This is a genomic window from Sphingomonas sp. A2-49 (assembly GCF_025548555.1).
In the GTDB taxonomy this organism is placed as follows: Bacteria; Pseudomonadota; Alphaproteobacteria; order Sphingomonadales; family Sphingomonadaceae; genus Sphingomonas.
Genome location: NZ_JAJLPA010000007.1, coordinates 57,052 through 113,477, shown reverse-complemented (window position 1 = coordinate 113,477; position 56,426 = coordinate 57,052). Strand labels below are relative to the sequence as shown.

Sequence of the window (56,426 nt, the reverse complement as noted above, 5' to 3'; positions counted from 1 at the left end):
CCGCTGGTCGCGCTCGCGCTGCGCGAAACGCCCCGCCACCATTTGCAGAGCGTCGCATGACAGACCCGACCGGATACCCCGACGCCGCGCCGTCCCGGCCGCTGTGGCTGGTGACGCTCGCCGATCTCGCGCTGCTGCTCGTCGGCTTCTTCGTGCTGTTGCAGGCGAGCGCACAGCCCGCCGCGGTGACCGCGGCGTTGCGCAGCAGCTTCGGCGGCACTGCCGAGGCGGCGGCGACGCAGGCGCAGGCGCCCGCCCCGCTGCCGATGATGGCCGCCGGCCTGTTCGATTTCGCGGCCGGCTCCGCCGTGCTGCCCGAGGCGCCGGCGACGACGGTCGCGTGGGCGCGCGATGCCGTCCGCGACCCGCGCGTCGCGCTGACCGTCACCGGCTCGACCGACGGCAGCGCCGCCGACGTCGATCCTGCGACCGGGAGCGCCGCCATTCTCGCCGCGGATCGCGCGCGCGCGCTCGCCGCGGCGCTCGCCGGCGTCAGTCGCCGCATCACCGTCACCACCGCATCGCGGCCCGGCCGCCGCGCCGCGATCGTCACGCTCGCCTTCGTCGGCGAACAGCCATCGGACCAGCATCCATGATCCTCCTCTCCCTGCTCCTCGCCGCCGCGCCTGCGGGCGGCGCCATCGCGTTCCAGGATACCGGCGGCCTCGACCGCGCGGTCGCCGCCTTCACCAGCCGCCCGATCGGGGCGGAGGGCGGGGCGCGGACCGCGATCGATCCCCGGTTGCGGCTGGCGCAATGCGCCACCGTCGCGCTCGCGTGGCGGACGGATGCACACGATGCGGTGGTCGTGTCCTGTTCGGGTCCCGACTGGCGCATCTTCGTGCCCGTCATCCGCCCCGCCGCCGCGCCGCCGCCGATTGCCGCCGCCCGCCCCGCGGCGGTCGTCTCCGCAAAGGCCGAACCGGTGATACGGCGGGGCGATCCGGTGGTGATCGAGGCGGGCTCACCCGGCTTTTCGATTAGCCGCGAGGGCGTCGCGCTGGGTGACGCGCCGCCGGGCGGCCGCTTCCTCGTCAAGGTGGAGGACACCCGCAACCCGGTCCAGGCGATTGCGGTCGAGGCAGGGCGTGCGACGCTGCCCGGCTGGGTCGACTGAAGCCCCTGCCACCGCTCGAATCTTTTTCTCTAAAGTCAATCGCAAGGCGGCCGTTTACCCCCATGTCAGGCAACACAGATAGGTGCGGACATGGTGGACTCGATCGGCTCAACGCCGCTGAACGGAAGCGGAAGCGTTTCGCGCATCGCCGCACCCGCGGCCGCGCCGTCGGTGCAGCCTGCGCTGCAACAGGCGGCGCAACGGGCGCCCGCACCGGCTGCGACGACGCAACTCAGCAACCTCGCCAGGGCGCTTGCCGCCGAACCGCCGGTCGACAGCGACCGCGTCGGCGAGATCAAGAAGGCCATCCAGAACGGATCCTTTCCCATCCTGCCGGCGACGATCGCCGACCGGCTCCTTGCACTCCGGCTGAACTGGGACGGTCATGAAGCGGCGTGAGGCCCTGATCCGCGTCATCGACGCGCTGCACGCGGAGATCGAGGCGCTGAAGAGCAACGACGTCGTCGCGCTGGAACGCGCGACGCAGGACAAGCTGGCCGGGATCGAACAGGTCGCCGCGCTCGGCACCGGCCCCGCAGGCGACGAGATCCGCGAACTGGCCGACGAGGCGAACCGGTTGAACGAGACCTGCCGGATCTACGTCAACCTGATGGCGGCAAATGTCCGCCGCCGCCTGCAAATCCTGACCGGCGATGCCGGCCACGGGTATCGCCCGACGTTGGTGTCCGCCTACGCCTGACCGGGCCGGGGGCCCGGGAACCGGCCGCCGCCCGTTTCACCGTCATCCCCGCGCAGGCGGGGATCCATATACGCTGACGCCCGCGGCCGAAGCGTCGCCCGCGCGTCTCGATTCCTGCCTTCGCGGGGATGTCAGCTTGGCGCGATAGGCGAGCAAGCATCTGGCACGGCTCTTGCTGAACACCCACTGACAACAGGGGTGTGCTTTTTCCGCGATGACCGTCAATCCGATCTCTGCCGGACGCGTCCAATCCGCGATCGCGCTTGCGAGCAGCAAGACCGGCGTGGATTTCGACTATCTGCTCGGCCAGGCCAAGCTGGAAAGCGGGCTCAACGCCAATGCGCGCGCGGGCACCTCGTCGGCGTCCGGCCTGTACCAGTTCGTCGAGCAGAGCTGGCTGGCGGTCGTCAAGAAGCACGGCGCCGAGCATGGCATGGCATGGGCCGCGAACAGCATCGGCCAGACCGCGGGCGGGCGCTACACCGTCGGCGACGGCGCGACCCGCTCGGCGATCCTCGCGCTGCGCAACGATCCCACCGCCGCCTCGCTGATGGCGGCCGAGCACGCCTCCGACAACAAGGGCGTGCTCGAGGGCGCGCTCGGCCGCACGACCAACGGCACCGACCTGTACATGGCGCATTTCCTGGGTCTGGGCGGCGCCAAGAAGTTCCTGTCTGCGATGCAAGACAACCCCGGCGCGACCGCGGCGTCGCTGTTCCCGCAGGCTGCGGGCGCCAACCGCTCGATCTTCTACGGCGCCAACGGCCAGCCGCGCTCGCTGTCCGCGATCTACCAGCGCTTCGCCGACAAGCTCGGCGCGGCATCGGACAGCGTCAACGAGACGCGCAGCGCCAACCTCGCCTTTGCGGCACAGGCGCTCGACGTGGACGGATCGACCGTCGTCACCGGCAGCAACGAAAGCGCGTCGGACGCGCTCGCTTGGGCGAACCAGGCGATGGGCCGGCTCAACACCGGCGGCGCGTCGGCGAACAGCCTGCTGCGGCCGTCCCCGAACAACGCCCGCCTCGCCTACATGATGCTCGCCAGCATGGGGGGCCGCTGACGTGAACAAGCTCCTCAGTCAGGGCCGCGGCGCCGCGCTGCCGCTCGCCATCCTGCTGCTGGTCGTCGTGATGGTGGTGCCGATCCCGGCCTTCCTGCTCGACATCTTTTTCGTCGCCAACATCGCGATCAGCCTCGCCGTGCTGATGGTGTCGCTGAACGCGCAGAAGCCGCTCGATTTCTCGTCCTTCCCGACGGTGCTGCTGTTCGCGACGCTGTTCCGTCTCGGCCTCAACGTCGCCTCGACGCGTATCGTGCTGGTCCACGGCCACGAGGGCGAAAGCGCGGCGGGCCACGTCATCGAGGCGTTCGGCACCTTCCTGATCGGCGGCGATTACGTCGTCGGCATCTTCGTCTTCGCGATCCTGATGATCATCAACCTGATCGTCGTCACCAAGGGCGCCGGCCGCGTGTCGGAAGTCTCCGCGCGCTTCACCCTCGACGCGCTGCCCGGCAAGCAGATGGCGATCGACGCCGACCTCAACGCCGGCCTCATCACGCCCGAGGATGCCAAGAAGCGCCGCGTCGAGGTCGCGACCGAAGCCGATTTCTACGGCTCGATGGACGGTTCGTCGAAATTCGTGAAGGGCGACGCGGTCGCCGCGATGCTGATCCTCGCCGCCAACGTCATCGGCGGTCTGATCCTCGGGCCGGTCAGCCACGGCATGACGATCGCCGCCGCGGCGAAGAGCTATATCCTGCTCGCGATCGGCGACGCGCTCGTCGCGCAGCTGCCCAGCCTGATGCTGTCGATCGCCGCCGCCGCGATCGTCACCCGCGTGTCGTCGGACAAGGACCTCGCCGGCCAGATCGGCGGCCAGTTCGGCTCCCCGCGCACCTGGACCCCGGTCGCGATCATCCTCGGCCTGCTCGGCCTGCTGCCGGGCATGCCGCATCTGGTGATCCTGACCACCGCCGCCATCGCCGGCTTCGCCGCCTGGAAGCTGCGCCAGATCGAACGCCGCCCGGTCGCCGCCGCGCTGCCCGCCGTCGCCGAGGAACCCGCCGACCCGTCGAAGATCGGCTGGGACGAGGTCACCGACGGCATGCAGGTCAATTTCGACATCGGCTACGGGCTGGTGCCGCTGGTTGATCCGCGCCGCGGCGCGCCGCTGATGGGCCGCATCACCGGGGTGCGCCGCCAGCTGAGCCGCGACCTCGGCTTCGTCGTGCCGCAATGCCGCGTGCGCGACGACATCAACCTCGCGCCCTACACCTATCGCATCCTCGTCAACGGCGTGGTGCTGGGCGAGGACCAGGTGTCGCCCGACGAGATGCTCGCGCTCGACACGGGGCAGGCCTATGGCCAGCTCGCCGGCAAGAAGGCGAAGGACCCGACCTTCGGGCTCGACGCGACCTGGATCCCCGCCGGCGACGCCGATGCGGCGACCGGCGCGGGCTTCCTCGTCGTCGATGCCGGCACCGTCATGGCGACGCACCTCAACCACCTGCTCGGCGCGAACGCGACCGAGCTGCTCGGCCCCGACGAGGTCCAGTCGCTGCTCGACGGGCTGAAGGAGCGCGCCGCGCACCTCGTCGCGTCGCTGACGCCCAACCCGTTGCCGCTCACCACCCTCACCCAGGTCCTGAAGGGCCTGCTCGCGGAGAACGTCCCGTTGAAGGAGTTCCGTCGTATCGCCCAGGCGATCTCGGTCGCCGCCACGCGCAGCGCCGACGCCGAGGAGATCATCGAGCTGATCCGGCCCGAACTGGGCCCGCTCATCATCCAGAAGCTGTGCGGCGTGCGCGAACCGCTGCGCGTGATGACGCTGGAGGGGCAGCTGGAAGGGCTGCTCGGCCAGGCCGCGCGCGCCGACACCTCGCGCCGCCACGTGATCGAGCCCGATCTCGGCCGGCGGATCGTCGATGCACTGCAGCAGGCCGCGCAACCGCTGATCGCCGAGGCCAAGCCCTTCGCGCTCGTCGTCCAGCCCGCGATCCGCATCGCGATCCGCAAGCTGGTCCGTACCGTCCTGCCCGACACCCCCGTCCTGTCGTTCTTCGAAGTGCCCGAGGAAAAGGCGGTCGAGGTCGTCGCGGTGATCGGCGGGTCGCAGCAACAGGCGCTGGCGGCATGAGCGCGGAACCGATGCAGGGCGCGTTCGCCGGCGCGCAGCCGGCCCCGGCGGCGCTGGTCCCGCAGGGTCCGCTCACCTATTCGCGCGCCTCTCGACCCGGCGGCGACCAGGAGGCGGTGATCCGGCAATATCTGCCGCTGGTCCGCCGCATCGCCTGGCACGTCCACGGATCGATGAGCACGATCGTCGACGTCGAGGACCTCGTCCAGATCGGCCTCGTCGCGCTGGTCGAGGCGGTCGGCCAGGCCGCCGAGCAAGGCGCGCAGTTCCGCGCCTACCTCCAGACCCGGCTGCGCGGCGCGATGATCGACGAATTGCGCCGACAGGCGACGACGACGCGTGGCGCGATGCGGCGGCGGCGGCAATATCATGCCGCGGTGGCGACGCTGACGGCAAGGACCGGCCGCGCGCCCGACGAGGCGGCGCTGGCGGGCGAGCTGGGCGTGACGATCGAACGGTTGCGCGCGGAATACGAGACGGCCGAGGCGGTGCGCTTCGAATCGATGGACGACGTCTATTCGGACGACCTGCCCTGGTTCGCCGACGACACCCCCGACGCCTTCGAACAGCTCGCCGACAGCGACCTGCGCGACACGCTGATCGCCGCGATCGGCGCACTACCCGAACGCGAGGCGCAGGTGATCCAGCTTTACTACGTCGAGGAACTGAACCTGGAGGAAATCGGCCAGGTGCTGGGCGTCGGCTCGGCCCGCGTCTGCCAGATCAAGGCCGCCGCGCACGGCCGGCTGAAGAAGGCGCTGGCGCGGAAGGTGTAGGGACCAATCAGGAGAAGCGCCGCCGGTCGAACGACTCATTCCGCCCCGGCACGGGGAGGGGAACCGCCCGGCGCAGCCGGGGGGTGGAGGGGCAGCGACGCGCGGTGGTCCTGCTTGGCTGCCCCTCCACCATTCGCTTGCGCGAACGGTCCCCCTCCCCTGCAAATGCAGGGGAGGAATTGCGGGGATCGCCCGCAACGTACATCTCTTACGCCGTCACCGCCTTCGATCGCGCGGCGAAGCTCTTGCGCAGCTTCTGGAGCTTCGGCGGGATCACCGCCATGCAATAGGGGTTCGCCCGGCCCGAGGTTTCCCAATAGTCCTGATGATAGCCCTCGGCGGGATACCAGTCCGTCATCGGCTCGATCGTGGTGACGATCGCCTTGGCCGACTCCGCCTGCGCCCGCTCGATCGCGGCCCGCATCTCGCCCGCCTGCGCATCGTCGGCGGGGAACATCGCCGAGCGATATTGCGTGCCGACGTCGTTGCCCTGGCGGTTCAGCTGCGTCGGGTCGTGCGTCGCGAAGAAGATGTCGAGCAGGTCGCCGAGCTGCAATTGCGCAGGATCGAAGCCGATGCGGATCGCCTCGGCGTGGCCGGTGTCGCCACCACACACCTGCTGGTAGGTCGGGTTCGGCACCGATCCGCCGATATAGCCGCTCTCGACGCTCTCGACGCCGATCACGTCCTTGAACACCGCCTCGGTGCACCAGAAGCATCCCCCGGCCAGTGTCACGTATTCGGTCATCTCATGTCTCCTTTGCTCCCCATGTAGGAAGGCGCTAGGGCGCACAAAAGGCGGGAGCGTAGCGGTGACGATGGACGGCAAGGTGATGGTGACCGGCGGGGCCGGCTATATCGGCAGCCACGCGGTGCTGGCGCTGCTCGATGCGGGCCACGATGTCGTCGTGCTCGACAATCTGGTGACCGGGTTCGACTGGGCGGTCGATCCGCGTGCGACGCTGGTGCGCGCCGACGTCGCCGACGATCATGCCGTCCGCGCCGCGATCCGCGACCACGACGTGCGCGCGATCATGCATTTCGCCGGATCGGTCGTCGTCCCCGAATCGGTCGCCGACCCGCTCAAATATTATCGCAACAACACCGCCGCGACGCGGGCGCTGCTGGAAAGCGCGGTGGTCGAGGGCGTCGCCCATTTCATCTTTTCCTCGACCGCGGCGACCTATGGATCGCCGGTGCGGGTGCCGGTGCAGGAGGGCGATCCGACGGTGCCAATCAACCCCTATGGCATGTCGAAGCTGATGACCGAGGCGATGCTGCGCGACGTCGCCGCGGCGCACCCGATCAACTATTGCGCGCTGCGCTATTTCAACGTCGCCGGCGCCGATCCGCAGGGGCGTTCGGGCCAGTCGACGGTCGGTGCGACCCACCTCATCAAGATCGCGGTCGAGGCGGCGACCGGCAAGCGCGAGGCGGTGTCGGTGTTCGGCACCGATTTCGACACGCCCGACGGCACCGGCGTGCGCGACTATATCCATGTCAGCGACCTCGCCGCGGCGCATGTCGCCGCGCTCGACCTGCTGATCGCCGAACCGACGCGCAGCCACACGCTCAACGCCGGCTACAACCGCGGCTTTTCGGTCAACGAGGTGCTCGATGCGGTCGACCGCGTCACCAATCTGACGATCCAGCGTCGCTACGAGGGGCGCCGTGCGGGCGATCCCGCCGCGCTGGTCGCGGACAACAGCGCGATCCTGGCGGCGCTGCCGTGGCGGCCCCGGCACGACGACCTCGACACGATCGTCCGCGACGCGCTGGCGTGGGAACGCAAGCTGGCGCTGCGCGACTAGCGTTCGCCGCCGATCGCGACGCGGGCCCGCGCGGTGGCGGTCCACCAGCCGAGCGCCCAGAGCGTGCCGAAGCTCCAGCCGGCCAGCACGTCGCTCGGCCAGTGGACGCCCAGGTAGACGCGGCTGCATCCGATCGCGCCGACCAGCAGCACCGCGACGACCAGCAGGTAGCGGCGCGCCACGCGGTCCGGCGTCACCTGCCCCGCCAGCGCGGCGAGCGTCAGATAGGCGACCGCGCTCGACGTCGCATGGCCGCTCGGGAAACTGTAGCCGCCGGCATCGACCAGATGTGGGACGAGGTCGGGGCGCGCGCGCAGCACCTGTCCCTTAACCAGGTCGACCGCCCAGCCGCCGGTCAGGCACGCCATCGCCGTCGCCGCCGCGGTCAGCCACAGCCGCTGCACCAGCAGGAACCCCGCGACGATCGCCACCACCAGCGTCAGCACGACGCCGCCGCCGAGCGCGGTGATGTCGGCGGCCGCCTTGGGCAGCCACGACGGCCCGCCCCATTGCCGCAGGCCGACGATGATCGCGCGATCGAACGCGAACGGATAGCGGCTGGTGGCGAAGGCACCGGCGAGCAGCACCGCCAGCCCCGCCGCGATCAGCGCCATGCCGACGAGCAGCGGCGGCAGGCGCCGGGCGCCGGCATGGAGGGTGTCTACCTGGTTCATCCGGCGGGCAACGCCCGGACGTGCGGCGGGGTGCCATCGCCCGCGTCGCGCCGCACGACTATTTTCGTCGCCGCGCATCCGATCGCGCCGGAGCACGTTTCCCCCGCCAGGGAGCCAGACATGATCCGTACGATTGCCGACCTCGACGCCATCCGCAACGACTGCCGCCGCATGGTGACCAAGCGCGCCGCCGTGTCCGCCGGGGTCGCGGTCGTGCCCATTCCCGGCGCCGATCTGGTCGCCGACGTCGGCCTGCTGTCCAAGCTGCTGCCCGCGATCAGCGAACGCTTCGGCCTGCGCGAGGATCAGGTGCGCAAGATGGATGCGACGCGCGCGCAACAGGTGCTGGCGATCGCGGGCACGCTCGGCAACAACGTCATCGGTCGCGCGGTCAGCAAGCGGGTGGTGATCGCGCTGCTGCGCCGGATGGGGGTGCGCGTCGCGACCGCGTCGGTCGCGCGCTACGTGCCGCTGATCGGATCGGCGGTCGCCGCGACGATCAGCTTCGGCGCGATGAAGCTCGCGGGCAACGCGCATATCGAGGATTGCTATGCGACCGCCAGGGCGCTGGCGGGCCTCGACGGCGCGGACCTGCCCGGCGCGGGTGGTTAGGGCATCCTCCGCGACTTTCGCACAACCTGTTGTTCCAACCGGCTTTCGCCGGCCGATGACACCTGCTTAAGGTCGCAGCATGCGTGACCTTCCGATCCCGTCGTCGTCCCCCGTATCCACCATCGCCCAGCCCGACGACCGCGAGGGGGGAGACGTGCGCCGGTCGGACATAGGCTGGGCGGATTTCCGGCGCCTCGCCCCGCCGACGCGGGCGTTCAACCACCTCATCGCCGGCCAGCATTTCGACGAGCGGTTCGGGCGCTGGCCGCTGCCGCCCGAACACCCCGACGCGCTCATCAACGACGTCATCTTCGCCGCGATGATCGAACCGCACTGGACACCGCTCCAGCTGGCGTTCGTCGACAAGGACACCGCCAAGGCGGAGGCGACGCGCCTTGCCCCGACGCTGCGCATGCCGGACACGCTGGCGGTGATCCCGATGGATGCGGTCGCATCCCCGGACGACCTGTTCGCGCGGCTGCGCCCCTTTGCGGGGATGCAGGCGGTGGCCAAGCCGTCGCAGGCGAGCGGCGCGGTGACCTTTCTGCGCGACCTGTCGTCGGCGGACGACGTGCGCCTGCTCCACCAGCTCGCCGCCACCGACTATTCGGGCGTGATGCGCGAGATGCAGTACCGCCTGCTGCCCGGCAAGGTGCTGGTCGAGGCGATGGTCCCGACCGCGACGCCGGCACCGCCCGACGACTACAAATTCCACTGCATCCGCGGCGAGCCGCTGGTCTGCCAGGTCGATCACGGCCGGTTCGGCAGGCCGTGGAGCCGCCTGCTGCGCCTGCCCGACTTCGCGCCGATGGATCCCGACGACGGGCTCGTGCCGCCCGGGAGCCTTCGCCTGCCGGCGCCCGACCGGATCGCCGCGATGATCGCCGCCGCCCGTGCGCTCGCCGCCCCGTTCGAATTCGTCCGCGTCGACCTCTACGACGGCGCCGACGGCATCTATTTCGGCGAGATGACGTTCACCCCCGCCGCGTCGCTGGGCATCGCGCCGTCGATCGAGGGCGACCACGCGCTCAACCCGACGCATCACGTCTACAGCGGAATCCTGATGCGTGCGCTGCGCCGCGCATGGGCCGCGGACGGGCATCGGGACGGTGCCGCGGTCGACGATCCGCAGCGCGTCGCCGCGGCCTGACACGGCCGGTCAGGCCGCGATCGCGCCTTCGCCGGCGCCGGTGATCGTCGCCAGCGCCGCCGCCAGTTCGTCCTTGCGGAACGGCTTGGCCAGCCGCGGCAGCGCGGTGTCGACCCCGCCGACGTCGGCGTAGCCGGACACGAGCAGCACGGGAAGGCCGGGCCGCAGCGCGCCGATGTGGCGGGCCAGTTCGGCACCCGTCATGCCGGGCATCAGGTGGTCGGTAACGACGATGTCCGGCATGCGGTCCCCCGCCAGCAGGCGCACCGCTTCTTCCGCCGACCCCGCCTCGATCACGGCATAGCCGAGGTCGGCCAGCATGTCGGCGGTGCTCATCCGCACCAGTTCCTCGTCGTCGACCAGCAGCGCGATGCCGCGATGCGCGGCGGTGCCGGTGGCCTGCGCCGGCCGGGGCGCGGCCTCCGCCGGCTCGGCGCTGATCGGCAGCCACAGTTCGACGTCGGTCCCGACGCCCTCGCGACTCTCGATCGCCAGCGCGCCGCCGAGCTGCGAGGCCAGGCCGTGCACCATCGACAGGCCGAGCCCGGTGCCCTTGCCGATGCCCTTGGTCGAAAAGAACGGCTCGATCGCGCGGGCGCGCACCGCATCGTCCATGCCCGTGCCGGTGTCGGCGACCGACAGGCGGACATAGGTGCCCGGCACCAGCCGCGTGTGGTGATGCGCGGGCGTCGTCTCCGCCCGCGCCGAAATGCGCAACGTCCCGCCGTCGGGCATCGCATCGCGCGCGTTCACCGCCAGGTTCAGCAGCGCCATCTCGAGCTGGTTGGGGTCCGCCATCGCGGCGGGCAGGTCGTCGCCGACGTCGACCACGACGCGGATCTGCGGGCCGGTCGTGCTGCCGATCAGCTCGCCCATGCCCTGCACCAGCCGCGCGATGTCGACCGCCACCGACTGGAGCGGCTGGCGCCGCGCAAAGGCGAGCAGCCGCTGAACGAGCGTCCTCGCACGGTCGGCGGACTGGATCGCCCCGGCGATCAGCCGCTGTTCGCGCTCGCCGCCCACCCCCTTGCGCTGGAGCAGGTCGAGGCTGCCGACGATGGGGGTCAACAGATTGTTGAAATCGTGGGCGACGCCGCCGGTCAGCTGGCCCATCGCCTCCATCTTCTGGCTTTGTCGCAGCGCCTCCTGCGCGCGTTCGCGTTCGCCGACCGCCTCCGCCACGCGCGCCTCCAGCGTGGTATTGAACTCGCGCAAGGCCTCTTCGGCACGGCGGCGGGCGGTGATCTCGACCGCGGTGCCGGCGACGCGCAGGCAGCGTCCGGCCGCATCGAACACGCCGCGCCCCTTGGCCGCGACCCACCGTTCGACGCCGTCCTCGCGGCCCAGCGTCCGATATTCGACGTCGTACAGCGCGCGCACGTCGCCATCGGCGGCGGCGAGATAGGCGGCGATCGTGACGTCGCGATCGGCGGGGTGCAGGCCGTCGAAGAAATCCTGCATCGTCACCGCCACGTCCGCCGAAATGCCGAACATCGCCTTGGTCCGCGGCGGCCAGATCAGCGTGTCGGTCACGACGTCGACGTCCCAGAAGCCGACATCGGCATTGTCGACCGCCAGCCGCAGCCGTTCCTCGCTCTCGCGCAGCCGCGCCTCGGCGCCGACCCGCTCGACATGCGCCCAGCACCGCTCGACCACCTCGCGCACCAGCGCGACATCGGATGCGGACCAGCGCCGCGCGCGATCCTGGTGCACCGCCATCATCGCGGCGAGCCGACCGTCCTTGATGAGAGGGCAGCAGACGATCGCCTCCACCCCGATCGAGCGGAAGGCGTCGCGCCCGCCCTCGGCCGGCACTTCGCGCGCGACCTCGTCGACCACCAGCGTGCGGCCGGCGCGCATGTCGCTCGCCGCGCGCGGGCCGAACAGGTCGAGGCTATAGGAGCCGGTCGAACTCGCGACGCCGGGCGCGCAATAGTCGCTGCGGATCCAGAAACGGTCGCCGTCCGCGGCGACGTCGGCATAGGCGCAGCGCGACGTCCGCAGCTTGCGGCCGAGCAGCCCGGCGGCGACCGCCATCGCGTCGATCGCGTCCGCCGCGCCGAACAGCTGTTCGTCCATCTGCGCGAAGAAGCGCAGCCGGTCCTCGCTCTCGCGCAGTGCCGCCTCCGCCTCGTGCTCGCCGGTGCGGTCGCGGAAGATGGTGAGGTAGCCGCCCTCGCTGGCGGCGAGCGGCATGGTCACGCCCGATCCCCAGAAGCGGGTACCGTCCTTGCGGACGTGCCAGCGTTCGTTGACGGCGCGGCCTTCGCTCCGCGCGCGCGCCATCTCGCGCTCGGGCGCACCGGCGGCGCGATCCTCGGGCACGAAATACAGCCCGACCGGCTGGCCGCATGCCTCCGTGGCGGCATAGCCGACCACGCGTTCCGCGCCGCGGTTCCAGCCCGTGATGATCCCCGCCGCGTCGAGGCTGACGATCGCGAAGTCGTCGGCGCTTTCGACGATCTGGCGATAGCGTGCTTCGCTGGCGCGCATGCTCGCTTCGGTCCGCGCGCGGGTGACGACGATTCCTGCGGTGCGGACCACGAAATCGACGATGTCGAGATCGGCGGGCGCCGGCGCGCGCGGTTCGCGGTGATACATCGCGAAGGTGCCGAGCAGCGTGCCCTGCGTCGAGCGGATCGGCAGCGACCAGCAGGCCCGCAGGCCGTGCCGCAGCGCGAGGTCGCGAAACCCCGGCCATTGCGCATCCGCCGCGATATCGGGCACGAACACCGGCGTGTCGCGCGCGATCGCGCGCGCGCACGGTCCGCAATCGGAATCGACCGCGATCCCGTCGACCCCCGCATTGAACGTCGCGGGCAGGCTGGGGCCGGCGCCGTGCCGCAAGCGGGTGCCGTCCGCGTCGAGCAGCAGGATCGACCCGATCGCCCCCGCCGGCGACAGCGCCTCGACTTCGTGGACGATGGCGTCCAGCGTCGCGCTGAGCGGCGCGTCCTCGACCGCGAGTTCCAGGATCCGCCCCTGCGCGGCGCCGAACGCGGCGGCGCGGTCGCGCGCCTGCGCCAGCCGCGCATTCTCGATCGCGATCGTCGCCAGCCGCGCGAGGCTTTCGATCCGCGCGACCGTTTCGGCGTCGTGGGTGGCGACATGCGACCAATAGGCGCCCAGCGCCGCGACCGGTTCGGGCCGCCCGATCGGCGCCATCACGAGGCTGCGCACGAAGGTCGCGGCATAGGCCTGTTGCGGGACGCGCGGGTCGAGTCGCACGTCGGGGATCGTGACCGTCCGGCCGTGCCGCATGACCCAGCCCGACACGCATCCGTCGTCGGCGAAGCTCTGCCCCTGCCAGAGCGGCGCGACGGCGTCCTCGGCGACGTAGGAACATCGGTCGCCGTCCTTGCAGACGACCGCGATCCCCTCCGCGCCGACCGCGGCGCGCGCGGTTTCGCGCAGGACCGCCACCACCTCGTCGATCGAGCGGGTCTTGGCGAGCCGTTCGCTGGCCTCGACGATCAGCGCCTGCTGGTGCAGCCGCCGGTCGCGCGGCGGGACGGGTCCGTCCGCCACCGGTTCCAGCGCCTCGCGGGTCGCATCCGTCCCCCCGGACGGACTCGTCATCGGCCGTTCCATGCGGCGATCCTATCGCAAGCGCGGCCGCGCGTCATGGCGAATAAACGTGGCTTTGCAATACGTCAGACGGGCGTGGCGGACCCGATCAGGTGGCCGATGCCGCCGGTCACGCCCATCGCCACCGCGCCCCAGAAGGTGACGCGCGCGATCGCCGGCGCCATCCGGGCGCCGCCGACCCGCGCACCGATCCCGCCCAGCAGCGCGAGCAACAGCAGCGCGCCGATCGACACCGCGATGCTGACGACGTCGCGCGGCGCGACGAGCGCGATGACCACCGGCACGATCGCCCCCGCCGTAAACGCCGTCGCCGACGACAGGGCGGCCTGCACCGGCCGTGCCGCGAGGTCTTCCGACAGACCCAGCTCGTCGCGCATGTGCGCCCCGAGCGCATCGTGCGCCATCATCTGTTCGGCGACCTGCCGCGACAGCGCGGGCGTGACGCCGCGCCCTTCGTAGATCGCGGCGAGCTCGGCGGTTTCCTGTTCGGGCGCGCTCGCCAGCTCGGCGCGTTCGCGCACCAGGTCCGCCTGCTCGGTATCCGACTGCGAACTGACCGAGACATATTCGCCCGCCGCCATCGACAAAGCGCCGCCGACGAGCGCCGCGGTCCCCGCGAGAAGCACCGCGGCATGCGTCGCGCTGGGGGCCGAGGCGACGCCGACCAGCAGGCTGGAAACCGAGATGATGCCGTCGTTGGCACCGAGCACGGCCGCGCGCAGCCAGCCCGTCCGGTGGACCAGATGGCGCTCGACCGGCGCGGCGCGTTCGGATGGGGTCATGGCGGTCACTCCTGTCGCTCGATCCGTTCGTCCAGCCGCGCGACGACCACGCCTAGCTTGCGGACGGTCATCACGTTGAGCGCGACGCGCCCGCCCGGTTGCAGCGACAATCGCTGCTCGACCTTCAGCCCGCCCTTCATCGCGAAGGCGATCCGCAGGCCGCTGCCCCGCGCGGTTGCGACCACCGGTCCGACCGCGTCGGTCAGCGTCCCCGCATAGCGTCCCGGCCCGTTCGGGCGCAGCCGCCAGCGCCGGTGCTTCGGCGGTGCGGTGCCCTGCACGACATCCTGGTCGAGGACGATCCCGCCATCGCCCGCCGGCGTGCCGACCCCGCGCACGTCGGTCGCCTGCGCCCGTCTGAACACGATGTGCAGCGCGCCCGTGCCGTGCGTCCGCCCGGCGAAGAACGCGACCGGATCGAACGCCGGCGCGCCCGGGACGAGCGGCGGCGGCGTACGGCCGCCGGGCACGCAGCCCGCCCCGCCCCCGAGCGCGGCAAGCGCCAGCAGCGCCGCGCATGCGGGTCGGCGGTTCATGCCACGGGTCGGATCAGCTGCCACGCGGCGACCCTGCCAGCGATGGCACCGCACGGCCAGCGTTGATATCGGCGCCGCCGTTCGGATCGGTGGCGGTGGGCTGGATCATCGCGCGCATCTGCCACTGGTATTTGTCGATGCCGTGCTGCACCTCCTGCAACAGGTTGGACGTCGTGGGATCCTTGTCCTCCGACAGTTTGATGCCCTGCCCCACCGCATCGCTCGTCACCTTGTAGTTGCGGGCGAACCAGCCGATCACCTGCGCATCGTCGACGAAGCCGCCGGGATATTCCGGAATGCGGCTGGTGCGTACGATCGTGCTGGCGCGCCCATCCGACGACACGCCGATCGCGAGCAGCCGTTCGGCGACCTCGTCGGCATATTTCGCGATCCCCTCGTAATGCTCCTGGAGCAGTTCGTGCAGCGGGTAGAACAGCGTGCCCGACACGTTCCAATGCGCCTGCTTGGTCTGGAGCTGCAGCTGTTGCAATTCGGTCAGCGTCTGCTGCAACGCCTGGACCGAGGCACGCTGGTCCGCGCCCTGCGGACCGCCATGGATGCGATCGCTGACGCTGTTGGCGGGAAACGGTCCCTCCTGCGCCAGAGCGGGCATGGCGACCAGCGTCGCGACCGCGACCAGGGTGGCACGGCAGGGCATGTTGCGCATGGTTCGTCCTTTCGATGATCCGGACCGCCGCACGCCGGCGGCGGTTCGGGATGACGGAGGAGCGAACGTGCGATGCCGCGACGGGTTGTCTAAATTCGCGTTCAGGATCGGCGCGGCGGGGCGACGAGCGACACCGCGCTGCCGCGGTCGGCGAAGCGCAGCGTGAAACCGTGCAGATCGGCGATCGCCCGGACGAGGCTCAGCCCCAGCCCCGCGCCGTCGCAATCGTGGCGGCCGCGATAGAAGCGCTGCGTGACGAGCGCGCGTTCGGCGACGGGGACGCCGGCCCCCTCGTCGGCGACGGTCACGACCACCCCGTCCGCCACCTGCCGCAGCGACAGCGTCACGCGGCCGCCCGGGGGGCCGAACTTGATCGCATTGTCGAGCAGGTTCGCGATCGCCTCGATCAACAGGCTCGCGTCGCCCTCGACGGGATCGACCGCGGCAATCGCGCAATCCAGATCGACGCCGCGGTCCTCGGCGGTGGGGCGATACAATTCGCAGGCATCGGCAGCGACGCGGGCGAGGTCGACCGGGGCGAAGCGGCTGCGGCGCGCGTGATCCTCCAGTTCGCGGACGCGCAGCAACGCCGCGACGATGCCGAGCAGCTGGTCGATCTCGACCAGCGCCGCCTCGGCCACCGCCTCGAACGCCGCGGCATCGCGCGCCTCGCCCATGCCGCGCTCGATCCGCGCGCGCAGCCGGGTGAGCGGCGTGCGCAGCTGGTGCGCGATGTCGTCGCCGACCCCGCGTACGTCGGCGACGAGCGACTGGAGCCGGTCGAGCATCGCGTTGATATGCGCGGCGAGCAGGCCGAAGCTGTCGGGCCGCTGCGGCACCGGCAGCCGCTCGTCGAGCGCGCCGGCGACGATCCGCGCCGTGACCTGTCGCACCGTGTCGACCTGGCGCGCAGCACGGCGCCCGGCGACCAGCCCGACCCCGATGGCGAGCGCAAGGCCGGGCAGCAACCCCAGCAACAGCGCGCGCTCGGCGATGCGCAGCGCGTCCTCGGCATCGTCCAGGTCGAACCCGGTCAGCAGCCGTTCGCCACCCGGCAGGGTGCACAGGCGCAGGCGCGCGACGTCGCTGCTCTTGCCCGGCAATTGGGTCGGCGCCACCGTCGCGATGGCGCTCGCCTCGCCCCCCGGCGGCAGCGCCGGCAGCCGTGCGACGTTGCCGTCGATCAGTGCGCCGCGCGCGTCGAAGAGAGCGAGGAAGCGGTCGCGATGGATGTCGCGCGCCAGCATCTCGCGCAGTTCCTCGCGGCGTTCGGCGGGCGGGGTCGCGGCGAAGAAGCGGCAATCGGCAGCGACCGCAGCCTCGACCTCGCGCGCGTGGCTGGCGTTGACCAGCGCCCAGAAGATCGCCGCGGCGACCAGCGACTGGACGACGAGCAGCCCCGCGATCGCGCCGCCCCAGCGCAACGTCGCGCGGCGGCGCGGATCAGCCCGGAACATCGAAGACATAGCCCTGCCCCCGCACGTTGCGGATCAGCGGCACCTCGCCCTCCGCATCGACCTTGCGGCGCAGGCGGCCGATATGGACGTCGACGACGTTGCTGTTGGGTTCGAACGTATAGCCCCACACGTCCTGGAGCAGCATCGAGCGCGTCACGATCCGCCCCGGCCGGCGGATCAGATAGTCGAGCAGCCTCAGTTCGCGCGGCAGCAGTTCGAGCGGACGCCCGGCGCGCGTCGCGGTGCCGGCGAGCAGGTCACAATCGAGCGGCCCGACGATCAGCCGGGTGTCGCGCGTCTCGTTGGGACGGCGCAGCAGCGCCTCGACGCGCGCCACCAGCTCGACGAGCGCGAACGGCTTCGGCAGGTAATCGTCGCCGCCGGCGCGCAGGCCGCGCACCCGGTCGTCCAGGCTGCCGAGCGCGCTCAGCACGAGGGCCGGGGTGCGACACCCCTCCGCCCGCAGCGTCGCGATCAGGTCCAGCCCCTCGCCGTCGGGCAATTGCCGGTCGACGATCAGCAGGTCGACCGGCCGTTGCGCGGGCGCGCGCATCGCTGCCAGTCCGTCGCCGATCGCGGCACGATGCGTGACGCTGTGCCCGGCCGCGGCGAGTTCCAGCGCGATCTCGTTCGCGGTCCCCGCGTCGTCCTCGATGAGCAGGATGTGCGTCACGCGCCCCAGTTCGTCACGCCGGCCGCCGCCGTCAACTGAATAGCAGTTCAGACTCTGAACCGGGATTTAGTCGCGCGGGCGGCTCCGCCGGGCTAACGCGGCCATGGGTCCGATACGGGTGCAGACGATGACGATGACGCGATGGCCGGCCATGGGGTCGCTGGCGGGTGCAATGATGGTCGCGCTGGTCGCCGTCGTGGCGACGCCGGTGGCGGTGCGGGCGCAGGAGGCGACCGCGGTGTCGCTCGACCGGCTGGCGCAGGAGGTCGTTGCCAACAACCCCGAACGCCAGTTCTACGAGCGGCAGATCGAGACCGCGGGCACCGAACGTGCCGCGGCCGGACGCTGGGCGGATCCCGAGGCGGTGGTGGAATTCGGCGAACGCCGCGCGACCGATCCCGGCAGCGGCGCGCCGCTCGGCGACGGCCAGACCTATGCGGTGTCGGTGGTACAACCGATCGAGTTCGGCGGGCGCATCGCGCTGCGCCGCGCGATCGCGGAACGGCAGATCGCGCTGGCCCGGATCGGCTTGCAGCAATTCGACGCGACGCTGGCAGCACGCGCGCGTACGCTCGGTTACGGCCTGTTTGCCGCCGACGAAAAGGCCGCCGCGGCGCGCAGCGTCGCCGGCCGGATGCGCACGCTGGCGCGCGTCATCGTCTCGCGCGACCCGGCCGGCCCGGCCCCGCAGCTGGAGGCGGCGACGTTGCAGGCCGATGCCATCAGCGCCGAGCGCACCGCGGCCGGCGCCGATGCCGAGGCCAATTCGATCCTCTACGAACTGAACCAGCTGCGCGGTACGCCGTTCGCGGCGCGCATCCGCATCATCCGCCCGGACATGTCGCTCCCCGACCTGCCGTCGGGCACCACGCTCGCCGCGAATGCCGCCGCCAACAATTTCGAATTGAAGTCGCTGCGCGCGCAGTTCGAGCAGCAGGGCCTGCGCGTCGACCTGGCGCGCAAGGGCCGCATCCCGGTGGTCAGCGTCGGCCCCTATTACGACCGGGCCCGTTCGGACATCCGCGAGACGAACTACGGCGTCCGCCTGTCGACGACGCTGCCGCTGTGGAACCGCCAGGCGGGCGAGGTCGCCGCCGAGCAGGGCCGCGAGGCGCAGGCGAATGCGACGCTGGTCGCCGCCGAGCGGCGGATCGCGCGCGCGGTGTTCGACCAGGCGGCGCAATATGAGGCGAAGCGCCGCGCGCTCGCGCAATGGGATGCGGAGACGCCGCGCCGTTTCGCCGATGCCGCCGCCGACGCCGATCGCAACTACCGGCTCGGCGCGATCCCGCTCGCGACCTATACCCAGATGCAGCAGGCCTATGTCGATGCCACGGTCGCGGTGCTCGACACCCGGCGCGAGGCGCTGGAGGCGCTATTGCAACTGCGCGCGCTCAACGGCGGGACAGCGCCCGGCCGATGATCGCGCGGCTGCTCGACCTCGTCACCCGCCACCGGCTCGCCGTCGCGCTGGTCACCGCGCTGGTCGCGGCGGCCGGCCTGTGGTCGTTCGCCACGCTCAAGATCGACGCCATCCCCGACATCACCGGGGTGCAGGTGCAGATCAATACGATGGTCCCCGCGCTCGCGCCCGAGGAGATCGAGCGGCTCGCGACGCTGCCGATCGAGCGCGCGATGGCGGGACAGCCGGGGCTCGACGAGACGCGCTCGCTGACCAAGACCGGCCTCAGCCAGGTGACGCTGCTCTACAAGGACGGCACCGACCAGTTGCGCGCGCGCCAGCTGGTGACCGAACGGCTGGCCGCGGTGCGCGACCAGCTGCCGACCGGCGCGTCGCCGCAGCTCGCGCCGATCACGACCGGGCTCGGCGAGATCTTCTACTATACGCTCGAATGGCGCACGCCGCCCGTCGGACTCGACGCGCAGCGGCAGCTGATGGAGCTGTACGAGGCGCAGGAATATACCGTCCGCCCGATGCTGCGCGCGGTCACCGGCGTCGCCGACGTCAATTCGAACGGCGGCATCGAGCAGCAGTTCGTGGTGCAGCCCGACCCGCGGCGACTGGCGCTGCACGGCGTCACCGCCGCCGAACTGGCGAAGGCGGTCGGCAGCAACGTCGAGAACGCCGGCGGCGGCATCATCGCGCAGGGGCCGGAACGACTGACCGTCCGCACCGACGCGCGCGTGATGGACGCGACGCAGATCGGCGCGATTCCGGTGAAGTTCGCCGCCGGCGTGCTGCCGCTCCAGGTCCGCGACCTTGCCGACGTGGTGATCGGGTCGGCGCCGCGGCAGGGCGCGGCGACGCAGAACGGGCGCGAGACGGTGCTCGGCACGGTGATGATGCTGGTCGGCCAGAACAGCCGCGAAGTGGCGTTGCGCGCCGAGGAGGCGCTGCCCGACATCCAGGCCGCGCTGCCCAAGGGCATGACGATCCACCCGCAATACAGCCGGTCGGACCTGGTCGATCGCACGATCGCCACGGTCGAACACAATCTGGGTGTCGGCGCCTTGCTCGTCGCGCTGGTGCTGCTGCTGGTGATGGGGAACTGGCGCGCCGCGCTGATCGTCGCGATCGTCATCCCGCTCGCCTTCCTCGTCACCGTGTCGGGGATGAACGCGATCGGCCTGTCGGGCAATCTGATGAGCCTCGGCGCGCTCGATTTCGGCCTGATCGTCGACGGATCGATCGTGGTGGTCGAGAACGGGCTGCGGCTGCTCGCCGTCCGCCGCCGCGAGGCCGGTGCGCCGCTCGACGCGGAGGCGCGCCGGGCGACGATCGCGGATGCGGCGCGGATGGTCGCCCGCCCGACGCTGTTCGGCATCGCCATCATCGCGCTGGTCTACGTCCCCGTGCTCAGCCTCGGCGGGGTCGAGGGCAAGCTGTTCCAGCCGATGGCACAGGCGGTGATGCTCGCGATCGTCGCCGGCCTGATCTGGACCTTCACCATCGTCCCCGCGCTGTCCGCCTGGCTGCTGCGCGCACCCGAGGGGGACGAGGGCGACGGCCGCACCACGGGCCTGATCGGCTATGCCGAACGCGGCTACGTGCCGGTGCTGGAACGCGCGATCGCGCATCCGGCATGGCTGGCGCTGGCCGCGGCGATCCTGCTGGCGGCGACCTATCTGGTCTTCCGCACGCTCGGCTCGCAGTTCACGCCGCAGCTCGACGAGGGCGCGATCACCGCCATGGTCTACCGCCCGGTCGGCATGTCGCTCGACCGCAGCCTCGCGATCGAGGCCGCGACCGAACGCGCGATCCGCCGCCAGTTCCCGCAGATCAGCCACACCTTCTCGCGCATCGGCACCAGCGAGGTCGCGACCGATCCGATGCCGCCCAACGAAAACGACCTCTACATCTTCTACACGCCGGAAAAGGACTGGCCGCAGGGCGACGGCCGGCCGAAGAGCAAGCAGGACCTGGTCGCCGGGATCGAGCGCGTCGGCCGCCAGGTCTATCGCGGCCAGACGTTCGAATTCGCCCAGCCGATCGAGATGCGCTTCAACGAGATGCTCGAAGGCGTCCGCGCCGACGTATCGGTCAAGATCTTCGGCGAGGATTACGACGTCCTCGAACGCGCCGCGAAACAGGCGAAGGCGATCCTGGAAAAGCAGCCCGGCACCGAAGGCGTCGAGTTCGAAACGGCGGGGCGTCCCGAAAGCCTGGTCGTCGAACTGGACCATGCCGCGATGCTGCGGCTCGGCCTCGGCATCGCGGAGGTCAACAGCGCGATCACCGACGGCGTCGCAGGCGCCGAGGTCGGCTTCATCCCGGAGGGCGAGGCACGGCACGAAATCGTCGTGCGCATGCCCGAAGCGTTGCGCGCCGACCCCGCCGCGATCCTCGCGCTGCCGCTGCGCGTCGGCGAATACGGCATGGTGCCGCTGTCGCGGGTCGCCCGGCTGCACCGGATCCGTGCGGTCGAACCGATCCTGCACGACGGCGGCAAGCGTCGCGCCGCGCTGATGGTGAACCTCGCAACGAGCGACCTTGCCGGTTACGTGCAGAAGGCGCGCGCCGCGGTGACCGGGGGCGTGAAACTGCCGCCCGGCTATCGCATCGAGTTCGGCGGCCAGTTCCACCAGCTGGAAGCCGCGCAGAAACGACTGTCGATCGTCGTGCCGGCGGCGCTGATCCTGATCTTCCTGCTCGTCTATGCGGCGCTCGGCAGCGTCAGGGAGGCCGCGATCGTCTATACCGGCATTCCGTTCGCGGTGACCGGCGGGGTGCTCGCGCTGTGGTTGCGCGGCATGCCGTTCTCGATCACCGCGGCGATCGGATTCATCGCGCTGTCGGGCATCGCGATGCTCAACGGGCTCGTCCTGATCGACCATATCAATGCGCTGCGCGACGGTCGCGATGGCGCCGGGCCGCTGTCGACCGAGGACGCCGTGCGACAGGGCGCGCGCGACCGTCTGCGCCCGGTGCTGTCGACCGCGCTGGTCGCGTCGATCGGCTTCGTGCCGATGGCGATCGCCAGCGGCGCGGGGGCGGAGGTCCAGCGACCGCTCGCCACCGTGGTGATCGGCGGCATCGTCACGTCGACCATCCTCACCCTGCTGCTGCTCCCCAGCCTCTATCATTGGTTCGGCGCGAAGCGGACCGACACCCCCGTTGCGAAGGACCAGGCATGACGCCGACGTACCTCCCGATCCTGGCACTGGGCCTCCTCTGGCCCGCCGCCGCACAGGCGGACGCGCGCGGCTGGGACCGCGCCAGCGGCATTGCGCGCAACGCGCTGGTCGGCGCCGCGCTCGGCATCCCCGCGGTCCAGGGCGACTGGCGCGGCGACCTTCAGGCGGCGGGCAGCATGGCCGTGGCGGGCGGGACGACCTTCGTCCTCAAGGAACTCGTCCACGAACGGCGGCCCGACGGCAGCGACGATCGCGGGTTTCCCTCGGGCCATACCTCGATTTCCTTCGCCGCCGCCGCCAGCCTCGAAAAGCGCTACGGCTGGCGTGCCGGGCTGCCGGCGTTGCTCGTCGCGAGCTTCGTCGGCGTCGCGCGCGTCCGCGCCGACAAGCATTACGTCCACGACGTGCTCGCCGGTGCAGCGATCGGGACGGCGGGCGGCTTCCTGCTGACCGCGCGTCACGACGACGCGGTACGCCTGACGCCGTGGAGCGCGCACCGCGGTGGCGGGCTCGCCCTCGCCATGCGCTTTTGATGGAAGGCATAGCGATGCACGACCGCGATCGACCGTTCGCCAAGGTGCCGCAGGTCACGGCGGCGTTCTGGATCATCAAGATCCTGGCGACCACGCTCGGCGAAACCGCGGGCGATGCGGTGACGATGACGCTCGGGCTCGGGTATCTGGTCGGGTCGGCGATCTTCGGCACGATGCTGGTGGTGCTGGTCGGCGGCCAGTTGCGCGCGCGGCGCTTCCATCCGCTGCTCTACTGGGCGACGATCATCGCCTCGACCACCGCCGGGACGACGCTCGCCGACTTCGCCACCCGCTCGCTCGGCATCGGCTATGCCGGCGGATCGCTGCTGCTGCTGGCGTCGGTGATCGTCGCGCTGGCCGGCTGGCATGCCGCGACCGGTACGATCGCGGTCGAATCGGTGCACGAACCGCGCGCCGAGCTGTTCTACTGGATCACGATCACGCTCTCGCAGACGCTGGGAACGGCGCTCGGCGACTGGCTCGCGGACGATGGGGGGCTCGGCTATCTCGGCGCGGCCGTGCTGTTCGGGGCGGCGTTGCTGGTGCTCGCGATCCTCTACCGGACGACCGCGCTGTCGCGCATCGCGCTGTTCTGGCTGGCCTTCATCCTCACCCGCCCGCTCGGCGCGACGGTCGGCGATGCCCTCGACAAGCCACGCGATCACGGCGGCCTCGACCTCAGCCGCCCGCTTGCCTCGCTGGTGCTCGTCGTCGCGATCCTCGTCCTGATCCTGATGCTGCCCCAACGGGCGGAGCGGCGCGCCGCCTAGCGCGCGCGATCGCCCCGTTTTGGAGCGGCCGGCCGGCGCGTATCGCGCAGCGACGCTTGCGAAAGCGACGCCCGGCTGGTGTAGAGCGGGACGACCTCTTTCCCGACGAGATGCACCCGATGTCCGCGACGCAGGCCCAAGGAGAACGAGCGCTCGCCTTTCTGGCGCAGCAACGGCTCGCGCCCACCCCGCAGAACTATACGCTCGCCTATATCGCGCTCGGCGAACCGACGTCGCCGGTGGCGCAGGCGGTCGGCGCGATCACCGACGGCGGCGTCCGCATCCGGCAGGAGGAGGCGGACGAGATCCTGCGCCTGTTCGCGCGCGGCGCGGCGGCATCGGATCCGATACCCGGTGACGAGCGCGACCGCGACGCGCTGCGCCACCAGACGATCAAGCTCGGCGACATGGCCTCCTCCGCGGCGGCGGCGACCGGCGCCTTCTCGCGCGACCTGACCGCCGAGGCGAAGAATCTGGGCGAGGAAGCCGTCCGCACCGTCCAGATCGTCACCGGCATGATCGAACGCGCCCGAAGTGCCGAGCAGGAGCTGCATGCCGCCGCCCGCGAGGTCGCGGTGCTGCGCCAGGAACTGGAGGTCGCGCGCGACGACGCCGAACGCGACCAGCTGACCGGGCTCGGCAACCGGCGCGCGATCGAGCGACATCTCGAAAAGCTCGCGAGCCAGGGACAGAGCCGGATCATCGGCATCTGCGACATCGACCATTTCAAGTCGATCAACGACCGTTACGGCCATGGCGTCGGCGATCGCGTGCTGAAGCTCGTCGCGGCGACGCTGTCGACGTCCTGCGCACCGCAGTTCGTCGGACGGTGGGGCGGCGAGGAATTCCTGTTCGTGATGCCCGGGGACGACCAGCAGCACGGCGTCGCGCTGCTCGATGCCGCGCGGCTCGACCTGTCCACCCGCGAATTCAAGCTGCGCGAGAACGATGAACCGATCGGCCTGATCTCGTTCTCCGCCGGCGTATCGATCGCGGTCGGCGACCATACCGACAGCGTCGCGGCGGTGCACCGTGCCGACGCCGCTCTCTATCGCGCCAAGGCCGAAGGGCGCAATCGCGTCGTCCAGAGCTGAACCGCGCGCCGCGCTCAGGCGTCTGCGGCGCGCCCGATCCGGTACGGTCCGGCGCGCACCGGCATCCGCCGCCCCTTCCAGCTCAGCCGGACCGCACCCGCGGCGACCAGCGTATCGACCGCGGCGTGCACCGCGGGCATCGCATCGCGCCAGTCCCGCTCCGACCCGGCGATCGCCCGCGCCACTTCGCTCGGGCATATCGTCGCCCCCGCGGCGCGGGCGGCGAGCAGGGTCAGCGCGACATCGCCTGCGGCCGACCGCATCGGCGACGGCGCGTCATGCGCCACAGCAGCGCTTGAACTTGGCACCCGATCCGCAATGGCACGGATCGTTGCGGCCGGTCTTCGGCGGGGTCGGGATCGTCGTCGCGGACGCGGCCCGGCGCGCGGGCGGCAGCGTCGCGTACAGGTGCTGCATCACCGTGCCGATCTCCGCCGCCGCACGATCGGCGAAGGCGTTGATCTCCACGCTGTCGAGGTCGCTCTCGTCGCGCGCGACCGCGACCAGCAGCGCGAGGCGCGACCGCGCGTCCGCCGCATCCGGTTCGGCGCCGTCGGCGTCCCAGCAATCCGGGCGCAGCGCCATCGCCTCCGCGAAACCATCAATCCACCCCTCCCACAGGACGTCGCCGTTGCGTTCGTCGACGTCGAGGATCGGTTGCGGCTTGCCGCGCGCCAGGTCGCGCGCGATCGCGTCGTGTCGCGCCATCACCGCCGCGGCGAACCATGCCACGTCGAGCGGATCGTCGAACGGCGGGACGTCGCTGTCGTCCGGACCCCAGATGCCCTGCATCCATTCGACCGGCGGCATCGCCTCGGGGCACAGCACGATACCGGTCAGGAAACCGTCCAGCTCGGTGAGCAGCATCGGCTCCTCGACCGGCAGGTCGGCGAGCGCGCCGTCGAGGCGGCGCAGGCGGGAGGGAACAGGCCTCATGGCCTCACAGGCTCAGGCCGCGTCTGGTCATTTCGGCCGCCGCGAGCGGCTGCAACGGCGAGGCCGCGTCGTGGGCGAAGATATCCGCCAGATCGAGCAGCGATTCGTCGTCGAGCCGGCCGATCGAGGCCGCGATCTGCGCCAGCGTGGTCGCTGTTTGCGCCGCCGCGATCCCCTGTCGCTTCGTTCTGAGTCTGAGCATGCCCGTCCGTTAGCAGAGCGCGCGCCACGAGGGCAGATGCCTTTGCGCGTGCCGCACGGCCCCTCCGGCACCCGATCGCGGTCGACGCGATCGATCGGCGGGTGCGTGACGGCGCCCGGTCCGGCGGCTATGACGGGGGGCGACCACGCGCGGCCGGGACGGCTCGCTTCACCCGCGGTCGCGGTCGGGGAGCGTGCGATATGATGGCGGCAATCATCCTGTGCCTGGTGGCCGACGTGCCCGACGGCACGACGCTCCTGTGCCGCGACCGGGCGCGGATCCGGATCGCGGGGCTCGAAACCGGCGATCGTGCCCCGCCGCGCGGGCGCAGGGCGCTGGCCGCGCTGACGATAGGCAAGACCGTGTCGTGCCTGCCGGCCGGCAACGAGGGGCCGTATATCGTCGCCAAATGCGCCCTGCCCGACAAGCGCGACCTCGCCTGCACGCTGATCCGCGCGGGTGCGGCGGTGCGATCCGACGTGGCGTGGCGACGCTACGGCCTGGGCGACTGCTGATCCGCGCAGGGACGCGCCCGACACGGAACGGGAATGGCGCCGCTTTGCCGTGACGCGGGCCGGGGTTCGGGGGTTTGACGATGTCGGCGAAACGGGAGGGGTCCGTGCCACCGCCGCCTGTCGACCCGCCCTGCGTACCATACGAAAAAGCCGCCACCCCCTGCTCCGGGATGACGGCTTTCCCTCGCCCGCGGGCCGTCCGGTTCAGGCGAAGCGGACGGTGGTGACGACCCGTGCGCGACGGCGCATCGCAAAGCCGACGGCACCGGCGCCGACGATCATCATCAGCCACATCGATGGCTCCGGCACGGCGCCGGTCAGGTTGAACTGGCGGTTCATCTCGTTGAACGCGGCCTGCTGCACCGCGGCGGTCGGATGGATACCGTCGAACGAGAAATAGCCGGTGCACGCCGGGAAGGCCGCCGCCCCCTGACAGGTGCCGCCGTCGGCGCGCGTCGGGTCGGGCTGGATGAGGTTCGCCGGCAGGCCATAGGCGGTGGGGTTGGTGGTGATCTTCTGGAAGAAATCGAGGTAGCTGAAGCGGTAGAGCGTCGAACCCGGCGCCAGGTTCAGGTTGCCGAGCGCGGTCGACAGATAGCCCTCCGCCTCGATCGACAGCGACAGCCCGTCGCCGGTGGCGACCGGGAAGCCGGTGATGAGGAAATTGCGCGCGCCGAGGTTGCTGAGCGTCTGGATTCCGCCGGCATAGGTCGTGGCGGCGTTCATCAGGAACGCGCTGTCGCTGGCGAACCCGGTCGGCGCACCCGCCGCCTGTGCGGCGAAGATGTCGTTGCCGCCGAAGTTCAGGACGTACAGCCCGTTGGGATCGACCGCCTTGCCGGTCGCCAGATAGCCGCTGTAGAGCCCGAGCTGCTCGACGAGATCGGGTACGTTGGAGGTCGTCGTCGCCCGTGCGCCGCCGAAGGCGAAGTTCGTGCCGCCCTGCAGCGAGGCCACCGTCGCCGTGCCGTACAGCCGGAGGCTCAGCAGGTCGGTATAGTCGTAGCCATTGGTGAAACGACCGTTGAAATACCCCTGCGCCGGGTTGGCACCGAACCCCAGCGTCCGGATGTTACCGGCATCGACGAGGCTGTCGCCGAACACCGTCAACGAGGTGTAGCGTGGTTGCGCGACCTGTGCCGCGACCGGGCTCGCCAATACCGCAAGCGCGACCGCCAAGCCGCCAATGGCCCTTCTGCTCATCCTGTCCTCCTGTTTTATCGTTATGGTTAACGAAGTTATCAGGGGGATGGCGGACTGGCAAACGGTCCTTTCCGTGCCAATCCGGGACGGATGACGGCGGCGGGCGCGGGCATGAAAAAAGCCGCCGTCCCTTCCGGAACGGCGGCTTCATCCATGCCAAGACGTAAGGCTTAGGCGAAGGTGACGGTCGTGCGGACCTTCGACTTGCGCTTCGCCGAACGGAGCGCGAAACCGACGACGCCCATGCCGAGGATCATCATCGCCCATGCGGCGGGCTCGGGAACCGCGGTCGCCGACGGAATGAAGGTCAGCTGGCCGCCGTAGGCGCCCGCGCCGCGCGACACGTAGTTGACCGTCAGCGTGTTGAGCTGGAGCGCGGTGATCGGCACCATGTTCGCGAACGCCACTTCGAACAGACCACCGTCCGTCTTGGTGAGGTTGGCGAGCGAGCCGTTGATGAGCACCGAGGTGAAGTCGAGATCGGTCGAGCTCTGCAGCATCGACGAGCTGGTCGACACCGTGCCGCTGCCGAAGCCGTTGGCGCCGAGCGTGAACGTGAAGGTATCGGTGAAGGTGCCGATGCCGATGCCGGAGTTGCCGAAATTGCCCGAGATGGTGCCGTTCGGCCCCGGCGTCGCGGTGAAGTTCGGGCTGCCGACCGGGAAGTTGGTCGCGCTGGCCGCCGGTGCGACGGCGAATGCGGCTACCGCCGCCAAGGTCGTGATGATCGTCTTGTTCATGGTCTACTCCTGTTACTGCGACAGCGTCGCTGCCACCGCCGCCCCCGCAGATCGACTAACCGAATCCCGAACGACAACCAAGCTTACATTTACGAAAGCTTTACCAGTTCGTCGCAAATCCCGCTGTGCGGGTGTCCCGCTTTGACGCAAAAGGCCCGAGCGGCTGAAAAATCGTCGGCGGGCCAGATGCATAAGCGGTCACGCCCAAGTCCGCCGCACCGCAACACCGCTTCGTCGCCTTGTCGGACGGCCCATATGGACTTGCGACAAACCCGGCTTCTACACCATCGGGCAAGCGCACAGGACAAGACTAACCAAGCATTCCTGTCGTGATCGGAGGAGACGGGGCAGCGTCATCGAGGTGCAGTGGACGGCAAAGGCCGGCACGCACCGCGATCGGCTTGCCCGGGGTGGTTTAAGCATTTCTTAACCAGGACATCGTAGGCGCGGTAGAAGTCATTCTACCGGCAATGTGCTTTGCGTTCAGGAAGTTGCGGGGGTTTTCAGTATGGCGTTTCTCGCACGTGAATCGTACGACCATGCAACCGGCGGGGGCGCGGACTTCGGTCGCATCGCCCCCGGGTGCCTGGAATGTCACACGCCGCTCGATTCGAGTTTTCGGCAGACGAAATCTTCGAACTATAAGATAAGACTTGCCGATTCCGACGATCATCGCAGCCAGGCGCGTTTGCTCATCAACCGCATGTATGAATGGCGCGGTTACGGTAACGACCATGACATACCGGCGACGCCGAGCCATTTGACCTTCACCGCGCTCGACTGTTGCCGGACGATCGGCACGGTCACGCTCGCCGTCGATTCCGCGATGGGTATTGCCGCAGACGGGCTGTTCCGCGCCGAGATCGATGCGATCCGCGCGCAGCCGGGGGCCAGGGTCTGCGAACTCACCAAGCTTGCCTTCGATGCGGGCGCGCCGTCGAAGCCGATGCTCGCCGCGCTGTTCCACATCGTCTTCATCTACGGCTACCGGCAGCATTATTGCACCGACCTGTTTATCGAGGTGAACCCGCGCCACTGCCGCTATTACGAGACGATGCTGGGCTTTTCGAGGGTCGGCGACGTCCGCCACCACGAGGCGGTCGAGGCGCCCGCGCAGCTGATGTGGCTGAAGGTCGACGAGATCCGCCGCCGCGTCGAAGCCAGCAAGCACGTCGCGAACCGCTCGCTGTACAACCACTTCTTTTCACCGAAGGAAGAGGACGGCGTCTTCGCCCGGCTGGTCAGCGACCGCGAATACCCCCTGCACTGACGCCCGGGCGCCGGCCGGCACGCGCCGACACCGCCTCAGGCGTCCGCGCGCAGGCGGTAGCCGACCCCCAGTTCGTTGGCGATGACGCTGCCGACCGGTCCCGGCTGTTCCAGCTTCTGGCGCAGGTTGCGGATGACGATGCGGAGGTATTCGATGCGCGGGTCGTCGTCTCCGCCCCAGGCGGCGGCAAGCATGCCCTGATGCGTCACCACCCGGCCGACATGACGGGCGAGCACGGCCAGGACGTCATATTCCTTGCGGGTGAGGTGCAACTCCTCGCCGCCGCGCCGCACGGTCCGGCGATCGAGATCGATGACGATGTCGCCATGCCGGACGATCGTCGGCGCCGGCCCGGTCGCGCCGCGATGGCGCAGCGCCGCGCGCAGCCGTGCGAGCAATTCCTCGGTATCGAAGGGCTTGCCGACGAAATCGTCGGCGCCGAGGTCGAGCGCGGTCACCTTTTCCTCCACGGCATCGCGCGCGGACACCACCAGTACGACCGCGTCGCCGTCGGCGCGCAGCAGCGGGATCAGGCCGAGGCCATCGCGATCCGGCAGCCCGAGGTCGAGCAGCACGGCGGCGGGATGCTCGGCCGCCGCCTGGCGCAGCGCCTGCCGCCCGTCCTGCGCTTCGACGACATCGTACCCGGCACGCATCAGCGTGGTGCGCAGCAGGCGGCGGATGGCGGCTTCGTCGTCGACGACGAGGATCCGGTCGGGCATGTCAGGTAAGACCCTCTGGCGCGCGATCGCGGACGATCAGGTGCGATGGAAAGACCAGGGCGAAGGCGGCGCCGGCGCCGTCGTCGCGGTTCGCGGCCTCGACCGCGAGGCCCATCGCCTCGGCGAACGCCTTGACGATGGCGAGGCCGAGCCCGGTGCCGCCGGCGGCACGATCGGAGCCCTCCAGCCGCCGGAACGTCTCGAACACCTCCGCCTCCCGCCCCGGCGGCAGGCCGGGGCCGTGATCGCGCACGACCAGGCGGAGTTCGCCGAAGCGATGGCGCCCTTCGATGACGATCTCCGTCCCCGGATCGCCGTAGCGGCCGGCGTTGTCGAGCAGGTTGAGCAGGCAATGGTGCAGCAACTGCGGGTCGGCGCGGACCAGCGGCAGGTCGGGCGGCACGTCGAGCCGCACCGCATGCCCCTCCAGCGCGCGCCGCGCGTCGTGCGCCGCGCCGGTCACCGCGTCCTCGAGGTCGGTCGGCTCGATGGCCAGCGTCAACGCCCCCGCCTCGACCCGCGCCATGTCGAGCAGATTGGCGACGAAACGGTTGAGGCGGGCGGATTCGGTCTTGATCGTGGCGACCAGTTCGGGCGTTGTGCCGTGGTCGAGCTGGTCTGCGGCGGCGATGACCGCGGTCAGCGGCGTGCGCAGGTCGTGGCTGACCGACGACAACAGAGCGGCGCGCAGCCGGTCACGCGTCCGGACCGTCTCGACATCGCGCATCTCGACCTCCAGCCGCAGCCGTTCGAGGACGAGCGCGGACTGGTCGACGAGGCTGCCGAGCAGCGGCAGCTGGTCGGCGCGGATCGGTGCGGCCGTCGTGTCGCGCGCGACGCCGAGCACGCCGAGCACGCGGCTACCCGCCTGCAACGGCTGGAACAGCCATTCCGACGCGGCGAGCGTGCCCGACCCCTTGCCCGCCGCCGTGCCGGTGTCGAGCGCCCAGGTCGCGGCGGCGGTATCCATCGTGTCGAGGCGATAGGCCGGATCGCTCGCCGCGAGGATCTCGAGCTGCGTCCCGGTGCCGGGAACGAGCAGAATCGCCTGTACGTCGAGCAGCCCGCGGACGTCGTCGCAGATCATCTGCGCCGCCACGTCGATGGCGTTGACGCCCGCGATCTTGCGCAGGAACCCCGCCAGCATGGCGTTGGTCCGCGCGCTCGCCGCGGCCATGTCGGCCTGCGCCCGTACGCGCGCGGTCAGCTGGCTGGTCGCGATCGCGATGCCGAGCAGCACGAATACGGAAACGAGGTTTTCGGGATTGCTGATGCTTAGCGTGCCGACCGGCGGCAGGAAGAAGAAATTGTAGGCGAGGCTCGACGCTATGCCGGCGTAGAGCCCGGTCCGCAGGCCGTACAGGCTCGCCGCGGCCATCACCGGCAGCAGGTACAGGAGCGCGACGTTGCCGAGATCGAGGACGTGGAACAGCGCGCTCGCCGCGGCGGTGACGCCCGCGACCATCGCGGTGGCGACCGCATAGCCAGCCGGGGTGCCCCATCCCGCCGGCCGGCGCCGTCCCCGCTCGCGGCCACCCTCCCCCGCGGCGACGGGCAGCACGTGGACGGTGACCCCGGGCGTGTCGCGGATCACCCGGTCGACGATCGAACCGTGCAGGAATTCGAACCAGCGCGACCGGCGCGACTTGCCCATCACCAGCTGCGTGGCGCGGGCATCGGCCAGGAAGCTCTGGATGCCCGTCACCACGTCGGTCGCAGGGACGGTCGCGACCGCCGCGCCCAGCTGCGTCGCCAGCGTCATCGCGGCAGCGACGCGGCGGTGCTGGATGTCCGAGAAATGCGCCGCGCGCGGGGTTTCGATGAAGACCGCGGTCCATGGCGCGTGCAGTCCGTCCGCGACGCGCTTGGCGGCGCGCACCAGCGTGTCCGCGCCCGCCAGCTCGTTGATCGCGACGACGATCCGGTCGCTGCCCGCCCAGGTGCCGCCGAGCCCCAGCGCGCGGACGTCGTCCAGCATCCGCGCGTCGACCGCCTGCGCCGCGCGGCGCAGCGCCAGTTCGCGCAATGCCGACAGGTTGGATTTCGAAAAGAAGTGCGACAGCGCGCGGGTCGCCTCGTCGGGCAGGTAGACCTTGCCCGCCCGCAACCGTTCGATCAGCTCGTCCGGCGGGATGTCGACGACCTCGATCTCCGCCATCTCCAGCACGCTGTCCGGCACCGTCTCGCGCACGCGGACGCGGGTGAAGCTCGCGACGACGTCGTTCAGGCTTTCGACGTGCTGGATGTTGACGGTCGAATAGACGTCGATCCCCGCGGCAAGCAGTTCCTCGACGTCCTGATGGCGCTTGGCGTGGCGGCTGCCGGGCGCGTTGGTGTGCGCGAGTTCGTCGACGAGGACCAGCCGGGGCGCACGGGCGAGGATCGCGTCGAGGTCCATCTCGTGCAGCGTCCGGCCGTCGCGCGCGATCGCGCGCCGCGGCATGATCTCGTGCCCGCGGGTCAGCGCCTCGGTGTCCGCGCGGCCGTGGGTCTCGACCACGCCGACGACGACGTCGACCCCGTCGCGGCGGCGACCGGCCCCTTCGGACAGCATCTCGAAGGTCTTGCCGACGCCCGGCGCGGCACCGAGGAACACCTTCAGCCGCCCCCGCCCCTCCTGCGCGGCGGTGCGCAGCAGGGCGTCGGGATCGGGGCGTCCGTCGGTCGGTCCCGTCATCGGCGCGGGCGGGTGGCTGGCGATGCGGCGTCGAGCGCGCGGTTGAGCGCCAGCACGTCGACGTGGGGATCGCCGAACGGCGAGGTCGCGGTGGCCTCTGCGACCAGCGTCCGGACGCGCGCCACCGGCAGGCCGCGGACGCGGGCGACGCGCGGCGCCTGCGCCAGCGCGGCGGCGGGCGACAGGTCCGGATCGAGCCCTGAACCGCTGGCGGTGACGAGATCGGCGGGCATCGCGCCGGCTACGCCCTCGGCCCGTCGCCGCGCCACGTCGGGCGTCACGCGATCGACGAGCGCCTTCGCCGCGGGGCCGAGGTTGGATCCCGAGGACGCCAGCCCGTCATAGCCCTTGCCCGCCGCGGATGGCCGTGTCTGGAAGTAGCGGTCGGTGACGAATGCCTGGCCGACGATGCGCGACCCGATGACGGTGCCGCGCGCATCGCGCACGAGGCTGCCGTTCGCCTGCGCGGGAAAGAGCGCCTGGCCGATGCCGGTCATGGCGAGCGGGTAGACCAGCCCGAGGAGCGCGGCGAACAGGATCGTCATCACGATCGCGGGCCGCAGCGCGGAGGAGAAATCCTTGCCCATGTCTGTCTTTCCTTAGGCGAGACCGAGGCCACCGACCACAAGGTCGATGAGCTTGATGCCGATGAACGGTGCGACGAGGCCGCCGAGGCCGTAGATCGCGAGGTTGCGCGCGAGCAGCGGTCCCGCCGCCATCGGGCGGTAGGCGACGCCGCGCAGCGCCAGCGGGACGAGGCAGGGGATGATGACCGCGTTGAAGACGATCGCCGACAGGATCGCGCTTTGCGGACTGCCGAGCCGCATCACGTTGAGCACGCCGAGGCCCGGATAGAGCGCGACGAACATCGCGGGAATGATCGCGAAATATTTGGCCACGTCGTTGGCGACCGAAAAGGTGGTCAGCGCGCCGCGCGTCATCAGCAGCTGCTTGCCGAGGCCGACGACCTCGATCAGCTTGGTCGGATCGCTGTCGAGGTCGACCATGTTGCCCGCCTCGCGCGCCGCCTGCGTGCCGGTGTTCATCGCGACGCCGACGTCGGCCTGCGCCAGCGCGGGCGCGTCGTTGGTACCGTCGCCGCACATCGCGACCAGCCGGCCACCCGTCTGTTCCTTGCGGATCAGCGCCAGCTTGTCCTCGGGCGTCGCCTGCGCGAGGAAATCGTCCACTCCGGCCTCCGCCGCGATCGCCGCCGCGGTCAACGGGTTGTCGCCGGTAATCATGACCGTGCGGATGCCCATCTGGCGCAGCTCGCCGAAGCGTTCGCGGATGCCCGCCTTCACCACGTCCTTGAGGAAGATCGCGCCGAGCAGGCGGCCGTCCTGCGCGACCGCGAGCGGCGTGCCGCCGGCACGCGCGATCTCGTCGGTGATGCGGCGCAGCTCGGTCGCGGCGGCGGTCTCGCCCGATCCCGGGTGCGCGCGCAGGATCGAATCCACTGCTCCCTTCTGGATCAGCGTGTCGCCGATGCGCACGCCCGAGATGCGCGTCTGTGCGGTGAACGGCACGACCTCGGCTCCGGCGGGCAGCGCGACGGTGGCGACGTGGAACGCCTCGCGCGCGAGCAGGACGATCGAGCGCCCCTCCGGTGTCTCATCGGCGAGGCTCGCCATCAGCGCGGCCTCGGCCAGTTGCTGGACGCCGGTGCCGGACACCGCGCGGAACTCGCTCGCCTGGCGGTCGCCGATCGTGATCGTCCCCGTCTTGTCGAGCAGCAGGACGTCGATGTCGCCCGCCGCCTCGACCGCGCGCCCGGACTTGGCGAGCACGTTAAAGCGCACCAGCCGGTCCATGCCCGCGATGCCGATCGCCGACAGCAGCGCCGCGATCGTCGTCGGGATGAGCGTGACGAGCAGTGCCGCGAGGATCGCGACCGGGATCGATCCGCCGGCGTAGCTGGCGAAGCCCGGGATGGTCGCGACCGCGATCAGGAAGATGATCGTCAGGCCAACGAGCAGCAGCGTCAGCGCGATCTCGTTCGGCGTCTTCTGCCGCTCGGCGCCCTCGACCAGCGCGATCATCCGGTCGAGGAAGCCCTTGCCGGGTTCGACGGTCACCTTCACCCGGATTTCATCGGAAATGACGCGTGTACCGGCGGTCACCGCCGAACGGTCGCCGCCCGCCTCGCGGATCACCGGCGCGCTTTCGCCGGTGATCGCCGCCTCGTTGACCGACGCGACGCCGGCAACCACGTCGCCGTCCGACGGGATCAGGTCGCCGGTCTCGACCAGCACGATGTCGCCGACGCGCAGCTGGCTCGCGGGCACGGTGTCGACCTGTCGCCCGTCGCCCTTCAGCCGCTTGGCGGTGAGCTCCGCCTTGGCGGCGCGCAGGCTCGCCGCCTGCGCCTTGCCGCGTCCCTCGGCGAGCGCTTCGGCGAAGGTGCCGAACAGCACGGTCAGCCACAGCCAGACGACGAGTTGCAGCTTGAAGCCGATCGACAGGTGATCCTGTCCGACCACCAGCAGCAATGTCATCAGCGCCGCGACCGCGGCGGTGACGAACATCACCGGATTGCGGATCAATTCCCGCGGATCGAGCTTCCGGAACGACGCCGTGATCGCCGGCACGACGAGGTCGGCGGTGAACAGGCTCTTTGCGTTTTGGGCCATGTCGGTCTTCCGATCAGAACAATTGGCCGCGGATCATCGAGAGATGATCGGCGATGGGACCGAGCGCGAGGCCCGGGAGGAAGGTGAGGCCGCCGAGGATCAGGATGATGCCGACCAGCAGCCCCACCCACAGCCCGCCCGTCGTCGGGAAGGACCCCGCGCTCTCGGGCGTATGCCGCTTCGCCGCGAGGCTGCCGGCGATCGCCAGCATTGGCACGATCACGAAGAAGCGGCCGAGCCATATCGCGACGCCGAGCAGCCCGTCGTAATAGGGCGTGCTGGCGGTCAGCCCGGCAAAGGCCGACCCGTTGTTCGCCACCGCGCTGGTGAAGGCGTAGAGGATCTCCGAAAAGCCGTGCGGCCCCTTGTTGAGCGGCCCGGCAAGGCCCTGCGGCAGCACCGACGACAGCGCGGTCAGCCCCAGGATGACGAGCGGCAACACCGCGATCGCGAGCACCGCGAGCTTGACCTCGCGTGCCTCGATCTTCTTGCCGACATATTCAGGCGTGCGGCCGACCATCAGCCCGGCGACGAAAACCGCGAGGATCGCGAACAGCAGGAAGCCGTAGATGCCCGCGCCCACGCCGCCGACGACGACCTCGCCCAATTGCATGTTGAACAGCGGCACGAGCCCGCCCAGCGCGGTGAAGCTGTCGTGCATCGCGTTGACCGCGCCGCACGACGCCGCGGTGGTGACGACCGAGAACAGCGCGGAGGCGGCGATGCCGAAGCGTACCTCCTTGCCCTCCATGTTGCCGCCCGCGACGCCGAGGTGATGCAACACCGGATTGCCCGCGGCCTCCGCCCAATAGGTGACGGCGGTGCCCGCGAGAAACAGGAGCATCATCGCCGACAGGATCGCCCAGCCCTGCCGCGGGTTGCCGACCGCCTTGCCGAAGCACCACGTCAGGCCGGTGCCGATGACGAAGATCGACAGCATCTGGACGAAATTCGTCAGTGCGGTCGGGTTCTCGAACGGATGCGCGCTGTTGGCGTTGAAGAAGCCGCCGCCGTTGGTGCCGAGCATCTTGATCGCCTCCTGGGTGGCGACCGGGCCGAGCAGGATCGACTGGCGTGCGCCCTCCAGCGTCTGCACGTCGACGACGCCGGCGAGCGTCTGCGGCACGCCGCTGGCGATGTAGAAGAGCGTCAGCGCGACGCAGAGCGGCAGCAGCAGGTAAAGCGTGATCCGGGTGACGTCGGCCCAGAAATTGCCGACCGTCTTCGCCTCGCGCCGCGCGAAGCCGCGAAACAGGGCAAATGCGAGCGCGATTCCCGTCGCCGCCGACAGGAAGTTGTGGATCGTCAGCCCGAGCATCTGGGAGAGGTTCGACATCGTGCTCTCGCCGCCATAGCTCTGCCAGTTGGTGTTGGCGGTAAAGCTGATCGCGGTGTTGAACGACAGGTGTTCGCCGACCCCGGAAAGACCCTGCGGGTTCCCCGGCAGCACGCCCTGCAGGCGCAGCACCGCATAGGTGAACGCCATCAGGACCGCGTTGAACAACAGCATGTGCACCGCATAGCGGCGCCAGCCCTGCTCTTCCGCGGGATTGATGCCCGACAATCGGTAGAAGCCGCGCTCGACCGGGCCGAGCAGGCGATGGAGCGGCGTGCGCCGCCCTTCGTAGAGGGCGAAGAGCCACAGGCCGACGGGCTTCGTCAGCGCGAGCAGGATGCCGGTAAAGGCGAGGATCAGGAACCAGCCCTGAAATGTCATCGCTCCGCCTCCTTCAGAAGCGTTCGGGGCGGATCAGAACCGCCACCAGGTAGACGAGAAGGCCGAGCGCGGTCAGCGCCGCGAGCCAGAGGTCGAGGGTCATCGCATCACCTCAGGCGTTGTCGCACAGGCGGACGTAGGCGAGCGTGAGCGCCACCAGTCCGATCATGATCGCGATCCAGAGCAGGTCCTGCATGGGGCATGTCCTATCGAAGGTTCAGAAGGCGGCGGTGAGCGCGGCGACGACGGTGCCGCCGGCGATGCTGCCGGTGCCGTCCTGCCCCCGGCTGAAGGCGGGGCGCAGATACGCCGACCCGCTGGTCGAGATGTCGGTGTCGACGTAGCTGACGGTGAAGGTCAGCCGCCGCCACGCGACGTCGGCGCCGAGCGACCAGTCCCAATAGGCGCCGGTCGGCGTGACCGCGGTGGCGTTCGGGCCCAGCCCGTCCTGCCCCCGGCTATGGCCGATATGTGCCTTGGCGGTGACCGGCGTGCCCGCCAGCGCCAAGGCGCCGTCGCCCGACAGATACAGGTTGTCGGCGCGCGCTCCGGGATGATCGTAGACGCCGGCCGCCGCGCTCGCGCCGCCGTCGTACCATGTGCCGATCGCCTGCTGCGGCGGCGCATAGGCAACGGCCGCGGTCAGCGTCGCGGGCCCGCGCGTGCCGGTCAGCCGGGCATAGGGTTCGGCGAAGTCCGTCTTGTCGGCGCCACCGGGGTACATGTACCAGGTCACGCCGACGTCGAGCGTCGCATCGTCCGCGAGCCTGGCCTTGTAGCCGCCGATCAGGTCGAGTTCCATGTTGGCGCCGCCGAACGTTCCCCAGCCGGCGAGGTTCGATCCCCACACGCCGGCATAGGCGCCGCTGGCATGGGTCACGGTAATCCCGCCCTGTACCGCCATATCGCGGTCGGACTGCGACACGCCGCGGAACCTGTAGTCGGAGACGATCGCCGCGGAGCCGCCGACCGACAGCGGCGGCGCGGCGGCCGGGTCAGTCGCCGATTGCGCCTGCGCGGCGATCGGACTGGCCAGAAACACGGCGCCCATCGCCGCCTGACGGAAACTCATCACTGCACCCCTCGGTCGGCGCACGTCACGCGACGGCGCCTTCAGGGATGGGCGATTAGGCGCACCCGGCGTAGCAATTCGAGATCGATTCCGGGAAAAGGCATATAGCGCGCATAGGGTTGGCGCATTTTTTCCGGGGCTCCCGCGCGGCCCGCATCCTCAATGTTCGCGGAACGAGGACCAGAAGCTGCCGACCAGCGGTTCGAGCGCATAGTCGAGCGCGGTGCGGCGCTTCAGCGGGATCAGCACCTGGACCGGCATGCCGGCGCGCAGGCTGAACGCTTGCCCGCGCACGCCGCGGATCAGGCGCAGCTGGTCGCGGGGCACGGCGACGTCGGCGGTGAAATAGCTCTGGCCCGTCTTCTCGTCGGCAAAGCTGTCCGCGGACAGGCGCGTCAGCCGGCCCGACAGGCTGGGCAGCGTGCGTTCGTGCAGCCCGGAAAAGCGGACCAACGTGCGCTGCCCGATCGCGAGGTCGTCGGCATCGTCGGGCGCGATGCGCGCCTGGATGCGCAGCGGCGCGCCTTCGGGGACGATGTCCATCAGCTTCTGGCCGGGCGAGACCACGCCGCCCGGCGTGAAGATCGACAGGCCGACCACCGCGCCGGTCGCCGGCGCGCGGATCGCGGTGCGGGCCAGCTGGTCGCGCGCAGCGGCCCATTTCGGCAGCACCTCGCCGAGGCTGTTTTCGACCTCGCGCAGGTCGGAGGCGGTCCGTTCGCGGAAGCTGCGCTGCGCCTCCAGCGTCTGGATCTCGCTTTCGCGCGCGGCGCCGCGGGTCTGGGCGACGCTGGCGTCATATTGCCCGCCCTGCCCGCGCAGTTCGGCCCGCGCGCGCTCCAGCTCGCGCATCCGCGTCTGCGACACGAAGCCCTTGTCCGCGACGGGTTTCAACGCAGCGATCTGTTCGTCGATCAGGCGCAGCTGCTCCTGCGCGGACGCCGCCTGCTCGCGATAGCCGCGCCCCTGTTCGCCCGACTGCACGACGCGTTGCCCCAGCGCGCCGCGCTGCGCCGACAGCACCGCGCGGCGCGCCGCCAGTTCGGTCTGCTGCAACCGCATGGCCAGCGCCGCATCCGCCCGGTCCTCGGCGGAGAGGGCGGCGAAGGCGCGCGGCGGCGTGACGACGGGCCGGTCGAGCTGCTCCGCCTCGAGCCGCGCCCGCTGCGCCAGCAGCCGGATCGCCTGCGCCGCCAGCGCGCGTTCCTGCGCCTGCACCTCCGGCGCGGCGAGTTGCAGCAACAGCTGGCCCTGCGTCACCCGCTGCCCGTCGCGCACGAGGATGCGGCCGACGACGCCGCCGTCGCGATGCTGCACCGACTGGCGCTGGCCAGCCACGATCAGCGTGCCGGGCGCATAGGCGGCGGCATCGAGCCGGGCGACGGCCGCCCAGCCGATGAACCCCACGAAGAACGCCAGTCCGATGCCGATCCCGACGCGGATGTCGCGCGTCGGATCGGCGAGCGGCGGCACGCCTGCGGCGGTCGATCCGGCCTGCGCCGGGGGCAGCGCCACGGTCATGCGCGCGTCGCCACGGCCGGCTGGACGATGCGGCGGACCTGCGGCGGCGTGATCTTGGGCAGCACCTCGTCGCGCGGGCCATAGAGATCGACCCGGCCCTCGCGCAGCACCAGCAGCTTGTCGACCACCGGCAGAATGCCGAGCTTGTGCGAGACGATCAGCACCGTCGCCCCGCGCGCCTTGAGTGCGGTCAGCGCCGCGGTCAGTGCCGCGTCCCCTTCCGCGTCGAGGTGCGCGTTGGGCTCGTCGAGGATGAGGATCGCGGGATCGTCGTATACGGCGCGCGCCAGCGCGATCCGCTGCGCCTGCCCCGCCGACAGCCCGCGTCCATCGAGGCGCAGGACATGGTCGTAGCCGTTGGGCAGCCGGCGGATCAGCGCATCGGCGCCGACCCGTTCCGCCGCGGCGACCACCGCGGCGTCGACCGTCACCCGGTCGGCACCCGTCTCCGCCGCGAAGCGGGCGATGTTTTCCGCCACGGTGCCCGCGAACAATGCGGCGTCCTGTGGCAGATAGCCGATGTGGCCGGCCAGCCGCTCGGGATCCCAGTCGCGCGCGTCGGCGCCGTCGAACCGGACCGTGCCGCGATCGGGCAGCTGCGCGCCGGCGATGGCGCGCACCAATGTGGACTTGCCCGCGCCGCTCGGCCCGACGATCGCGACGATGTCGCCGGCCTCGATCGCGAACGACACCGCGTTCACGATCGCGGTCTGGCGCGTGTCGTCGAGGATGGTGACGCCCTCCAGCGCGATCTGCCCGCGCGGCGGCGGCAGCCGGGTGACGTCGGCCTGCGCCGGTGTCGTCGCCAGCAGATTGGCGAGGCTGCGATAGCTCTGCCGCGACTGCATCGTCGACCGCCACGTCCCGATCAACTGCTCGATCGGGGCGAGTGCGCGCGCGATGAGGAACGAGGAGGCGAAGATCGCGCCGCCCGATATCCGGTTGTCGATCGCGAGCAGCGCGCCGAGGCCGAGCGCGAGCGACTGGAGCGCCAGCCGCACGAACCTGGTGGCCGTCAGATAGCCGCCGGCGCTGAAGCTGACCTCGGTCTGCGCGACCAGCATCGCCGCGCGCCGGCGCATCTGGCGCGCGACCATCGCGCGACGCATGCCGAGCGCGCGGATGCTGTCGGCCGCGCCGAGCAGCGCATCCTGGCTGGCGTAGGAGGCGGAGGCCACCGCCTGCGCCTGATCCTGCCGTGCTCGGGTCGCGCGCGACGCGATCCATGCGATCAGCGGCAGCAGCGTGCCGCCGAGCAGCGCGACGCAGCCGATCCAGGGGTGCACCAGGAAACAGGCGAGGATGTAGATCGGCATCCACGGGGCGTCGAACAGCGCGAGGATGCCCGGCCCGGTGAGCGTGCTGCGCATCGTGTCGAATTCGCGCAACGCCTGCCGCGCGACCGGCAGCTCGGGCCGGCCGAGCGTCGCATCGAGGATCAGCGGCGCCAGCAGCGCATCGAGCTGGACCCCCGCCCGCACGAGCAGCCGCCCGCGGATGCGATCGAGCAGTGCCAGCGTCCCCAGCGCGAACAGCAGCACGAGCGTGAGGAACAACAGCGTCTGGAGCCCCTGCGTCGGCACCACCCGGTCGTAGACCTGCAACATGTAGATCGTCGGGACGATGTAGAGCAGGTTGACGAGCGCGCTGAACCCGGCCGCCGCGACGAAGTGGCGGCGGCACGACGCCAGCGCGCCGCGCATGACGTCCGATACGGGCGGCAATGCCACCTCAGCCCGCCGCGGCCGGGTGCGGCGCGGCATGTCGGCAAGGGCGCCCGCGCAACCGATCAGATCCCGTGACCGACATCGACCAGCCGGTGCACCGCGATCATCGCGGCATCCCGGACGTCCGCCGCATGGCCGTCGTGGCCGGCCATCGCATCGGCATAGCCGTTGCCGCCGTCGTGGTGGATCCGCCCGCCCCAGAGCGCATCGTCGTAGGCCGCGACCTGGACGATCCCGTCCGCCAGATGCGCGTCGGCATACCAGCGGCCACCGTCGCGATCGTCCGGCATGCGCCCGACCAGCGCGGTGGACGCATCGCCGAAGTCGAAGGATACGGCGCCCGCACCCGGCCCTTCGTCCACGTCGTTGACCGCGATCGTGAACCGTTCCTGCGTCGTCAGGCCGCCGCTGTCGGTCGCGCGCGCGACGATGGCGTAGCTCGCCCCCGCCTCGTAATCGAGCGTACCGGTGGTGGTGACGATGCCCGTCACCGGATCGACCTTGAACCGGCCGCCGGCGTCGTCGAGCAGGCTGTAGCGCAGGACGTCGTTGGGCGTGTCGAACGCGAGCATGAAGCCCGCCTCCGTGCCCGCAGCGCGGTTCTCGTCGACGCTGCCGGCGATCAGCGACAGCGCGATCGGCGCCGCGCCGAGCATCAGCAGCGCGAGCTGCGGATCGTGGTCGGTCGGGCGATCGCCGCCGAACTGCGAATTGAGGTGCACCGAATCATACTGTGCGTTGGTCAGCAGGCCGCCGGTGACCAGCACGTTGTCGATCTGTTGCGCATTGCCCTCGAACAGATAGCTGTAGCGCTCTTCGCTGGGCAGCAGCGTGTTGAGGTTGGTGAACACGCCGCCCTTGGCGGGGTCGGTCAGCTGGGTCTGCGCATCCTCGAAATAGAAGCCGTTCCAGTCCCCCAGCACCGCGAAGTGCAGCGACGGATCGTCGGCGAGGTGCGCCTCGACATAGGCCTTCACCCCCGCCGCCTGCGCGGTCCGGGCCGCATCGCCCGCCGCAGCCGCCGGCTGGGTGTTGCCGAGCAGCGGGTCGCTGCCGCCGCGCGAGGTGAAATGCACGTCGATCGCAGTGATCGTCTGCCCGGCGAACTGGAATTGCGCGACGAGCGGCTTGCGGCTGCCGTCATACGCGCCGCCCTCGATCAGCTGGGCGCTGCCCTCGACGTAGCTGACGCGGTCGAGATTGTAGAAATAGCCGTTGCGGATGTTGCCGTTCGGCTCGCCGCCCGACGTGTTGGTCGTCGTCGGTGCGATCTCGACATAGCCGTAGCGCAGGCCCGATTGCGCATAGATCGCGTCGATCAGCCCCTGTGCCGTGACCGTGCCCGACAGGTTGCCGCCGGTCCCGGCGCCGTCGGCGTCCTGCACCTCCTGCACCGCCAGGATGTCGGGCGCGCGCAGATTGTAGACGATATTGCTCGCCAGAATGTCGAACTTGTTGTCCGACGTGTCGAGATTTTCGAGGTTGTAGGTCGCGAGCGACAGGAAATTCGCATCGCCCGCCAGCGTCGTCACCTCCTTCTGGAGCGTGACGTCCTTCGTCACCGACACGGCGCCGGTCACCAGCACCTCATAGGCATCGAAGCTGTAATTGACGATGCCGGTGACGCTCGTCAGCTGGTCGCCGATCGTATAGTTGGGCGTGAAGCCGGCGAAGATGCCGCTGTCGTCGTCGATCTGGATCTTTTCGGGGTTATAATCGACCGTGCCGTCGGCGTTGGGCGCGATGGTGATGCCGCCGCGATCGTTGATGCCGGTGGCGCCGACGCCGTGCGAGACGACGACGTCGGTCTCGCCGAAGCTCGTCGTGTTCGACACCGCCTGCGGCGTGTCGAGCGTCACCCGCATGCCCTCGAGCGATTCCCAGAAATCGAGCCCGTCGTGCAGCGGGTCGAACACGGTCAACCGGTCGTCGTCGAGCACCTGCGTCGGCGGCAGGATGCCGCCCGTGCCGATCAGCACCGCCGCGGGCAGCGGGTTGCCGCGGCTGACGACGTCCACCGTCGGGGTGACGATCTGCGTCACCGACAGGCCCTTGGCGTCGCCGGCGAATTCGCTGACCGATCCGCGCACCCGCGCCTCGTCGCCGACCGTCACCGCCGGCGCCGTGCCGGTGAAGACGAAGATCGCGTCCGACGTCGCCGCATCGCCGTCGCCGGTCGCGGACTGGAGGTAGAAGCCGTTGGTGTCGACCGCGGTGACGACGCCGTTGGTCAGCACCGTCTGCCCGACATAGGTCGACACATGCCCCGCCCCCTGGATCGCGCCGATCGACAGTGCGAGCAGGTCGTCGTTGACGATCGTCCCGATCGCCCGGCCGTCGTCGATCACGACGTCGCCGGTCGTCGCGCCGAGCGTCACGGACAGCGTCTCGTTGCCCTCGCTCAGCGTATCGCCCTGCACGGGCACGACGATCTGTTTCGTGAACTCGCCCGCCGCGAAGGTCAGCACGCCGCCCAGCGCGGCCCCGGGGGCAAGGTCGTCGGCCGTCGCGGTACCGTCCAGGTTCACCGCATAGGCGACGCTGGCCGACAGCGCCGATCCGCCGGCGCGGTGCACGGTGAACACCAGGTTGGACACGCCGCCGTCGCCCTCGACCACGCGCGCGTCGTCGATGCGCAGCCGGCCGGTGCCGGTCGCCGACAGGAAGGACTGGCCTGCGTTCAGCGTGCCGAAGCTGTCGGCGGATGCCGCGCTCCAGGTGAAATCGGCGGCGCTCGAGCCGCTGCCCTTCAGTTGCAGCGACTGGCCGATGCCGACCGCGGGCTCCTCCGCGACGCCGATATCGGTGCTCGTCATGCCGGCGGCGGGCGTGCCGGCGGCGGCGGTGAACGTCCCCTCGTACGACAGCAATTGCACGACGCGGCCGTCGGGCGCGATCAGCGCGACGCCGTCGGCGATCCCGTTCTGCAGCCCCGCGCGCGGGAATCCGATCGCGCCGAAGCCGTTGCCCTCGTCGTCGATCGTGCCGCTGAGCGCGAGCGTATCGTACACCGGCGCCGCGGCGGGCGTGTTCGATCCGTTGTAGAAGACCAGGGTGTAGCCCGACAGGTTGGTCCCGGCGGTACCGGCGATCTCGATCGCCTCGCCCGCGTCGGTGCCGACGTTGTCGTAGTGGATTTCGTTGATGAAGACGTTGGCGGGCGGCGCCGGCGGGGCCGCATCGTCGTTGGTGATCGTGCCCACCGCGCTGGCGTCGCCCAGCGCGACGCCGCCCTGCGGGTTCGACAGCGCGACGGTGAACGTCTCGTTGCCCTCGAACACCGTGTCGCCCTGTACCGACAGGCGCACTTCGGCGCTGGTCGCGCCCGACGCGAAGGACACCAGTCCGCTCAGCGCCTGTCCGGGCGCGAAGTCGGCGGCATCGGCGCCGCCCGCGCCGCCCGGCAGGGTGACGGTCCAGGTCGCGGATACCGCGCCGCTGCTGCCGTCGGCCCGGGTGACGGTGAAGACGATGTCGTGGACCCCGCCATTGCCCTCCACCGTCGAAGCATCGGCGATGGCGAGCGTGCCCGGCGTCACCGGTGCGGCCCCGGCGAACGACTGGCCGGCGTTGACCGCCCCCGCGCTCGCGGTTCCGATGATCGCATAGGTGAAGTCCGACAGGCCGGTGCCGGTGCCGACGAGCCCGATCGAGGTCCCGGTGCGCGTCCCGTCCTCGAACACGCCATTGCCGACGTTGACGCTCGCCATGCCGGCCGCCGGACCATCGAGCGCGGTGAAGCTGCCCTCGTAGCTCAGGAACTGGACGACCGTGCCCGCCGCATTGACGAGCGCGATGCCATCGGGCTCGCCGTTGGCGCCGGCGCCGCCGTTCTGGATGCCGTTCGCCGGATAACCGACGCTGATCGTACCGAACCCGTTCTGCTGGTTGGCGACGATCCCGCCCAGCGTCGTCGTCGCATAGGCCTTGAGGCCCGTCGTGCCCGACGGCGCACCATTGTACAGGACGATCCGCCAGCCGGTCAGGTCCGTCCCCGCCGGCGCCGCGATCTCGACGAATTCGCCGCTGTCGGTGCCGGCGTTGTCATAATGGAATTCGTTGATGAAGACGGTGGTTGCCATTGGTCGATTCCCCATGTCGTCGTCGGTCGCCGACCGGCCTCATCCGGTGCGGTAACGGGATAGGATCTGGCGACGGCGCCCGGGCGGGCGCCGCACGGTCAGGCGCGCGCGACCGCCGGCCCGGCACCGCGACGGCGCATCGCGAAACCGATCAGGCCGAACCCGGCGATCAGCATCGCCCAGCCGGCAGGCTCCGGCACGGCCGTGGCGAGCGTCGTCAGCCCGATCCGCAGCTGGCCGGCGCTGTTGAACGTCCGGCCGGCGACGTTCAGCGTCACCAGGCCGTTGTTGAAGACGACGTCCGCCGCGGTCAGGGTCGAATTGGTGTTCGACAGCAACGTCGCCGAGGTGAACGCATTGGTCGTGTCGCGAAAGCTGATCGACTGGCCCGCGCCGAGCTGGATGGAGCTGAAACGCCCGGTGACGCTCAGCAGGCCGTCCGAAAAATCGAGGTTCAGGAACGGCGTCGCGGTCGGCCCATAGGCGAATTCGATCCCGCTGCCGACGACCGCCGCCGCGGGCGCGCAGGTGAAGGCGGTCGCGGTGCAGGTCACGCGATCGCCGATCGACTGCGCCGCGGCCGGGGCGGCTGCCCCCACGAAACCCGCGACGATCAACCCCAGTGTGACGAACCTCATGACTGCGCTCCCTTTTCTGCTGGCCTGACACCATGATGCAACGCCATCGTCGTTACCATCGGATTCATGACGGTACGGCGACACCGCGGGCGTCGTGCGGCAGAAAAGGAAAAAGGGGGGCGAGCGACGACGGGCGCCGCCCACCCGGCGCGCGCGCGGTGGTGCTAGGCGGCCGCGGCGTCGTCGAGTTGCAGGAACGACACGAACAGGTCGGTCGATGTCCGCAGGTCGCGTGCGCTGATCGCGAGGTTGCTCGCGCTGTCGCGAACCGACGCGGAGAGCGACGAGGCCGCCGTCATCGCCGCGGCGACCCCGCCGATCCGGCGCTTGATGTCGTGCGCCGCGTCGACCGCCGAATGCGTGCCCTTGTCGATCTCGTCGGCGGAAGAGCGCTGCGCACCGACCGCCATCGCGATGCCGGTCGCGGCCGCCGACACCTGGCCGATCGCGCCATCGACGCTGCGCAGCCGCTCGCCGGTTTCCGATACGCCCTCGCGGATGCCGCCGAGCAACGTGCGGATCAGGTCGCTCGCGCGGCGCGTGTCCGCCGACAGCGACTTCACCTCGCCGGCGACGACGGCGAATCCCCGGCCTGCCTCCCCCGCGCGCGCCGCCTCGATCGTGGCGTTGAGCGCGAGCAGGTTGGTCTTGGCCGCGATGTCGCGGATGTCGTCGAGGAAGCCTTCGATCTGGATCGCGTGATCCTCCAGCGTGGCGACGGTCAACACGCTGCGTTCCGATGCGGCCCGCGCCTGTTGCGTCAGCTCCGACTGCTGGTCGGCGGTGACCGCGATCGTCCGGATCGATCCCGACAACACGCGGATCGATTCGGCGACCAGCGCGATGTCGGTGGCGGCGCCGGTCGCGCCCAGCGCCACCTCCACCGCGTCCCGGGTCGCACCGCCGCTGACATGTTCCAGCTGCACCGCGGTATCCTCCAGCCGCTCGGTCGCCTCGCCGATCACCTTCACGACCGATTTGACCGAGCGGTCGAATTCGTTGGCCAGCGTGACGAGCTCGCCGCGCCGCTCCGCGGCGATCCGCGCCGCCTGCTGCTCGCGCCGCCGCCGCTCGCGCATCGCTTCGGCCTCCGCGGTGCGGGCGAGTTCCATCGCCTGTTGCGTGCGCCGTTGCCCGTCTTCGGCGATGTCGGTCAGCGCCCGCGCCTGGCGCAGCGTGTCCTCCTGCGACGTGAACAGCCGTTCGAGGTGGATGGTCAGGACGGTCAGCGCGCCGAATTGCAGCGCGACCGCGACGACGTGGAACGCGACGCGGCCGACGTTGCCGCTTCCCGAAAACACCCAGTCGGGGGCGAGCCATTCCAGCGCCAGATGATGCACCGCGGTCAGCGCCGTCGCGAGCAGGATCGGCCGCCAGTCGGCGAGCATGACGAGCGCCGCCATGCCGACGAAGAAATACATATGGGCGTCCATCTGCCACGGATGGCCCTTCAGCAGGAACACGAGCATCGCCGGGATGCTCGCGGCGAGCGTTCCCATCAGCGTCCGCGCCTCCGCATCGTAACGGCCGCGCAGCGCCATGACGGTCGGCCCGATGCCGGTCACGCCACCCACCAGCAGCAACGGCACGGCGGCCCCCATGTGCAGCGCGGCGTTGCCGATCAGGAGCAGCGCGAGCGACAGCCAGCCGATCAGCGCCCACGCCTGGATCCCGCGACGGCGCAGGCGGTCGAGCGGGTTGAGCGTCGGGCCGGACGCGGCGTCGGATGCGTTCATGGCGGGCACGGCGGGCGCGGTCATATCGCCGCCGCCGCGGCAGCATCGAGCGATCCGCACGCGGCCGGTGGCGCGGCGACGATCAGCAACGGCGCGGCTTTCGGCACGGCGATGATGGCTGCCCGATCGCCGACGACCACCAGCGAGCCCGGCAGCGGACCTTTGCCGAGCAGCTTCGCGCCGCTCGCGACCGCCAGCGTGGCGACGGCGCCGACATTCTCTCCATCCAGCGGCACGAGCAGCATCGCTCCCGATGCGGGCGGCCACAGCGTCAGCGCGATCAACGCCGCGGCGCAGGTTGCCACCTGCATCGAAAGGAACGGGCCGGTCCATGTCTGTGCCATGGAAAATGCCGTATGCCTAACCGGTTAACAGCCTCTTAGCCCTGTCGGTGCGGTTTGTTGCCCATATCGCGATCGACGGGTTCAGGCGATCATCGCGGCATCGACGCGTTGCACATCCCGTCCGGATCACGGCAGCGCACCGATCGGGCCCGCACGGTTCCGCGGCCTCCATCGAAAAGGTGACGGGGATCGTCAGCGACCCACCACAGACCACGTGAACCGCACCGCTGTTGCTCGATGCGGGAGATCAACCCGTCGCCCCCGCCCTAGCGTCGCAATACTTAATACGGGTTGAGCAAGTCGTTCATAATACGTGCTTAACGGTCGCTCTCCGGCAATCGACCGTCACTATACTGCCGCCGGGCGGGGCAGCCGCGACGGCGTGTCGCTCACGCGATCTCGAAATCGATCCGGCGCCGCGAGGGATCCGCCGCGACCAGCCGTACGTCGATGCGGGCGCCGGGCGCCAGTCCCTGTGCGGCGATGCGGGTGAGCACGGGCCGGTCGGACAGCTGGATGCGGGCGTGGCGGCCGTCCGCCTCGACCACCGTCGCCGCGAACGTCGCGCCCACGTCGCCGCGCAGCATTACCGCCTCTGCAAGGTCGAGGACGGCGCGATCGATCTGGCCCTGCCGCGCGCCCGCGCGCGCCATCACCGGCGGCAGCGCGTCGAACGCCGCGGCCACGGCGTCGGGCACGGCACACCCGTTGGCGATGGCGAGCGCGGCGAGCACGACGTGCCGGTCGGCGAGCCGCCGCAGCGGCGCCGTGGCATGCGCATAGGTCGCACCCATCGCCGCGTGCCAGGGCGTCACGCCCGGTCGATAGGGCTCGTAGCTGGCGCCCGACCCGGCGCGGCGGATCGCCAGCATCATCGCCGCATGGGTCGGCGTCGCGGGGTCGAGCGCCTGTTCGAAGGCGCGCAGCGGCATTTCGTCGGGCCATGCGACGCCGATCGCCGCGGCAGTCGCGCGCAACCGCACCACCGTCGCCGCATCGGGATCGGGCATGACCCGGAACAGGCCGGTCCGATGCGCCAGCAGCGCATCCGCGACGGCGAGGTTGGTGGCGAGCGACAGCGCGGCGTTGGGATCCTCCGAGTCGAGCCGCGGCCGAAAGGACAGGGCATAGCCCCCGCCCGGCACCGGTTCGATCTGCTGTTCGGGCGGATCGAGGCGCGCGGCGCCACGGCGTCGCTCCGCCGCAGCGATCCGTTCGGACAGCGCCGCCATCTGCGGCGGCAGGTCGGACGCGCGGACGCTGTCATACGCCAGCTTCGCGCGGCTGCGGACGATCGCGCGTTCGGCGCCGTCGAGCCGCACCGCGCCGTCGGGCGCGACCAGCACGGCGAAGATCACCGCGGGGCGCGGACCGTCGGGCAGCAGGCTGGCGGCCCGTTCGCCCAGCACGGGCGGATACAGCCCCGCCTTCCCGTCGGGCAGGTACAGCGTCTCGCCGCGCCGCCACGCCTCGGCATCGACGGCGTCGCCGGGCTCGACGAACCAGCCGACGTCGGCGATGGCATAGCGCAGCAACAGGTCCTCGCCGCGCGTCTCGATGCAGAACGCCTGGTCGAGGTCGGTCGAGGTCGCCGGATCGAGCGTGACGAAGGGCAGGTCGAGCCGGTCGACGTGGTCGGCGGGAGGCCGCGCCGCCGCGCGGTCGGCGGCGGCGAGGACGTCGTCGGGAAATCGCGCGGGGACCTGGAATTCGGTGCGGATTGCGGCGAGGCCGGCGGCCAGCGTATTGTCGGGATCGACGAGGGCTTTCATGGCGATCGGTCTAAAGCGCCGCCCCGGGCCGGGAAACAGCGGAATTCGCGTATCGGCGCGAACCGCCATGGTCAGCGGCGACCCGCGCACCTAGATGGGCGCGATGACCCAGCAGACCAGCGCCAAACCCATGCCGGCGGGCGAGTTCGTCGCCTTCGTCGCCGCGCTGATGGCGGTCAACGCGCTCGGCGTCGACCTGATGCTGCCCGCGCTCGCGGACATCGGCGACCAGCTCGCCATCGCGACCGCCAACCACCGGCAGTGGATCATCACCGTCTACATGCTCGGCTTCGGCGTGGGACAGCTGGTCTACGGACCGCTCGCCGACCGCTATGGCCGTCGCCCGATCCTGCTCGTCACGCTGGTCGGCTTCGTCGCCGCCAGCATCTTCGCCGCCGGGTCGCAGACCTTTCCCGCCCTGCTCGGCGCGCGCGGGCTTCAGGGGCTGATGTCCGCATCGACGCGCGTGCTCGCGGTCGCGATCGTCCGCGACCGCTATTCCGGGCGCCAGATGGCGCGCACGCTGTCGGTGGCGCAGATGATCTTCTTCCTCGTCCCGATCATGGCGCCCAGCCTGGGGCAGGTGCTGCTGGCGTTCGGACCGTGGCGGTTCATCTTCTATGCCCTGGCCGCGTTCGCCGCGTTCGTCCTCGCCTGGTCGGCGCTGCGGCTGCGCGAATCGCTGCCGGCCGAGCGCCGCTCGCCGCTGTCGCTCGCGTCCCTCGGCAGCGCCTATCGCCTGACGCTGACCAACCGCTTCTCGGCGGGCTATGCCATCGCCGCATCGATGACGTTCGGCGGGATCATCGCCTTCGTGTCGTCGGCACAGCAGATCTTCGTCGACGAATTCCATGCCGGCGAGCGGTTCACCATCCTCTTCGCGCTCTGCGCCTTTTCGATGGGCTGCGCCTCGTTCGCCAACAGCCGCCTCGTCGAGCGGCTGGGCACGCGGCTGATCTCGCAAACCGCGGTGCTCGGCCTGATCGCACTGTCGCTGCTGCACCTCGCGGTGATCGCGTCCGGGCAGGAGACGCTGACGACCTACATGCTGTTCCAGGCGCTGAGCATGACCTGCATCGGCCTCTGCGGATCCAACTTCGGCGCGATGGCGATGGAGCCGGTGGGCCATATCGCCGGAACCGCGTCGTCCATCCAGGGCTTCATCACCAGCGTCGGCGCGGTGATCGTCGGGTCGCTCATCGGCCAGGCCTATGACGGCTCGACCTATCCGCTCGCGATCGGCTATCTGGCGATCGGCGTCGCGGTCCTCGGCGTCGTCTACCTGACCGAAGGCCGCAGGCTGTTCCAGGCGCGCCACGCCGCACCGGCACCGATCGCCGCGTCCCCGCGTTGACCGCCCCACCCCCCGACGAAAGCGCCCCGATGAGCAGCGATGCCTATACGCCCCCCGCGGTCTGGACCTGGGACAAGGAAAGCGGCGGCCGCTTCGCGGCGATCAACCGTCCCGTGTCGGGTCCGACGCACGATACGCCGCTGCCGGTCGGCCGGCATCCGCTGCAGCTCTATTCGATGGGCACGCCCAACGGCGTTAAGGTCACGATCATGCTCGAAGAACTGCTCGCGATCGGGCATGCGGACGCCGAATACGATGCCTGGCTGATCCGCATCGGCGACGGCGACCAGTTCGGCAGCGGCTTCGTCGCGGCGAACCCCAATTCCAAGATCCCGGCACTGGTCGACCACCGGGGCGACGAGCCGGTCCGCGTCTTCGAATCGGGCGCGATCCTCGTCCACCTCGCCGAGACGTTCGGCGCCTTCCTGCCGACCGCGACGCCGGCGCGCGCCGAATGCCTGTCGTGGCTGTTCTGGCAGATGGGAAGCGCCCCCTTCCTCGGCGGCGGCTTCGGCCATTTCTATGCTTATGCGCCCGAAAAGTTCGAATATCCCATCAATCGCTACGCCATGGAAACCAAGCGGCAGCTCGACGTCCTCGACCGCCGACTGGGGATCAGCGAATATGTCGCCGGCGCCGACTATACGATCGCCGACATGGCGATCTGGCCATGGTACGGGCTGCTCGTGCGCGGCGAGCTGTACGGCGCGGGCGCGTTCCTTCAGGTGCAGGAGTATGCGAACGTCGTGCGCTGGGCCGAACAGCTCGCCGCCCGCCCCGCGGTGCAGCGCGGCCGGATGGTCAACCGGGTGACCGGCGAACCGTCGGAGCAATTGCACGAACGCCACGATGCCGCGGACTTCGCCGATCGCACGCAGGACAAGCTCCAGGCGCAATAGCGCCCCTGCGGACCGCCGGTTGCCCGTGCGGCCGACGGCTGGCATAGGCGCGCCCCGCCCGCCGGGCACGATCCCGAAGGAAACGCATCGCGTGAACGCCATCTCCGCACCGGGCGCGCTGGGGCTCGATTTCGGCACGACCAATACCGTCGTCGCCCGCACCGACGGTGCCGGTGGTGCGGACCTCATCGATATCGCGGGGGCGGAGGCGACGGGCGCGGTCTTCCGTTCGGCGTTGAGCTTCTGGGAAGAGGAGCGCGCGCTCGACGGGATCGCGTGCGAGGCCGGCCCCTGGGCGATCGCCGAATATCTCCAGTCGCCGATCGACAGCCGGTTCGTGCAGTCGTTCAAGACGATCGCCGCATCGCCCTCGTTCGAGCGCGCGCTGATCTTCGGCAAGCCGTTCCGCTTCGAGGATTTCGGGCGGCTGTTCCTGCAACGGCTGGTCCGCCATGCCGGCGGCCGGCTGGACGATCGGCCCGCGCGCGTGATCGTCGGCCGGCCGGTCGAATATGCGGGCGCACGGCCGGACGCCACCCTCGCCCGCCAGCGCTACGACCTGATGTTCCGCGACTTCGGTGTCGAAGTGCATTACGTCTACGAACCGCTGGGCGCCGCGTTCAGCTACGCCGCCCGCCTTACCGAGCCGGCGACCGTGCTGGTGGCCGATTTCGGCGGCGGCACGACCGACTTCTCGATCGTGCGCGTGGGCGCACCGGGCGCGGGCCGGCGTTGCGTGCCGCTCGCGTCCACCGGCGTCGGCATCGCCGGCGACCGGTTCGACCGCCATATCGTCGACCGGCTGGTGCTGCCGATGATCGGCAAGGGCGGGCAGTATCGCTCGATGGGCAAGACGCTCGACATCCCCGGCGGCTGGTTCGCCGAATTCGCCGACTGGTCGCGCCTCGCGCTGATGCGCAACCGGCGGACGCTCGACGACCTCGCGCGGTTGCAGCGCCACGCGCTCGACCCCGATGCGATCGCGCGGATGATCGCGCTCATCGAGCACGAACAGGGCTTTCCCCTCTACGATGCGGTCGGGCGCCTGAAGCGCGCCCTGTCGACGCAGGATCGCGCCGAATTCCGGTTCGAGGGCGGCGGCGTCGATATCGTCGCCGAAGTCCGCCGCAGCCAGTTCGAGGACTGGATCGCGGCCGACCTCACCCGGATCGAGGCGGCGATGGACGGCGCGCTCGCCGCGGCGCGCATCGATGCAGGGGGAATCGACCGCGTCTTCCTGACCGGCGGATCGTCGCTGATCCCGGCGATCCGGGCGATGTTCGACCGCCGCTTCGGCAGCGAGCGGGTCGCGACGGGGGGCGAGCTGACGTCGATCGCGCACGGGCTGGCGCTGATCGGGGGAGAGGCCGACCCGGCGGTGTGGGCGGCCTGACGCGGTGCAGCCACCGCTGCGCCGGTCGTGCAGGCGCCGCGATCAGCGCCGCGTCAGTTGCACGTCGTCTATGCTCAGCGCAGCGCCGCCCGCGCCCTCGACATAGGCGCCGACCTGCACGGATCCGGTCGTGACGTCGATCGGCGGCAGCGCGACGTCCGTCCAGCCGGCGGAGCGCGTCACGTCGTGGACGACCGTCCCGCCGCCATGCCCGGCGGCGAAGATGCGCGCGACGGCCTGGCCGCCGCCGCTCCGGGTCGACAGCCGCAGCGTATAGCGGCCGTTCGGCAGCGCGATGGTCTGCACGACGCTGCCCGAGGCCGCGCCCGGCGGTGCCATGGTCAGGGCCCAGCGACCGGTGCGGCCGTCCGGCGTGTTCACGATCGGCGCGGCGCCGTTCAGGTTCGTCCAGCTCGCGATCCAGCCGGCGACGCCGGTCTGCGCGACCCGGTCGGCCTCGAACCCGGGGTTGCGCACGTAATTGTTCGCCGCGCCGACCGTCCAGCTGCCGCGCCGCGCATCGAGATCGAAGGCGCTGAGCGATTCGAAATGCGGCACCGCGCCCCGGAAGGTCAGCGGCACCCAGACGTTGTAGCCGATCCCGTTTCCCGCAAAGTCGCTCCAGCGGTCGCCGGCGTACAGGATGGTCGTCGCCGCCGACCCGTTGACCGGGACGAAGAAGCCGTTCTGCGAGACGTGCGAGAAATCGGCGTCCGTCCCCTCCAGCATGCGTTCCGGCGTATAGGGTCCGGTGATCGACGCAGCCGTCATGTAATAGCTGCGCGAGGCGTTCCAGCCGTGCAGTTCGGACGAGCAGAAGTAATAGCGCCCCTTGTACCGGAACATCGCATTGCCTTCGCGACCGCCGCCGGGTGCCGTGTAGACGTTGGTGGCGGGCCCGATATGCAGATAGTCGGGGCCGACCAGCGGCGCGACGTACAGGCTCCGCCGGTCGCCCGAGCCGCTGAAGATCAGGTAGGGCTTGCCGTCGTCGTCGACGAACAGCGTCTGGTCCCCCGACGTCCGCGTCGCGACATTGTCGATCGCCGCCTGATGCCGGGCGAAGACGAACGGGCCGGCGGGCGTGTCGCTCGTCGCGAACACGATGCCGGGGCCGGTTTCCTTGCCGGCATATTGGCTGACCAATACGTATTTGCGCGTGCGGGCGTTGTAGACCACACCCATGCGCCCCATCCAGGCGTCGCGCGCGAACCGCTGCCCCGCCGCCCCCGCGGCGATCGCATTGCCCTCGAACCGCCAGTCGACGAGGTTTTCCGACGAATAGACCGTCACCGCACTGAAATGCGGGGTCTTCGCCGGCACATGGGGCGGCCGGGCATAGGCGACCGCCTCCTCGTATTTCGCGCCATACCAGTAATAGCGCCGCCCGACCTTCAGGATGCCGCCACCCTGCGAATAGATCGGGGTGCCGGACGTATCGGTCCAGAAGACGTCGTTGCGGATCGTCTGCGCCGGCGCGCCCTGGCTCGCCGCGAGGACAAGCGCCGCGATGGCCGCGCCCCTCATCGGGTCGCGGTCAGCCGGACGCTGCCGCCCGCGAGGCCGTCCGCGCTCGCCGTGACGCGGAACGGCCCCGCACCGGCGCCGCGGACCAGCGCCACGGCATGGCCGCGCTCCACCGCGCGCTCCGCCGACGCGAAGGGCGTATGATCGACCGACGAGCCGTTGTCGGTGGCGACCAGCGCCCCCGCGCCGTCGACCGCGAACCGCAGCCGGCGACCGTCCGCCGGCACCGTCGTGCCCCGGGCGTCGACGACACGGGCGCGAACATAGGCGAGGTCGTCGAACGACGAACCCACCGACCGCCGTTCCGCCTCCAGCACGACCCGTACCGCCCTGCCCGCGGTGCGCAACGTGTCGGTGACCGTCCCGGCGCCCGGATCGCGGCAGGTGGCGCGGACCTCGCCCGGCGCATAGCGCACCGGCCAGCGGCGGGGGGCGGCATCGTCGTGGATCGCCTGCACCCCCAGCGACCGGCCGTTCAGGAACGCCTCCACGCGCCGGCAATTGCTGTAGACCTCGATCGTCTCGTCGTGCGGCGCGGCATTCGCGGGGGTCCAGTCGTCGAACAGCGCGACCCTGGGCCGGGGCGTCGCGACCGCGATCATCGTCGGCAAGGCGGGCTGGTTCGGGCCGCCGGCGCCGTCGGTGGCGGGACCGGCGGCGGCCGGGTCGGCGTTGCGCACGACATGGACGACCGGCCGGTCCGACCACCAGCTTTCGCGCTCCATGCCGCTGATCTTCTGCCGTCCGGTCCGGTCCAGCAGGCCCGCGGGATTCTGGATGTTCGGCCAGCCCGACCGGTTCGCCTCGCCCAGATAATCGACGCCTGTCCACAGGAACATGCCCGAAAACGGCGCATAGTCGCGCACCGGCAGCCAGTTGATGCGGTTGTGCGCATTCTCGGTACCGACGATGCTGCGCCGGGGGTTCTGGCGGCTGGCCGCGATCAGCTCGGTTTCGCGATAGTTCTGGCCGACCACGTCGAGCATGTCGGCGAGGCCGTTGTCGTAATCCTTGGTGACGTTCGGCCGGAACAGCGCCATCGTCACCGGACGCGACGGATCGGCGGCGTG

At 70.5% G+C, this 56,426-nt stretch carries 50 protein-coding genes (2 of these 50 only partly in view); 21 read left to right on the top strand and 29 right to left on the bottom strand.

The features are described from left to right. From LPN01_RS08780 to LPN01_RS08745, 8 genes are all read left to right on the top strand, one after another. On the top strand, positions 1-60 hold the end of the coding sequence (locus LPN01_RS08780; protein ID WP_262827998.1) for a MotA/TolQ/ExbB proton channel family protein. The gene continues 588 nt to the left of window position 1, outside the view; 60 of the gene's 648 nt are visible here — the last part of the coding sequence; the start codon falls outside the window, past its left edge; its stop codon occupies positions 58-60. After that, entirely contained in the window at positions 57-596 is a 540-nt protein-coding gene (locus tag LPN01_RS08775) for a hypothetical protein (protein ID WP_262827997.1), read from the top strand. The genes LPN01_RS08780 and LPN01_RS08775 overlap by 4 nt, the downstream gene beginning before the upstream one ends. Then, positions 593-1,117 carry a flagella basal body P-ring formation protein FlgA gene (locus LPN01_RS08770; protein WP_262827996.1) on the top strand — a complete coding sequence of 175 codons (525 nt, stop codon included), beginning with the start codon at positions 593-595 and terminating at the stop codon, positions 1,115-1,117. The genes LPN01_RS08775 and LPN01_RS08770 overlap by 4 nt, the downstream gene beginning before the upstream one ends. 90 nt (positions 1,118-1,207) lie before the next feature. Beyond that, complete coding sequence (flgM, locus tag LPN01_RS08765) at positions 1,208-1,516, top strand: flagellar biosynthesis anti-sigma factor FlgM (protein ID WP_262827995.1); 309 nt, start codon at positions 1,208-1,210, stop codon at positions 1,514-1,516. Continuing rightward, positions 1,503-1,817 carry a flagellar protein FlgN gene (locus LPN01_RS08760; protein WP_262827994.1) on the top strand — a complete coding sequence of 105 codons (315 nt, stop codon included), beginning with the start codon at positions 1,503-1,505 and terminating at the stop codon, positions 1,815-1,817. Before flgM ends, LPN01_RS08760 begins: the two co-directional genes overlap by 14 nt. Positions 1,818-2,031: 214 nt before the next feature. Then, positions 2,032-2,880, top strand: coding sequence for a lytic transglycosylase domain-containing protein (locus LPN01_RS08755; RefSeq protein ID WP_262827993.1), 849 nt, complete (start codon positions 2,032-2,034; stop codon positions 2,878-2,880). A 70-nt stretch (positions 2,881-2,950) separates the two neighbouring features. Further along, positions 2,951-4,957: a flagellar biosynthesis protein FlhA gene (gene flhA, locus LPN01_RS08750; RefSeq protein WP_410482821.1), complete on the top strand. Its 2,007-nt coding sequence runs from the start codon at positions 2,951-2,953 to the stop codon at positions 4,955-4,957. Further along, complete coding sequence (locus LPN01_RS08745; RefSeq protein WP_262827991.1) at positions 4,954-5,733, top strand: sigma-70 family RNA polymerase sigma factor; 780 nt, start codon at positions 4,954-4,956, stop codon at positions 5,731-5,733. Before flhA ends, LPN01_RS08745 begins: the two co-directional genes overlap by 4 nt. Before the next feature lie 208 nt (positions 5,734-5,941). On the opposite strand, the gene msrA is transcribed toward LPN01_RS08745, so the two are convergent. Then, entirely contained in the window at positions 5,942-6,481 is a 540-nt protein-coding gene (msrA, locus tag LPN01_RS08740; RefSeq protein ID WP_262827990.1) for a peptide-methionine (S)-S-oxide reductase MsrA, read from the bottom strand. 70 nt (positions 6,482-6,551) lie between these two features. Between msrA and galE the strand changes: the two genes are divergently transcribed. Further along, positions 6,552-7,544 carry a UDP-glucose 4-epimerase GalE gene (gene galE, locus LPN01_RS08735; protein WP_262828027.1) on the top strand — a complete coding sequence of 331 codons (993 nt, stop codon included), beginning with the start codon at positions 6,552-6,554 and terminating at the stop codon, positions 7,542-7,544. Here the strand turns inward: galE and LPN01_RS08730 are convergent. Then, positions 7,541-8,218 (bottom strand): phosphatase PAP2 family protein, encoded by a 678-nt coding sequence (locus LPN01_RS08730; protein WP_262827989.1) that lies wholly within the window; start codon positions 8,216-8,218, stop codon positions 7,541-7,543. The genes galE and LPN01_RS08730 overlap by 4 nt on opposite strands. Before the next feature lie 120 nt (positions 8,219-8,338). Here LPN01_RS08730 and LPN01_RS08725 point away from each other — a divergent pair, with 120 nt between their 5' ends. Both LPN01_RS08725 and LPN01_RS08720 read left to right on the top strand, forming a co-directional pair. Next, positions 8,339-8,830: a hypothetical protein gene (locus LPN01_RS08725; protein ID WP_262827988.1), complete on the top strand. Its 492-nt coding sequence runs from the start codon at positions 8,339-8,341 to the stop codon at positions 8,828-8,830. A gap of 79 nt (positions 8,831-8,909) precedes the next feature. Beyond that, positions 8,910-9,980, top strand: a complete 1,071-nt coding sequence (locus LPN01_RS08720) for an ATP-grasp fold amidoligase family protein (RefSeq protein ID WP_262827987.1) — start codon at positions 8,910-8,912, stop codon at positions 9,978-9,980. 9 nt (positions 9,981-9,989) lie between these two features. On the opposite strand, the gene LPN01_RS08715 is transcribed toward LPN01_RS08720, so the two are convergent. The 6 genes from LPN01_RS08715 to LPN01_RS08690 all read right to left on the bottom strand — a co-directional run bounded on the left by LPN01_RS08715 (position 9,990) and on the right by LPN01_RS08690 (position 17,683). After that, entirely contained in the window at positions 9,990-13,559 is a 3,570-nt protein-coding gene (locus LPN01_RS08715; RefSeq protein WP_262827986.1) for a GAF domain-containing protein, read from the bottom strand. 74 nt (positions 13,560-13,633) lie between these two features. Further along, entirely contained in the window at positions 13,634-14,350 is a 717-nt protein-coding gene (locus LPN01_RS08710; RefSeq protein WP_262827985.1) for a VIT family protein, read from the bottom strand. Between the two features lie 5 nt (positions 14,351-14,355). Beyond that, positions 14,356-14,886, bottom strand: a complete 531-nt coding sequence (locus LPN01_RS08705) for a DUF3833 domain-containing protein (RefSeq protein WP_262827984.1) — start codon at positions 14,884-14,886, stop codon at positions 14,356-14,358. 13 nt (positions 14,887-14,899) lie between these two features. Beyond that, positions 14,900-15,553, bottom strand: a complete 654-nt coding sequence (locus LPN01_RS08700; protein ID WP_262827983.1) for a Dps family protein — start codon at positions 15,551-15,553, stop codon at positions 14,900-14,902. A gap of 101 nt (positions 15,554-15,654) precedes the next feature. Beyond that, on the bottom strand, positions 15,655-17,010 hold the full coding sequence (locus tag LPN01_RS08695) for a sensor histidine kinase (RefSeq protein WP_262827982.1): 1,356 nt from the start codon (positions 17,008-17,010) through the stop codon (positions 15,655-15,657). Next, positions 16,997-17,683, bottom strand: a complete 687-nt coding sequence (locus LPN01_RS08690; protein ID WP_262827981.1) for a response regulator transcription factor — start codon at positions 17,681-17,683, stop codon at positions 16,997-16,999. Before LPN01_RS08690 ends, LPN01_RS08695 begins: the two co-directional genes overlap by 14 nt. 151 nt (positions 17,684-17,834) lie before the next feature. Here LPN01_RS08690 and LPN01_RS08685 point away from each other — a divergent pair, with 151 nt between their 5' ends. The 5 genes from LPN01_RS08685 (at position 17,835) to LPN01_RS08665 (ending at position 24,676) form a co-directional block, all read left to right on the top strand. After that, positions 17,835-19,106, top strand: coding sequence for a TolC family protein (locus LPN01_RS08685; protein WP_410482820.1), 1,272 nt, complete (start codon positions 17,835-17,837; stop codon positions 19,104-19,106). After that, entirely contained in the window at positions 19,103-22,279 is a 3,177-nt protein-coding gene (locus LPN01_RS08680; RefSeq protein ID WP_262827980.1) for an efflux RND transporter permease subunit, read from the top strand. The genes LPN01_RS08685 and LPN01_RS08680 overlap by 4 nt, the downstream gene beginning before the upstream one ends. After that, the gene (locus LPN01_RS08675; protein ID WP_262827979.1) at positions 22,276-22,812 is read left to right on the top strand and encodes a phosphatase PAP2 family protein; all 537 of its coding nucleotides are present in this window, start codon (positions 22,276-22,278) and stop codon (positions 22,810-22,812) included. Before LPN01_RS08680 ends, LPN01_RS08675 begins: the two co-directional genes overlap by 4 nt. Positions 22,813-22,826: 14 nt before the next feature. Further along, positions 22,827-23,582 (top strand): hypothetical protein, encoded by a 756-nt coding sequence (locus LPN01_RS08670; RefSeq protein ID WP_262827978.1) that lies wholly within the window; start codon positions 22,827-22,829, stop codon positions 23,580-23,582. A gap of 119 nt (positions 23,583-23,701) precedes the next feature. Beyond that, positions 23,702-24,676, top strand: a complete 975-nt coding sequence (locus tag LPN01_RS08665; RefSeq protein ID WP_262827977.1) for a GGDEF domain-containing protein — start codon at positions 23,702-23,704, stop codon at positions 24,674-24,676. A 14-nt stretch (positions 24,677-24,690) separates the two neighbouring features. Here LPN01_RS08665 and LPN01_RS08660 read toward each other — a convergent pair whose 3' ends face one another. From LPN01_RS08660 to LPN01_RS08650, 3 genes are read right to left on the bottom strand one after another with little or no spacing between them, the layout of a single operon-like run. Further along, complete coding sequence (locus tag LPN01_RS08660; protein ID WP_262827976.1) at positions 24,691-24,939, bottom strand: DUF3253 domain-containing protein; 249 nt, start codon at positions 24,937-24,939, stop codon at positions 24,691-24,693. Positions 24,940-24,952: 13 nt separating this feature from the next. Continuing rightward, on the bottom strand, positions 24,953-25,612 hold the full coding sequence (locus LPN01_RS08655; RefSeq protein ID WP_262827975.1) for a UPF0149 family protein: 660 nt from the start codon (positions 25,610-25,612) through the stop codon (positions 24,953-24,955). 4 nt (positions 25,613-25,616) lie between these two features. Next, the gene (locus tag LPN01_RS08650) at positions 25,617-25,814 is read right to left on the bottom strand and encodes a hypothetical protein (protein ID WP_262827974.1); all 198 of its coding nucleotides are present in this window, start codon (positions 25,812-25,814) and stop codon (positions 25,617-25,619) included. A 200-nt stretch (positions 25,815-26,014) separates the two neighbouring features. Between LPN01_RS08650 and LPN01_RS08645 the strand changes: the two genes are divergently transcribed. Beyond that, positions 26,015-26,329, top strand: coding sequence for a hypothetical protein (locus LPN01_RS08645; RefSeq protein ID WP_262827973.1), 315 nt, complete (start codon positions 26,015-26,017; stop codon positions 26,327-26,329). 204 nt (positions 26,330-26,533) lie between these two features. Here the strand turns inward: LPN01_RS08645 and LPN01_RS08640 are convergent, their stop codons facing one another. After that, positions 26,534-27,532: an SGNH/GDSL hydrolase family protein gene (locus LPN01_RS08640; protein WP_262827972.1), complete on the bottom strand. Its 999-nt coding sequence runs from the start codon at positions 27,530-27,532 to the stop codon at positions 26,534-26,536. 170 nt (positions 27,533-27,702) lie between these two features. After that, positions 27,703-28,272 carry an FxDxF family PEP-CTERM protein gene (locus tag LPN01_RS08635; RefSeq protein ID WP_262827971.1) on the bottom strand — a complete coding sequence of 190 codons (570 nt, stop codon included), beginning with the start codon at positions 28,270-28,272 and terminating at the stop codon, positions 27,703-27,705. A 508-nt stretch (positions 28,273-28,780) separates the two neighbouring features. Here LPN01_RS08635 and LPN01_RS08630 point away from each other — a divergent pair. Further along, a complete protein-coding gene (locus LPN01_RS08630; protein WP_410482819.1) occupies positions 28,781-29,542 on the top strand; it encodes an N-acyl amino acid synthase FeeM domain-containing protein in 762 nt (253 codons plus the stop codon). 35 nt (positions 29,543-29,577) lie between these two features. Here the strand turns inward: LPN01_RS08630 and LPN01_RS08625 are convergent, their stop codons facing one another. The 14 genes from LPN01_RS08625 to LPN01_RS08560 all read right to left on the bottom strand — a co-directional run bounded on the left by LPN01_RS08625 (position 29,578) and on the right by LPN01_RS08560 (position 50,183). After that, complete coding sequence (locus LPN01_RS08625; protein ID WP_262827969.1) at positions 29,578-30,264, bottom strand: response regulator transcription factor; 687 nt, start codon at positions 30,262-30,264, stop codon at positions 29,578-29,580. 1 nt (position 30,265) lies between these two features. Then, entirely contained in the window at positions 30,266-32,941 is a 2,676-nt protein-coding gene (locus tag LPN01_RS08620; RefSeq protein ID WP_262827968.1) for a sensor histidine kinase, read from the bottom strand. Beyond that, positions 32,938-33,528: a potassium-transporting ATPase subunit KdpC gene (gene kdpC / locus LPN01_RS08615; protein ID WP_262827967.1), complete on the bottom strand. Its 591-nt coding sequence runs from the start codon at positions 33,526-33,528 to the stop codon at positions 32,938-32,940. Before kdpC ends, LPN01_RS08620 begins: the two co-directional genes overlap by 4 nt. Positions 33,529-33,540: 12 nt before the next feature. Then, a complete protein-coding gene (gene kdpB / locus LPN01_RS08610; protein WP_262827965.1) occupies positions 33,541-35,574 on the bottom strand; it encodes a potassium-transporting ATPase subunit KdpB in 2,034 nt (677 codons plus the stop codon). A 13-nt stretch (positions 35,575-35,587) separates the two neighbouring features. Then, positions 35,588-37,291: a potassium-transporting ATPase subunit KdpA gene (gene kdpA, locus LPN01_RS08605; RefSeq protein WP_262827964.1), complete on the bottom strand. Its 1,704-nt coding sequence runs from the start codon at positions 37,289-37,291 to the stop codon at positions 35,588-35,590. A 13-nt stretch (positions 37,292-37,304) separates the two neighbouring features. Continuing rightward, positions 37,305-37,394, bottom strand: coding sequence for a K(+)-transporting ATPase subunit F (gene kdpF / locus LPN01_RS08600; RefSeq protein WP_037531783.1), 90 nt, complete (start codon positions 37,392-37,394; stop codon positions 37,305-37,307). Between the two features lie 114 nt (positions 37,395-37,508). Continuing rightward, positions 37,509-38,363: a TorF family putative porin gene (locus tag LPN01_RS08595; protein ID WP_262827963.1), complete on the bottom strand. Its 855-nt coding sequence runs from the start codon at positions 38,361-38,363 to the stop codon at positions 37,509-37,511. Positions 38,364-38,522: 159 nt separating this feature from the next. After that, positions 38,523-39,884 (bottom strand): HlyD family type I secretion periplasmic adaptor subunit, encoded by a 1,362-nt coding sequence (locus tag LPN01_RS08590; RefSeq protein ID WP_262827962.1) that lies wholly within the window; start codon positions 39,882-39,884, stop codon positions 38,523-38,525. After that, positions 39,881-41,614 (bottom strand): type I secretion system permease/ATPase, encoded by a 1,734-nt coding sequence (locus LPN01_RS08585; protein ID WP_410482818.1) that lies wholly within the window; start codon positions 41,612-41,614, stop codon positions 39,881-39,883. The genes LPN01_RS08590 and LPN01_RS08585 overlap by 4 nt, the downstream gene beginning before the upstream one ends. A gap of 59 nt (positions 41,615-41,673) precedes the next feature. Further along, positions 41,674-45,693, bottom strand: coding sequence for a Calx-beta domain-containing protein (locus LPN01_RS08580; RefSeq protein WP_262827961.1), 4,020 nt, complete (start codon positions 45,691-45,693; stop codon positions 41,674-41,676). Between the two features lie 98 nt (positions 45,694-45,791). Further along, complete coding sequence (locus tag LPN01_RS08575; RefSeq protein WP_262827960.1) at positions 45,792-46,331, bottom strand: FxDxF family PEP-CTERM protein; 540 nt, start codon at positions 46,329-46,331, stop codon at positions 45,792-45,794. Positions 46,332-46,495: 164 nt separating this feature from the next. Next, the gene (locus LPN01_RS08570) at positions 46,496-48,091 is read right to left on the bottom strand and encodes a methyl-accepting chemotaxis protein (protein ID WP_262827959.1); all 1,596 of its coding nucleotides are present in this window, start codon (positions 48,089-48,091) and stop codon (positions 46,496-46,498) included. Beyond that, positions 48,088-48,411 carry a hypothetical protein gene (locus tag LPN01_RS08565; protein WP_262827958.1) on the bottom strand — a complete coding sequence of 108 codons (324 nt, stop codon included), beginning with the start codon at positions 48,409-48,411 and terminating at the stop codon, positions 48,088-48,090. The genes LPN01_RS08570 and LPN01_RS08565 overlap by 4 nt, the downstream gene beginning before the upstream one ends. A 389-nt stretch (positions 48,412-48,800) precedes the next feature. Further along, entirely contained in the window at positions 48,801-50,183 is a 1,383-nt protein-coding gene (locus LPN01_RS08560) for an RNB domain-containing ribonuclease (RefSeq protein WP_262827957.1), read from the bottom strand. A 103-nt stretch (positions 50,184-50,286) separates the two neighbouring features. On the opposite strand from LPN01_RS08560, the gene LPN01_RS08555 reads away from it, so the two are divergent. From LPN01_RS08555 to LPN01_RS08545, 3 genes are all read left to right on the top strand, one after another. Continuing rightward, entirely contained in the window at positions 50,287-51,537 is a 1,251-nt protein-coding gene (locus LPN01_RS08555; RefSeq protein WP_410482817.1) for a multidrug effflux MFS transporter, read from the top strand. A 29-nt stretch (positions 51,538-51,566) separates the two neighbouring features. Next, positions 51,567-52,436, top strand: coding sequence for a glutathione-dependent disulfide-bond oxidoreductase (gene yghU / locus LPN01_RS08550; RefSeq protein ID WP_262827956.1), 870 nt, complete (start codon positions 51,567-51,569; stop codon positions 52,434-52,436). Between the two features lie 91 nt (positions 52,437-52,527). After that, a complete protein-coding gene (locus tag LPN01_RS08545; RefSeq protein ID WP_262827955.1) occupies positions 52,528-53,829 on the top strand; it encodes an Hsp70 family protein in 1,302 nt (433 codons plus the stop codon). 42 nt (positions 53,830-53,871) lie between these two features. On the opposite strand, the gene LPN01_RS08540 is transcribed toward LPN01_RS08545, so the two are convergent. After that, positions 53,872-55,356: a family 43 glycosylhydrolase gene (locus tag LPN01_RS08540; RefSeq protein ID WP_262827954.1), complete on the bottom strand. Its 1,485-nt coding sequence runs from the start codon at positions 55,354-55,356 to the stop codon at positions 53,872-53,874. Next, positions 55,353-56,426, bottom strand: the 3' portion of a protein-coding gene (locus tag LPN01_RS08535) for a glycoside hydrolase family 2 TIM barrel-domain containing protein (protein WP_262827953.1). 1,374 nt of this gene lie beyond the right edge of the window; only the last 1,074 of its 2,448 coding nucleotides appear in the window; its start codon lies beyond the right edge, outside the window; its stop codon occupies positions 55,353-55,355. Before LPN01_RS08535 ends, LPN01_RS08540 begins: the two co-directional genes overlap by 4 nt.

What these genes read in the sequence shown, in the direction of transcription:
- LPN01_RS08775 (WP_262827997.1), top strand. Translation starts at nt 57, where the DNA reads ATGACAGACCCGACCGGATACCCCGACGCCGCGCCGTCCCGGCCGCTG.
- LPN01_RS08770 (WP_262827996.1), top strand. Translation starts at nt 593, where the DNA reads ATGATCCTCCTCTCCCTGCTCCTCGCCGCCGCGCCTGCGGGCGGCGCC.
- flgM (WP_262827995.1), top strand. Translation starts at nt 1,208, where the DNA reads ATGGTGGACTCGATCGGCTCAACGCCGCTGAACGGAAGCGGAAGCGTT.
- LPN01_RS08760 (WP_262827994.1), top strand. Translation starts at nt 1,503, where the DNA reads ATGAAGCGGCGTGAGGCCCTGATCCGCGTCATCGACGCGCTGCACGCG.
- LPN01_RS08755 (WP_262827993.1), top strand. Translation starts at nt 2,032, where the DNA reads ATGACCGTCAATCCGATCTCTGCCGGACGCGTCCAATCCGCGATCGCG.
- flhA (WP_410482821.1), top strand. Translation starts at nt 2,951, where the DNA reads ATGGTGGTGCCGATCCCGGCCTTCCTGCTCGACATCTTTTTCGTCGCC.
- LPN01_RS08745 (WP_262827991.1), top strand. Translation starts at nt 4,954, where the DNA reads ATGAGCGCGGAACCGATGCAGGGCGCGTTCGCCGGCGCGCAGCCGGCC.
- msrA (WP_262827990.1), bottom strand. Translation starts at nt 6,481, where the DNA reads ATGACCGAATACGTGACACTGGCCGGGGGATGCTTCTGGTGCACCGAG.
- galE (WP_262828027.1), top strand. Translation starts at nt 6,552, where the DNA reads ATGGACGGCAAGGTGATGGTGACCGGCGGGGCCGGCTATATCGGCAGC.
- LPN01_RS08730 (WP_262827989.1), bottom strand. Translation starts at nt 8,218, where the DNA reads ATGAACCAGGTAGACACCCTCCATGCCGGCGCCCGGCGCCTGCCGCCG.
- LPN01_RS08725 (WP_262827988.1), top strand. Translation starts at nt 8,339, where the DNA reads ATGATCCGTACGATTGCCGACCTCGACGCCATCCGCAACGACTGCCGC.
- LPN01_RS08720 (WP_262827987.1), top strand. Translation starts at nt 8,910, where the DNA reads ATGCGTGACCTTCCGATCCCGTCGTCGTCCCCCGTATCCACCATCGCC.
- LPN01_RS08715 (WP_262827986.1), bottom strand. Translation starts at nt 13,559, where the DNA reads ATGACGAGTCCGTCCGGGGGGACGGATGCGACCCGCGAGGCGCTGGAA.
- LPN01_RS08710 (WP_262827985.1), bottom strand. Translation starts at nt 14,350, where the DNA reads ATGACCCCATCCGAACGCGCCGCGCCGGTCGAGCGCCATCTGGTCCAC.
- LPN01_RS08705 (WP_262827984.1), bottom strand. Translation starts at nt 14,886, where the DNA reads ATGAACCGCCGACCCGCATGCGCGGCGCTGCTGGCGCTTGCCGCGCTC.
- LPN01_RS08700 (WP_262827983.1), bottom strand. Translation starts at nt 15,553, where the DNA reads ATGCGCAACATGCCCTGCCGTGCCACCCTGGTCGCGGTCGCGACGCTG.
- LPN01_RS08695 (WP_262827982.1), bottom strand. Translation starts at nt 17,010, where the DNA reads ATGTTCCGGGCTGATCCGCGCCGCCGCGCGACGTTGCGCTGGGGCGGC.
- LPN01_RS08685 (WP_410482820.1), top strand. Translation starts at nt 17,835, where the DNA reads ATGGGGTCGCTGGCGGGTGCAATGATGGTCGCGCTGGTCGCCGTCGTG.
- LPN01_RS08680 (WP_262827980.1), top strand. Translation starts at nt 19,103, where the DNA reads ATGATCGCGCGGCTGCTCGACCTCGTCACCCGCCACCGGCTCGCCGTC.
- LPN01_RS08675 (WP_262827979.1), top strand. Translation starts at nt 22,276, where the DNA reads ATGACGCCGACGTACCTCCCGATCCTGGCACTGGGCCTCCTCTGGCCC.
- LPN01_RS08670 (WP_262827978.1), top strand. Translation starts at nt 22,827, where the DNA reads ATGCACGACCGCGATCGACCGTTCGCCAAGGTGCCGCAGGTCACGGCG.
- LPN01_RS08665 (WP_262827977.1), top strand. Translation starts at nt 23,702, where the DNA reads ATGTCCGCGACGCAGGCCCAAGGAGAACGAGCGCTCGCCTTTCTGGCG.
- LPN01_RS08660 (WP_262827976.1), bottom strand. Translation starts at nt 24,939, where the DNA reads ATGCGGTCGGCCGCAGGCGATGTCGCGCTGACCCTGCTCGCCGCCCGC.
- LPN01_RS08655 (WP_262827975.1), bottom strand. Translation starts at nt 25,612, where the DNA reads ATGAGGCCTGTTCCCTCCCGCCTGCGCCGCCTCGACGGCGCGCTCGCC.
- LPN01_RS08650 (WP_262827974.1), bottom strand. Translation starts at nt 25,814, where the DNA reads ATGCTCAGACTCAGAACGAAGCGACAGGGGATCGCGGCGGCGCAAACA.
- LPN01_RS08645 (WP_262827973.1), top strand. Translation starts at nt 26,015, where the DNA reads ATGATGGCGGCAATCATCCTGTGCCTGGTGGCCGACGTGCCCGACGGC.
- LPN01_RS08640 (WP_262827972.1), bottom strand. Translation starts at nt 27,532, where the DNA reads ATGAGCAGAAGGGCCATTGGCGGCTTGGCGGTCGCGCTTGCGGTATTG.
- LPN01_RS08635 (WP_262827971.1), bottom strand. Translation starts at nt 28,272, where the DNA reads ATGAACAAGACGATCATCACGACCTTGGCGGCGGTAGCCGCATTCGCC.
- LPN01_RS08630 (WP_410482819.1), top strand. Translation starts at nt 28,781, where the DNA reads ATGGCGTTTCTCGCACGTGAATCGTACGACCATGCAACCGGCGGGGGC.
- LPN01_RS08625 (WP_262827969.1), bottom strand. Translation starts at nt 30,264, where the DNA reads ATGCCCGACCGGATCCTCGTCGTCGACGACGAAGCCGCCATCCGCCGC.
- LPN01_RS08620 (WP_262827968.1), bottom strand. Translation starts at nt 32,941, where the DNA reads ATGACGGGACCGACCGACGGACGCCCCGATCCCGACGCCCTGCTGCGC.
- kdpC (WP_262827967.1), bottom strand. Translation starts at nt 33,528, where the DNA reads ATGGGCAAGGATTTCTCCTCCGCGCTGCGGCCCGCGATCGTGATGACG.
- kdpB (WP_262827965.1), bottom strand. Translation starts at nt 35,574, where the DNA reads ATGGCCCAAAACGCAAAGAGCCTGTTCACCGCCGACCTCGTCGTGCCG.
- kdpA (WP_262827964.1), bottom strand. Translation starts at nt 37,291, where the DNA reads ATGACATTTCAGGGCTGGTTCCTGATCCTCGCCTTTACCGGCATCCTG.
- kdpF (WP_037531783.1), bottom strand. Translation starts at nt 37,394, where the DNA reads ATGACCCTCGACCTCTGGCTCGCGGCGCTGACCGCGCTCGGCCTTCTC.
- LPN01_RS08595 (WP_262827963.1), bottom strand. Translation starts at nt 38,363, where the DNA reads ATGAGTTTCCGTCAGGCGGCGATGGGCGCCGTGTTTCTGGCCAGTCCG.
- LPN01_RS08590 (WP_262827962.1), bottom strand. Translation starts at nt 39,884, where the DNA reads ATGACCGTGGCGCTGCCCCCGGCGCAGGCCGGATCGACCGCCGCAGGC.
- LPN01_RS08580 (WP_262827961.1), bottom strand. Translation starts at nt 45,693, where the DNA reads ATGGCAACCACCGTCTTCATCAACGAATTCCATTATGACAACGCCGGC.
- LPN01_RS08575 (WP_262827960.1), bottom strand. Translation starts at nt 46,331, where the DNA reads ATGAGGTTCGTCACACTGGGGTTGATCGTCGCGGGTTTCGTGGGGGCA.
- LPN01_RS08570 (WP_262827959.1), bottom strand. Translation starts at nt 48,091, where the DNA reads ATGACCGCGCCCGCCGTGCCCGCCATGAACGCATCCGACGCCGCGTCC.
- LPN01_RS08565 (WP_262827958.1), bottom strand. Translation starts at nt 48,411, where the DNA reads ATGGCACAGACATGGACCGGCCCGTTCCTTTCGATGCAGGTGGCAACC.
- LPN01_RS08560 (WP_262827957.1), bottom strand. Translation starts at nt 50,183, where the DNA reads ATGAAAGCCCTCGTCGATCCCGACAATACGCTGGCCGCCGGCCTCGCC.
- LPN01_RS08555 (WP_410482817.1), top strand. Translation starts at nt 50,287, where the DNA reads ATGACCCAGCAGACCAGCGCCAAACCCATGCCGGCGGGCGAGTTCGTC.
- yghU (WP_262827956.1), top strand. Translation starts at nt 51,567, where the DNA reads ATGAGCAGCGATGCCTATACGCCCCCCGCGGTCTGGACCTGGGACAAG.
- LPN01_RS08540 (WP_262827954.1), bottom strand. Translation starts at nt 55,356, where the DNA reads ATGAGGGGCGCGGCCATCGCGGCGCTTGTCCTCGCGGCGAGCCAGGGC.